35 protein-coding genes are annotated in these 43,582 nt (G+C 40.7%); 22 read left to right on the forward strand and 13 right to left on the reverse strand.

Annotated features, from left to right (window positions below; translation table 11 throughout):
- The first annotated feature begins 161 nt into the window (after positions 1-161).
- The 6 genes from QZT26_RS04725 to QZT26_RS04750 all read left to right on the forward strand — a co-directional run bounded on the left by QZT26_RS04725 (position 162) and on the right by QZT26_RS04750 (position 7,225).
- Positions 162-1,196 carry an integron integrase gene (locus tag QZT26_RS04725; protein ID WP_164995776.1) on the forward strand — a complete coding sequence of 345 codons (1,035 nt, stop codon included), beginning with the start codon at positions 162-164 and terminating at the stop codon, positions 1,194-1,196.
- Positions 1,197-1,342: 146 nt separating this feature from the next.
- On the forward strand, positions 1,343-3,121 hold the full coding sequence (locus QZT26_RS04730) for a methyltransferase domain-containing protein (RefSeq protein ID WP_295101009.1): 1,779 nt from the start codon (positions 1,343-1,345) through the stop codon (positions 3,119-3,121).
- Between the two features lie 332 nt (positions 3,122-3,453).
- Positions 3,454-3,810, forward strand: a complete 357-nt coding sequence (locus tag QZT26_RS04735; RefSeq protein WP_295101011.1) for a hypothetical protein — start codon at positions 3,454-3,456, stop codon at positions 3,808-3,810.
- A 588-nt stretch (positions 3,811-4,398) separates the two neighbouring features.
- The gene (locus QZT26_RS04740) at positions 4,399-4,620 is read left to right on the forward strand and encodes a hypothetical protein (protein WP_099325730.1); all 222 of its coding nucleotides are present in this window, start codon (positions 4,399-4,401) and stop codon (positions 4,618-4,620) included.
- Positions 4,593-4,862, forward strand: coding sequence for a type II toxin-antitoxin system RelE/ParE family toxin (locus tag QZT26_RS04745; RefSeq protein ID WP_295101013.1), 270 nt, complete (start codon positions 4,593-4,595; stop codon positions 4,860-4,862). Before QZT26_RS04740 ends, QZT26_RS04745 begins: the two co-directional genes overlap by 28 nt.
- Before the next feature lie 158 nt (positions 4,863-5,020).
- On the forward strand, positions 5,021-7,225 hold the full coding sequence (locus QZT26_RS04750) for a thioredoxin domain-containing protein (protein WP_295101015.1): 2,205 nt from the start codon (positions 5,021-5,023) through the stop codon (positions 7,223-7,225).
- A gap of 1,009 nt (positions 7,226-8,234) precedes the next feature.
- Here QZT26_RS04750 and QZT26_RS04755 read toward each other — a convergent pair.
- Positions 8,235-8,834 (reverse strand): IS4 family transposase, encoded by a 600-nt coding sequence (locus QZT26_RS04755; protein ID WP_320409728.1) that lies wholly within the window; start codon positions 8,832-8,834, stop codon positions 8,235-8,237.
- Positions 8,835-9,257: 423 nt separating this feature from the next.
- Between QZT26_RS04755 and QZT26_RS04760 the strand changes: the two genes are divergently transcribed.
- The 9 genes from QZT26_RS04760 (at position 9,258) to QZT26_RS04800 (ending at position 16,327) form a co-directional block, all read left to right on the forward strand.
- On the forward strand, positions 9,258-10,082 hold the full coding sequence (locus QZT26_RS04760; protein ID WP_295101016.1) for an A24 family peptidase: 825 nt from the start codon (positions 9,258-9,260) through the stop codon (positions 10,080-10,082).
- 279 nt (positions 10,083-10,361) lie between these two features.
- Positions 10,362-11,009 carry an OmpA family protein gene (locus tag QZT26_RS04765; RefSeq protein WP_295101018.1) on the forward strand — a complete coding sequence of 216 codons (648 nt, stop codon included), beginning with the start codon at positions 10,362-10,364 and terminating at the stop codon, positions 11,007-11,009.
- Positions 11,010-11,019: 10 nt separating this feature from the next.
- Positions 11,020-11,643, forward strand: coding sequence for an imidazole glycerol phosphate synthase subunit HisH (gene hisH / locus QZT26_RS04770; protein ID WP_295101020.1), 624 nt, complete (start codon positions 11,020-11,022; stop codon positions 11,641-11,643).
- Between the two features lie 132 nt (positions 11,644-11,775).
- Positions 11,776-12,507: a 1-(5-phosphoribosyl)-5-[(5-phosphoribosylamino)methylideneamino]imidazole-4-carboxamide isomerase gene (hisA, locus tag QZT26_RS04775; RefSeq protein ID WP_295101021.1), complete on the forward strand. Its 732-nt coding sequence runs from the start codon at positions 11,776-11,778 to the stop codon at positions 12,505-12,507.
- Between the two features lie 116 nt (positions 12,508-12,623).
- Entirely contained in the window at positions 12,624-13,925 is a 1,302-nt protein-coding gene (locus QZT26_RS04780; RefSeq protein ID WP_295101022.1) for a DNA methyltransferase, read from the forward strand.
- A 188-nt stretch (positions 13,926-14,113) separates the two neighbouring features.
- Positions 14,114-14,323 carry a hypothetical protein gene (locus tag QZT26_RS04785; RefSeq protein ID WP_295101023.1) on the forward strand — a complete coding sequence of 70 codons (210 nt, stop codon included), beginning with the start codon at positions 14,114-14,116 and terminating at the stop codon, positions 14,321-14,323.
- Between the two features lie 58 nt (positions 14,324-14,381).
- Positions 14,382-15,212 carry a site-specific DNA-methyltransferase gene (locus QZT26_RS04790; RefSeq protein WP_164995514.1) on the forward strand — a complete coding sequence of 277 codons (831 nt, stop codon included), beginning with the start codon at positions 14,382-14,384 and terminating at the stop codon, positions 15,210-15,212.
- The gene (locus tag QZT26_RS04795) at positions 15,202-16,116 is read left to right on the forward strand and encodes a PmeII family type II restriction endonuclease (protein ID WP_295101024.1); all 915 of its coding nucleotides are present in this window, start codon (positions 15,202-15,204) and stop codon (positions 16,114-16,116) included. Before QZT26_RS04790 ends, QZT26_RS04795 begins: the two co-directional genes overlap by 11 nt.
- A 37-nt stretch (positions 16,117-16,153) precedes the next feature.
- Positions 16,154-16,327 (forward strand): TdeIII family type II restriction endonuclease, encoded by a 174-nt coding sequence (locus QZT26_RS04800; RefSeq protein WP_164995487.1) that lies wholly within the window; start codon positions 16,154-16,156, stop codon positions 16,325-16,327.
- A gap of 194 nt (positions 16,328-16,521) precedes the next feature.
- On the opposite strand, the gene clpB is transcribed toward QZT26_RS04800, so the two are convergent.
- The 9 genes from clpB to QZT26_RS04845 form a co-directional block, all read right to left on the reverse strand.
- Entirely contained in the window at positions 16,522-19,116 is a 2,595-nt protein-coding gene (clpB, locus tag QZT26_RS04805; protein WP_164995486.1) for an ATP-dependent chaperone ClpB, read from the reverse strand.
- Between the two features lie 231 nt (positions 19,117-19,347).
- Positions 19,348-20,133: a 4-hydroxy-tetrahydrodipicolinate reductase gene (gene dapB / locus QZT26_RS04810; protein ID WP_295101026.1), complete on the reverse strand. Its 786-nt coding sequence runs from the start codon at positions 20,131-20,133 to the stop codon at positions 19,348-19,350.
- Positions 20,130-20,996 (reverse strand): rhomboid family intramembrane serine protease, encoded by an 867-nt coding sequence (locus tag QZT26_RS04815; protein WP_295101027.1) that lies wholly within the window; start codon positions 20,994-20,996, stop codon positions 20,130-20,132. The genes dapB and QZT26_RS04815 overlap by 4 nt, the downstream gene beginning before the upstream one ends.
- A 105-nt stretch (positions 20,997-21,101) precedes the next feature.
- Positions 21,102-22,697 carry an LptF/LptG family permease gene (locus QZT26_RS04820; protein ID WP_295101029.1) on the reverse strand — a complete coding sequence of 532 codons (1,596 nt, stop codon included), beginning with the start codon at positions 22,695-22,697 and terminating at the stop codon, positions 21,102-21,104.
- A 560-nt stretch (positions 22,698-23,257) separates the two neighbouring features.
- Complete coding sequence (locus QZT26_RS04825) at positions 23,258-24,241, reverse strand: hypothetical protein (protein ID WP_099325744.1); 984 nt, start codon at positions 24,239-24,241, stop codon at positions 23,258-23,260.
- Positions 24,242-24,572: 331 nt separating this feature from the next.
- Entirely contained in the window at positions 24,573-25,673 is a 1,101-nt protein-coding gene (locus QZT26_RS04830) for a DUF2786 domain-containing protein (RefSeq protein ID WP_295101030.1), read from the reverse strand.
- Positions 25,674-26,493: 820 nt separating this feature from the next.
- Positions 26,494-27,303 (reverse strand): hypothetical protein, encoded by an 810-nt coding sequence (locus QZT26_RS04835; protein ID WP_295101032.1) that lies wholly within the window; start codon positions 27,301-27,303, stop codon positions 26,494-26,496.
- 204 nt (positions 27,304-27,507) lie between these two features.
- Positions 27,508-28,431 carry a metallophosphoesterase family protein gene (locus QZT26_RS04840; protein WP_295101034.1) on the reverse strand — a complete coding sequence of 308 codons (924 nt, stop codon included), beginning with the start codon at positions 28,429-28,431 and terminating at the stop codon, positions 27,508-27,510.
- 34 nt (positions 28,432-28,465) lie between these two features.
- Positions 28,466-29,272: a protein kinase gene (locus QZT26_RS04845; RefSeq protein WP_164995481.1), complete on the reverse strand. Its 807-nt coding sequence runs from the start codon at positions 29,270-29,272 to the stop codon at positions 28,466-28,468.
- A gap of 959 nt (positions 29,273-30,231) precedes the next feature.
- On the opposite strand from QZT26_RS04845, the gene QZT26_RS04850 reads away from it, so the two are divergent.
- The 5 genes from QZT26_RS04850 (at position 30,232) to QZT26_RS04870 (ending at position 36,064) form a co-directional block, all read left to right on the forward strand.
- On the forward strand, positions 30,232-31,791 hold the full coding sequence (locus QZT26_RS04850) for an ammonium transporter (RefSeq protein WP_099325749.1): 1,560 nt from the start codon (positions 30,232-30,234) through the stop codon (positions 31,789-31,791).
- 58 nt (positions 31,792-31,849) lie between these two features.
- Positions 31,850-32,188: a P-II family nitrogen regulator gene (locus QZT26_RS04855; protein WP_099325750.1), complete on the forward strand. Its 339-nt coding sequence runs from the start codon at positions 31,850-31,852 to the stop codon at positions 32,186-32,188.
- A 253-nt stretch (positions 32,189-32,441) separates the two neighbouring features.
- On the forward strand, positions 32,442-33,797 hold the full coding sequence (locus QZT26_RS04860; protein ID WP_230408001.1) for an ammonium transporter: 1,356 nt from the start codon (positions 32,442-32,444) through the stop codon (positions 33,795-33,797).
- A 521-nt stretch (positions 33,798-34,318) separates the two neighbouring features.
- Positions 34,319-34,657, forward strand: coding sequence for a P-II family nitrogen regulator (locus QZT26_RS04865; protein ID WP_099325751.1), 339 nt, complete (start codon positions 34,319-34,321; stop codon positions 34,655-34,657).
- A 60-nt stretch (positions 34,658-34,717) separates the two neighbouring features.
- Entirely contained in the window at positions 34,718-36,064 is a 1,347-nt protein-coding gene (locus QZT26_RS04870; RefSeq protein WP_099325752.1) for an ammonium transporter, read from the forward strand.
- A gap of 253 nt (positions 36,065-36,317) precedes the next feature.
- On the opposite strand, the gene guaA is transcribed toward QZT26_RS04870, so the two are convergent.
- Positions 36,318-37,868, reverse strand: a complete 1,551-nt coding sequence (gene guaA, locus QZT26_RS04875) for a glutamine-hydrolyzing GMP synthase (protein WP_099325753.1) — start codon at positions 37,866-37,868, stop codon at positions 36,318-36,320.
- A 118-nt stretch (positions 37,869-37,986) separates the two neighbouring features.
- On the opposite strand from guaA, the gene QZT26_RS04880 reads away from it, so the two are divergent.
- Positions 37,987-39,753, forward strand: a complete 1,767-nt coding sequence (locus QZT26_RS04880; protein ID WP_295101037.1) for a hypothetical protein — start codon at positions 37,987-37,989, stop codon at positions 39,751-39,753.
- Here QZT26_RS04880 and QZT26_RS04885 read toward each other — a convergent pair.
- Positions 39,686-40,696, reverse strand: a complete 1,011-nt coding sequence (locus tag QZT26_RS04885) for a cache domain-containing protein (protein WP_164995479.1) — start codon at positions 40,694-40,696, stop codon at positions 39,686-39,688. The genes QZT26_RS04880 and QZT26_RS04885 overlap by 68 nt on opposite strands.
- Positions 40,697-40,892: 196 nt before the next feature.
- Entirely contained in the window at positions 40,893-41,795 is a 903-nt protein-coding gene (locus QZT26_RS04890) for a hypothetical protein (protein WP_295101040.1), read from the reverse strand.
- Between the two features lie 291 nt (positions 41,796-42,086).
- Here QZT26_RS04890 and QZT26_RS04895 point away from each other — a divergent pair, with 291 nt between their 5' ends.
- Positions 42,087-43,121, forward strand: coding sequence for a hypothetical protein (locus QZT26_RS04895; protein ID WP_099325757.1), 1,035 nt, complete (start codon positions 42,087-42,089; stop codon positions 43,119-43,121).
- The last annotated feature ends 461 nt before the right edge of the window (positions 43,122-43,582 follow it).

A 43,582-nucleotide genomic window follows, 5' to 3' on the forward strand; every position in this document is an offset into this window, starting at 1 on the left:
CTTCATCGAAATGGTGAATCTCCTTTCAGGTGTTTTTTGTTATCAATATACCGCCGAATACCTTGGAAATCCTACCATTTCAATCCTATTCCTGCAACAAGGCTTTGCCTTGTTTGCAGGATTTAGGTGTTAATAATTTTCTTGAAGGCGACAAATCGTTAATGGATCCAAACTACCAGAAGAATAACCATAGTAAATTTCCCGACTTTAATGCTGTTATTGATAAATTACGAGAATTAATACGTTTAAAACATTATTCATACAGCACGGAGCAAACTTATATTGAATGGGCAAAAAAATTTCATACCTTTATTTTAGATTCGAAGGGAATCAAATTTGAAATAGATACATTGGATTCAAATGATGTCCGTAATTATTTAAGTTATCTGGCATTGAAGCAAAGAGTGTCGTCTTCAACTCAGAATCAGGCATTCAGCGCGTTGTTGTTCTTATTTAAAAATGTGTTGAATGTTGAATTGGGTGATTTAGGAGATACTGTCAGGGCGAAACGCGGGACAAAATTGCCGGTGGTTTTGACGGTGGAAGATGTGCAGGAATTATTTAAACAGGTAAAAGGAAGGAATCTTCTTATTATTCAGTTGATATACGGTTCCGGGCTCAGGCTTATGGAACTGGCCAGATTGAGGGTTAAGGATATTGATTTTGATTCGAATATGATTTTTGTACGCAGCGGCAAGGGCGATAAGGACAGGTCAACCATGCTTCCTGAATTTGTTAAACCGGAGCTGAAATTGCATCTGGATAAGGTCAAAGTACTGCATAATGAGGATGTGGAAAAAGGATACGGTGAGGTATATTTGCCGAACGCGTTAGATAGGAAATATCCCAACGCGCCGAAAGACTGGGGATGGCAGTATGTTTTTCCTTCCGAAAGGCTTTCCGTTGATCTGAGAAGCGGGAAAATCAGGCGGCATCATTTAAGTGATAAGGCGATTCAGAATATGGTAAAAGGGGCAGTTAAAAAAGCAGGGATTGTCAAAAATGCGTCTGTTCATACCTTACGGCACAGTTTTGCGACCCATCTTTTAATGAACGGGGTTAATATCCGGGAGGTTCAGGACTTACTTGGGCATAAGAATCTCGAGACTACGATGATTTATACGCATGTAATGCGGGATATGTCGAATGCGCCGAAAAGCCCGCTGGATAATCTCTATGGGAAAAAAAAGCTATAACAAAATTGATAAACGGGTGCAACCTCTGTATTATGTAAATCGACTATGCTGCAATAGGAAATCGGAGATTCCGGGGACACCATACTTAATTTTAGGAGGTTAGAACCATTAATACGCCAAAGGTTTATTTAAAACAGCTCGAAACGTTGTGGTTTCAGGTAACAGGCACTCATTGTAACCTACAGTGCGCCCATTGCTTTATCTCCTGCGGCCCCAAAAATACAACGCATGAGATGATAACCATTGATACAATACAGTGGTACTTGAAAGAGGCTGCAATGCTGGGTGTAAAAGAATTTTACTTTACCGGAGGCGAGCCTTTTTTACATCCTCATATAGTAGATATTTTACAAGAGTCACTAAAATACGGTCAGACCACAGTCCTTTCAAATGGCACCTTAATAACAGAGGATATTTCACAAACGCTAGCCCAGGTATCTCGCACATCCAAACATAAATTAGCATTCAGGGTAAGCCTGGAAAGTTTTATAGAGGAAGAAAATGACCAGATTCGTGGAGAGGGAGCATTTAAGAGGGCAATCAGGGGTATTCAATCCCTGACACATGCTGGTTTTAATCCGATTATTACGGTAGCCGATTGGTCGAAATATGGAAAGTTTACGAAAGAAACGGCAGAAGGGTTTCAGTTGCTTGAACGTTCTTTGAATATCCCACAGTTAAGACTCAAAAAACTACCTTTGGTTCTCCTGGGACGATGCGCCGAATTTGTCAGACCTTACGATGAGGGCGAACGGGTTACCGATCAGTGCTTTGATAATTACCCGATGGACAATCTCCAATGTACCACCAGCCGTATCGTGACCAGTAAAGGGGTATTTGTCTGTCCAATACTTATTGACGATCCCAAAGCATGGATGGGACGGACTTTGCAGGAATCCCTCAATCCATATACGATGGAATCGCCCGCTTGTTATACCTGCAGAACAACGGGATTAACCTGTAAAAATGAAAAGCATGATGCTAAGGATGCGGTCAGGAAATCGGTTAATGAATTTTATGCGGCGGCCGCCATTCAGCCCCAAAAGGAGCTATGCTGTCCCACCAGTTATAATGCGGCGGATATATCACACATTCCCCTGGAGGCGCTGAATATCTCATATGGATGTGGTAGTCCAGTAACACAAGCCAACATCAAACCGGGGGAGAACGTGTTGGATTTGGGATCCGGCGGTGGAATAGACTGTTTTATTGCGGCAAAAATGGCCGGAGAACAGGGACAAATTATCGGGGTAGACATGACAGACGAAATGCTGAGAAACGCCAATGCAACAAGAGAGATTGTTGCGCGGAACCTTGGTTATAATAACGTCCGCTTTATGAAGGGGTTTCTGGAAGAAATACCGGTTACGGATGAATGTGTCGATTTGGTAACATCCAATTGTGTCATTAATTTGTCAGCACAAAAGGAGAAGGTCTTTCAGGAGATATTCAGGGTACTAAAGGCGGGCGGCAGATTTGTGATATCTGATATAGTTTCCGACAGGGAAGTTCCTGTGTCTATGAAACAGGATAAAAAATTGTGGGGCGAGTGCATTTCCGGGGCAATTACAGAAGCAGAGTTTTTTAATATAACAAGGAAGATTGGTTTCTACGGACTGGAAATAGTAAATCGTTATCTCTATAAAGAAGTGGACGGCTTTACGTTTTATTCTATAACTGCGCGGGGACACAAATTTAAGAAATCAAAGGAGTGCGTGTACACCGGCCAATATGCAATCTATAAAGGGCCATTCAGTAATGTCTCAGATGATGACGGCCATACATATCCGGTAGGAACGCCAATAGAAATTTGCATTGATACGGCATGGAAACTCTCAAACCCTCCATATGAAGGGATGTTTATACTGTCCGGTGGTATGCAAAGCAAAGATGTAAAGACAGCATGCGGGCCAAAATGCTGTTAAGATAAAATTAAAAAGAATGGTGTAGCATGTAACATATCCTTTCTCGTATTCTGCCGAATCGTCAACTGCCATTTAACCTAACAAGTTCTTTTTATTTTTTTGCAATAAAATCAGGGCTTGGGAAAATATAGCTTTGCAATCGGCAATCTACAGTCGGCAGTTGACCAATGACTAAGACCAAATGACTAATGCAAACAAAACTAAGCAGTGCTTTCTTGAACTGTTAAATCCCCATAAGGATTTACTGTACAAATACGGCAAACACATAATACGGAACGTGAATGATGCTGAAGATGCATTGCAAACAACGATTATGAACGCCTACAAGACTCTTGATATATTTATGGACAATAGGTCCCGGCGGGCTTTTTTTCAAGGGACGCAGGGAAAAGGCTGACGTCAGATACCGGTCATCTGAAATACCATTGGCAAAGGTACAGCAGGATATCATACAAGATATAATCGTTGTCCATACACAGGTACATATCAGGCAGGAACAAATAACGATTGCAAAACAAGGTGTTATGGATGCGGAGAAATCTCTCAGGCTGAATGAAAACCGGCTGAAACATGGTATGGGATTGCCCCTTGAGGTATACTACAGGCCGAAGACGCCTTTATACAAGCAAGAAGGGATCGTATCCCGGCAATTATCGATTATAACAAGGCGCAATACACACTTTTTGTAAGTGTGGGAAACAGACCCTGGCGCCGGCATACCTCACTTGAAAGTCTTTGCAATCCGAACGGATGCTTTCCCGATTTTTTGTAAAAAAATTCAAAGGTAGGGTGCATTAAGCGATAGCGAATCCACCATTCAATACCATGTCCCTACAATAAATATCTCATCAATAATTAAGTATGGCGTCCCCTGAATATGATCACAAAAATTGACATTCAGGTTTTTATTGACAAAGCTTTTTAAAAAAATTACCCTTGTGCAAGGATGAACGAAGCAAAGCCGACTCTGCATTAAAGATAATTTTTGTAACTATTCAGCGTAATTTATTAAACTACCGGAGATCAGAGCGCAACTCGTTACCAAACCACAGTTTGGGAACACAATTGCACTGGAAACTTTGTTTCCAGTGCGTGTCAGACTTGACGAATTACAAACTGTCTTAACCCTGTGATTTTATTCCCTATCTATCAGCAAACAGGCGAGAAACCGGAGTTTCTCGAACAAATGCATTCCCAAACTGGAGTTTGGGAACGAGCCGTGTATCGTTTACTCTGAATAGTTACTAATTTTTCCATGTTTAAGGAGATATAACAAAATGATAAAAAAATTAGCCAAATTTAAACCCCGGTATGTTCTCGATAAGAAAGGTAAAAAAATTGCTGTTGTTTTTGATCTTCATGAATATCAATCTATTATAGAGTTTATTGAAGATGTCGAAGACTCCAGAGACCTATTAAAAGCGGAATTGAACGCCACCGACTTTACACCGTACGAGGAATTCCGGAAAAAATGGCTAAACCACAAGGTTATCAGATAATTCTTGAAAAGAGGGCTAAGAAGGAAGCTGAGAACATTCCTCCGCTACAGAGACACAGAATTGACAAAGCCATTAGTTCTCTTTCGGTTAATCCAAGACCTGTCTCATGTAAAAAAATTACACAAAAAGAAGGTTATCGCATTCGTGCCGGAAACTATAGGATTCTTTATACGATAGATGATAAAGCAAAGATAATCGTTATTTACCGCATAAAAGTAAAAGGCAAGGATACGTATAAATAAATTGATTATAACAAGGCGCAATACACACTTTTTGTAAGTGTGGGAAACAGACCCTGGCGCCGGCATACCTCACTTAAAACACGCACCTGAAAGTCTTTGCAATCCAGACACTTGTATTGGCAGCAATTCTGAAACATATGAGAGTAAAGGCCGCGCATATGAAAAAAACTTTATTTATATTTCTCGCCATATTCACAACCATATCTGCGGTGAATTTAAGAAATGTATCTTCCGATGCTGAGACAAAGGAAATGAAACATAGCTCCGCGCTCAACGATGCCGGAAAGAAACACAACAGGCTTATCCATGAAAAGAGTCCGTACTTACTGCAGCATGCAGACAACCCCGTAGACTGGTATGCCTGGGGGCCTGAGGCCTTTGAAAAAGCCAGGAAGGAAAACAAACCCATCTTCCTTTCCATTGGTTATTCAACCTGTCACTGGTGCCACGTAATGGCGCACGAATCATTCGAAGATCCGGAGGTTGCCAGGTTAATGAATGAGGTATTTATCTGTATTAAGGTAGATAGAGAAGAGCGGCCTGACATAGACAATATTTATATGCGTGTCTGCCAGATGATGACGGGCAGTGGCGGCTGGCCGCTTACTATTGTCATGACGCCTGACAAAAAACCCTTTTATGCCGGCACATATATCCCGAAGAAAAGCTATGGACGGATAGGCATGCTGGACCTGGTACCCCGTATCAAAGAATTATGGAACATACAACACGCTGATATTCAAAAATCAGCCAATCTGATTACGGCCAGTCTTGGCCAGTTTTCTCATGACCCTTCAGAGGTAAAGCTTGACGCCTCTACCTTAAAGGCTGCATATGAACTGCTCACCAGGCGCTTTAGTGAGCAGCATGGCGGTTTCGGCACTTCGCCAAAATTCCCGAGCCCTCAAAACCTTCTCTTCTTACTGCGCTACTGGAAGAGTACGGACGACGGGAATGCTCTTAGGATGGTGGTCAAAACCCTCCATTCCATGCGGAAAGGCGGCATATACGACCACATCGGATATGGTTTTCATCGATATTCTACCGACCCCGAATGGCTCGTCCCCCATTTTGAAAAAATGCTTTATGATCAGGCAATGCTGGCAATGGCATATACAGAGGGATATCTGGCAACGGGGAAGAAAGAATTCGGTGAGACCGCAAAAGAGATATTTGCATACGTTATGCGTGACATGACAGACCCGAAAGGAGGATTCTGCTCTGCCGAGGATGCTGACAGCGAGGGTAAGGAGGGGAAGTTTTATGTCTGGACAGAACAGGAGATTCGCCATGCCCTCAAAGAAGAAGATGCAAACCTGATTATCAATGTATTTAACATCGAAAAGGCAGGTAATTTCAAAGATGAAATAGCCGGCAGGAATACGGGAGACAATATTCTGCATCTGAAAAAAAGCCTTGCTGAAATAGCCTTAGAGAATAAGACATCATTGGATGAACTCAAAGAACGTGTCGAAACTGCCAGAAGGAAATTGTTTGCTGTGCGCAGTAAAAGAATTCGTCCGCACAAGGATGATAAAATATTGACAGACTGGAACGGGCTAATGATAGCTGCCCTGGCAAAAGGGGCGCAGGCATTTGATGCGCCGGAATATTTGGCTGCGGCAGAACGTGCGACAGGCTTCATTCTTTCGGACATGCGCAGACAGGATGGAAGATTGCTGCACCGTTATCGTGGCGGCCAGGCAGGCATACCGGCCTTTGCAGATGATTACGCCTTCTTTATATGGGGACTACTTGAACTCTATGAAACAAACTTCAATGTAAATTATCTCAGTACAGCGCTGGACCTGAACAGTGACATGATAAAACATTTCTGGGATAATCAAAACGGTGGTTTTTATTTTACTGCGGATGATGCAGAGGACCTTATCGTTCGGCAGAAAGAAGTCTACGACGGCGCTATACCATCCGGGAATTCAGTAGCGGCACTAAACTTATTCAGGCTTGCGAGAATCACCGCAGACCCTGAGCTGGAAGAGAAGGCAAATAAAACAATGCTCACCTTTTCCACGGAGGTAAAAAAGATGCCTGCCGGTTACACACAGATGATGATTGGGCTTAGTTTCGGAATAGGCCCTACTTATGAGATTATCATAGCAGGCAACCCGCGCGCAGTGGACACCAGGGACATGCTTAATACTCTCAGAAGACATTTTATACCCAATAAGATCGTACTCTTAAGACCGACAGATGAAGAAACGCCGGAGATCACCAGAATCGCCAAATTCACAGAGCATCAATCAGGCATAGACGGCAAAGCTACCGCTTATATCTGCCGTGATTACACATGTAAGATGCCTGTGACAGATACGAAAGAAATGCTTAAACTGCTCAAAGAATAGGGAACACTTCCCGTATTTCATTATAGCCCGCCGCTTCTTTTATATTTGCGGTTTATGTATTATGTGTATACCGGATTTGTCCTGCCTATCCTTCTGGCAAGGGATTCTTCTTGTTCAGGCGTCACAAGTATATGGACGTGGTCTGTCATAAGACAGTATGGGGTGCATTCCCGATTTTTTGTATATCTTCACACATTTTGTTTTTTTACAAAGAATTGTAATACTTTAGTCCTATGAAAAAAACCGCTCGTTCCCAAGCTCCGGCTTGGGAACGGGATTGTTTGAGAAGCTCCAGCTTCGAATGGAAAAGGGAATGAACCCATTATGTCAGCTTGGAGGCTTTTCAGTATGTTACCCAAGATATTTGGGAACCTCTTTTGAATCGAATAATACATGAAGCTTCGCTTGCCGGCTAAATGGAAGCTAGAGCTTCCAACACAATTACGTTCCCAAGCCGGAGCTTGAGAACGAGCATTTTTGTTTTTCAAAAATCTAAACTGTTACAAAAAATCAGGAATGCTCCCAACAGTATGCCCAAATATCCAACCCCCGTTTTTTGCTATAGACACTGAGAGTTTTTAGATAAAACGCCTTGTCTTCATCGTCAAAAAAGACGTCTCCCTGATTGTTTCCACGTTGAGTGATATGGTGCGGATAATTCACAGCGCATACTCTCGCTATTTTTTTGGCATACAGAGGAAAATATCACACCTTAAAGTGCATGTCAAAAATATGGGAAGTGTCCCTCCAATTCCTGTAATGCATCGCGCAGCCTTTGGGCATTTCGAAATGCGAATTTGTGTAACACTTTAGCTTTTTGAAAAATTCCTACAATAACGATATACCGTATTAATGCATCAGGAGCAAGGATGCTCCGGCATATCTTAGTTTTTTGAAAATGTAGCGCTGATCCCTTGTGGTAGGCTTGTGCGGGGGATAAACCTCCCGCGCTACGTATTCTGTTTAGTACTTATCAAATTCCCCTCATGGAAGGGGTAAGGGCTTATGTTTATACACATCTTTTTCCATTCCGTGTTTTCGGTTGCACAGGCCCAAAGGCTTTCCAGGCCAATGTGAAGTCTACCATTCGTTGCAGGCCAACCCACATGGTTTTTTGGCCTGGTGAGCCATCGCATTTGCGATTTAAGTATCCTTCCAGACTTGATACCATTACGGTAAAGTCTCCGGGCGATGGCGGGGTTTCGGGTGGAGCTTCATTTTTGGCAATCATATACACGGGTTTCCATTCATCATCCTCTAAAAGTGCTGTACACGGCAAATCCGGGCATTCCCTTCCAAACATGGTAACAAACAATACCCGCCATGCCACTATCATATAAAGAGCAATACACGGCTTGATACGCTCCGCTGTCTCCAATTGGCGCTCTTCTATCTTGCAACCGCTCTTTAATACTTTAAAATATATCTCTATCTGCCATCGGCAATGGTAACATTCCACCACGAGACACGCTTGCCTGAAGGTGTCTGCGGGGAGGCTGGTGAGCAGCAACCAGGCGATCGGCTCTTCTCCTCCGGGAGGATTGATCTCTTCACTGAAGGGCGTCGTGGGTAAACGACCTTCCGCATAATCGCTCTGGTATTCCTTTATTCATCCATCATCTCCTTGTAATGCAGTTTGTATTTACTCAAAAAGATAATTATAATTATTCAGTGTTTCTGTACCCAGCTAAATTTCTTAATATATCTTCTCCCTCGCCACAATGACTCTAAGGAAACGAAAAAGATGTGTATAAACATAAGGGGTAAGGGGTGGGTAAAAGTGAATGTTGTTGGGTTTTTGTCTTTTATAACCCAACCTAATTTATATTCGTTTATTATGACTTTGGCGTTGCCGTGGCGTAGAATGCTTTTAACTTGCATTCACCAACATGTTATGATATACAGTTGTGAACATTTTCTTTACGTATTTTGAAGGGCTACCGTTTAATAAAAAGGAAGTATTACTATCCAGAAAAATATACCGGATGTTTCTCATCCGTGGTTCTACCTTGTATTTTTTGTTGCGGGATTAGTGGTAGGGAGTTTTCTCAATGTCTGTATCTATCGAATCCCGAAGAATAAATCCTTGATACATCCCCGCTCATTTTGCCCGCACTGCAAGGTGTCTATCAATTGGTTTGATAATATTCCTGTTATTAGTTATATGTTTCTGCTTGGGCGTTGCCGGGCATGCGGAAACAGGTTATCAATACGTTATCCGCTCGTAGAATTGCTGACAGGTTGTGCTTTTTTACAACTGTATTATATTTTTATTGTATGCCGAAGTGAATCTTTCTGTGTGCTTTTTGGATATCTGGCTCTTTGTTGTGCGCTGATAATATCTGCCTTTGTTGATCTTGAATTACGCATAATTCCCAACGAAATCACCTTTATCGGTATTCCGGTCTTTGTTGTTTTAAGTATTGTATGTCCGGATCTGCATCATGCACAGAATACATTGAGAAGATTTACCTTTATTGACATACACCGGCTAGACTCGTTTATTGCCTCGCTCATCGGTATTTTTACCGGAGGCGGACTCATTTTCCTATGCGGTGTGATGGGAAGACTTCTTTTTAAAAAAGATGCCATGGGTTTTGGCGATGTAAAACTTATGGGTATGATTGGCGCTGTTGTCGGCTGGAAGCTGGCGGTGGCGGTATTTTTTGTTGCGCCATTTTTCGGACTTCTGATGGCAATCCCCGTATTTGTGTTTAAAAAAAGCCATTTGATCCCTTACGGGCCGTTTTTATCGATAGCTGCTTTGGTATGCATCTGTTTTCAGGATTATTTTATAGGGCAAATCAATTTATATATACTGGTATTCCGTGTTTTTTTAAATGGTTTTCCTGCCTAAAAATGCGGTATTTATCCTGTCAAAGCACCTATAGTCAAACAAATCTGATTTTTGAAAAGTAGGGGTTAAGCATTTGCCAGTTTGGGTATGAACTTATTTATGACAATTTATAGCAAATGCTTCGCCCCTACACTATACGGCAAACATCACTATTATTGGAATTTTTCAAAAAACTACAGTGTTACCAAAAAGAATGTATTTTTATAATGAGAAACTGCTTTGCGGTTTTCTGTATCCCTTAATTTCTAGTGGCATTGCTCGTGAAAGGAAAAAAAGAATATGTTAAAAAAGGTTGGATTGATGCGGGGTATTTGTCTTTTGGGAATGTTCGGAATGTTTGCGGTGGGAACAGGGTGTGGCGAGCTTAAGCAATTACGCGTTGAAAATCAGCAGTTGAGCCAGAGCCTTGCCAGTCTGCAGCAGGAAAACGCGAACCTTTCGGCGACGGCAAGCAGGTACGAAAGCGAACTCAACAGGCTTGAAAATTCGAGACGGGATCTTGAGTCAAAGCTGGCAGGCACAGGAGCAATCACAAAAATAAAGGACGGCTCTGTTTCTATTGTATTGCCAGACTCAATACTCTTTGATCCGGGACAAACGAAATTACGTGAACAGTCAAAGGCGACTTTGAAAAAAATAGCCGGAATATTGAAAACCGATATTTCAAATGAAATGGTAAGGATAGAAGGGCATACGGATAGTGATCCTATTCAAAAGCAAAAAGATAAATACCCTTCAAACTGGGAACTTTCAACCGCAAGGGCAAACTCTGTTTTGCATTATTTGGTAGATGAATGCAGCATTTCTCCCACAAGGGTATATGTTGCCGGGTTTGGGCAATTTCAGCCCATTTCGGACAATAAAACAAAGGCAGGCAAGGCGCAGAACCGCCGCGTAGAGTTTGTTATTATTAGCGGGGGTGGCTGAAACGCACTGCATGATTACCGTTGTCGATTATGGGATGGGGAACCTTCGCAGCGTAGAGAAAGGGTTCGAACGGTTTGGTTTTGAAGTCAAGGTAAGCGACAATCCAAACGATATCAAACATACTGACAAGCTGGTGCTGCCAGGGGTAGGCGCCTTCAAGGATGCCATGATCGGATTACAGAAGAGAGGATTAATAGAACCCATCATTGACTTTGTCCGGCGCGGGAAACCATTTCTGGGCATATGCCTCGGTCTTCAGTTGTTGTTTTCACGAAGTTATGAAGATGGTGAGCACATGGGGCTGGACATTATCCCGGGCAAGGTAATTCGATTTGATTTTTCCGGCAGGCAAACAAATGAAAAATTAAAAATTCCCCACATGGGCTGGAATCAGATTGATATTGTCAGGCAGGATAATCCCCTCCTGAAAAACGTTCCTTGTAACTCGTATATGTATTTTGTGCACTCGTACTATGTATGCCCTGAAGATAAAAATGTTGTTGCTACGGAAACGGAATATGGTGTGCGATTTACTTCAATGATATGGCACAAAAACATTTTTGCCACGCAATTTCATCCTGAAAAAAGTCAAAAATACGGCCTTGCCATACTTGAAAACTTTGGGAATTTATAGTGTAGGGGTGAAGCATTTACCATAAACTGTCATAAATGCGTTCATACCCAAGCTGGCAAATGCTTCGCCCCTACACCCACCCCGTACGGGTTTGTTTGTGTTTTTTAACCTTTAAACATCTGACCTTATCCTATGATTATTTTTCCGGCAATCGACTTAAAAGGTGGGAAATGTGTGCGATTAACCCAGGGGAAAAAAGACGAAGAAACCGTCTTTTCCGATGACCCCGTGGATATGGCGAAATTATGGGAAGATCAGGGTGCACAGTATCTGCATGTGGTTGACCTTGACGGGGCATTTGACGGGCTTCCTAAAAATCTTTCTATAGTGGAACAGATTGTCAACAACATAAACATTCCCATCGAATTCGGCGGCGGTTTAAGGACCACAGAATCAGTAAAATCCGTACTAGACCTCGGTGTGGAAAGGGTAATAATAGGAACAAAGGCCCTCGATTCCCCATCATGGGTTGAAGAACTTTGTTCCCTATTTCCCGGGCGTGTCGCGGTTGGCATTGACGCGAAAAACGGCAAAGTTGCCGTGCATGGATGGACGTCTCTCAGTGAAAAAACTGCTATAGATTTCGCACGAGAGATGGAGAAATTCTCGCCATGCGCGATTATTTTTACTGACATTTCAAAAGATGGAATGCTTCAGGGACCAAACATTGAAAGCCTGAAGGAACTTTTATCCTCTATAAAAACCCCGGTAATTGCTTCCGGAGGAATATCCTCGCTCAAAGATATTGAATACATCTGTCAATTGCCAGTAGAGGGTATGATTGTGGGAAAGGCGCTCTACACGGGACACATCAAATTCTCAGAGGCGAAGCAATTGTGCGATTCGATTTGCCTGAATAAATAATACGCCACTGAACTTCAATTCATCCTGTAAGCCGGGGTTAAAGTACGAAACCCAACCGTTCGGTAAATACCGCAAACCGTTTGCTAAAATAATATAAAACAAAAATGCAAGACATTTTGACAATTAAAGAAGCCAGTGAATGGGCGACAAACTACCTGAAAAAAAATGTAACGACTTCAAATATTTCTTACTTAATACAATACGGAAGGATTAAAAAGATTGGAGACAATGGAACGGTACAGGTTTCCAGACAGGACTTAATAAATTACTACAAATCTTTCAATGGCAAACGAGAAGTCTCCTGGAAAGACCAACTCGGTAACGACTTAAATTGGGCTTTATCATTTGACCAATACAAAGAAGCAGAAACAACCAAGCATGTTCACCGGCTTCATCCTTACAAGGGCAAATTCATTCCTCAACTTGTAGAGTATTTTCTTGACGACCACACCGACAATTTCAAAACAGAGATATATTTTAAAAAAGGTGACATTATTCTGGACCCTTTTTCCGGTAGCGGCACTACAATGGTTCAATGTTGCGAACTTGGAATGTATGCAATCGGCATTGATGTTTCAGCATTCAATGCCCTTATTGCAAATTGTAAAGTGACCAAATATAACTTGATTAATGTCCAAACAGAAATTAACCGCATCACAAAAGCATTAAAAGAATTCCTTTTTAATTCACAGACTTTGGAGTTTGAAGAAAAACTGTTACAAGCACTTTACGAATACAACAACAAATATTTCCCTATTCCTGAATATAAATACCTTTTAAGACAAGGCGAGATTGACGAAGTACAATATGGAGCAGAAAAAGAAAAAGAGTTTTTGCCTGTTTACAACAAACTTCTTAAACAATATGAGCTGAAACTCCGCCAGAAAAAATCCGACACGTTTCTTGGCAAATGGTATTCTCAACATATCAAGGAAGAAATTGAATTCGTATTCAATGAAATTAAGAAAATCAAAAACATTGACACCAAAAAAATTATCAGTGTAATTCTAAGCCGGACAATTCGAAGTTGCAGAGCAACTACCCATGCGGACCTTGCGACTCTTATCGAACCAGTGTCAGCTACTTATTATTGTGCGAAACACGGCAAAATATGTAAACCGCTTTTCTCCATCTTAAAATGGTGGGAAACATATACCCGGGATACCGTTAAACGGATCGCCCAGTTTGACAAGCTGAGAACACAAACTTTCCAGGTTTGTCTGACCGGAGATAGCAAGACTATAAACATATTTGAAGAACTACAAAAGAAAAATACTGCTTTTGCAGAATTAGCCAGGAAGCAAAAAACCAAAGGTATCTTTTCTTCACCTCCTTATGTAGGGCTGATTGACTACCATGAACAAAGAATCCTGGCCAAAAATAGATTACACCGTAGATGTCCTATGCCCGGAAAATAGGCTTGGGAAGCATGGATTATGAGCTGGTAAATTGTGAACAGGAAATGTTCCTACATATCCACATTACAAAAAATGGGCAATAGATTTTAAACTACGAACTTTTTACGTTGGACTTCATTTCTATTCAACTCGCAACCTTGACTCTCTTTAAAGAATTAAGAAAAGAAACACGGGGAGGAAACTTTTCAATGAAAACATATAAAGTAGCTTTAACAAGAACATATTTGGTTTCTATAAAAACAGAAAATAAAGAACAAGTGAAAAGGCTTTCAGAATTTTATATTGGAGATTGCCCTGATCGTTCTAGCATTCAAGATCGGTTAAAAAAGAAATTTATAATTGAAGATATTGAAATGATATATAATGAGGCGGAAGAAGTTTTAGATGTAGAGGACTAGATAGAAGATCAATGCTATAATAAAAATTATAAAATAAAATTATAGGGCTCGATGTTATATGAGAATAAATGATTTCATTAATAAGATAATATATGGTGATATAAAAGAGAAATTGCTGCAAATACCCTCTAACAGTGTTGATCTGATAGTTACTTCTCCTCCTTATGCAGATAAAAGGAAGATTATTTACAATACTATTCCAGCAGAAAAATATGTTGAGTGGTTTATGCCTATAACAGATGAATTGAAAAGAATACTAAATGAGAACGGTTCATTTATCTTAAATATTAAAGAAAAAGCTGAAAACGGCGAAAGACATACATATGTATTAGAATTAATCTTAGAAATGAAAAAACAAGGTTGGCTCTGGGTGGAAGAATACATTTGGCATAAAAAAAATTGTTATCCTGGAAAATGGCCAAATAGATTTAGAGATGCTTGGGAGCGCTGTCTTCACTTTACGAAGCAAAAAAAATTTAAAATGTTTCAAGAATCAGTAATGATACCTATTGGTGATTGGGTAGAAGAAAGGCTAAAAAATTTGAGCGAAAGAGATAAAATGAGGTTTGAGTCAAGATCCAAAAGTGGTTTTGGTAAAAACATTTCAAATTGGTTAAATCGTGACAAAGTTTATCCCACTAATGTATTACATCTGGCTACAGAATGCTCAAATAAAAATCACAGCGCAACTTTCCCAGTAGCATTACCTTGTTGGTTTATAAAGTTGTTTACAGAAGAAGGAGATGTTGTTTTAGACCCATTTATCGGCTCAGGGACTACGGCAATTGCCTGTCTCCAGCTAAACAGGAAATACATAGGGATTGAAATTAAAGAAGAGTATTATAAATTAGCCATAGAACGAATTAAAAATACGCAACATGAACTATGATGAAAAAGATTTAATCGTATATTTGTGTAAGAAGATATCTGGTATCGGAGATAAAACTGCATCCGCCATATCTGTTTATTTAGAAAATCTATCTAATCTATTCGAAAACATAGAAAAGCTAAATGATCTGCGAAAAGTCAGCGGAAAGAAATTATTAGATCCAAAACAAATTAAAGAATTATCAATCATTTTAACCGAATATTTTCCCAAAAAGATGTTAGATATAAGATATGCATGGATTTCAGTTTTAATAAGGGATTTTGTTAAAAATAGTATTAAAGAAATTAAAGAAACTACATTGGATACTCTTTTAATAAACCCATTCTTAATAAAAGCATTCGGATTTGATGACCATTGTGAGGTTGTAACTTTTTATTTCTATCAGAAAGTCACAAGATCTATTGTTACTTCATGGGGTTTTATTATAGAAGGAGTTTTATTATGCAGTGGTGCAGAAAAATCAGATTTAGAAGGTTTTGACATTATGATAACTCGAGAAGAAAAAGAATACCACTTCCAGGTTAAAACTAGTCCAAATACTATGAGTATTGAACAAGTACGGCAATTAAATGCTCATATTCAAAAAATCAAGGATATATCGAAACAGGTTCCAATGTTAGGAATGACTTATGGAAAACGTGAGCAAATTAATACACAGATACAATCTACATTAATAGGTTATCCTAAATCAGCAATAATTGGTAAAGAGTTCTGGGATTTCATAGCAAAGGAAGAAGGATATTGCAAGAAAATCTTGAACTGGATAAACGAAGTTATGGAATTACAACCAACAAATTTTTCTGAAACTTTAGAAGAAAAAAAATTATCCTTAATAAAAGACTGGGAAAATACTTGGGGAAAAGGAAAAATATCTATAGACAATGTCTTAAAAAATTATTTATAAGAAATAACGATGTCATACCTTCTTTACAGAAGTCGGTATGATGTACCACCCAAACGACTTTCTTATTGGAGAAGAATATTGGAACTTATTGGGAGGTAATAAGACTTTTCAGGAATTACTTGACGTATTTGATAAAGTTGGTAAACAATTTAAAGCAAAACTTCAGGAAAAGTTCAAACAAGTTGCAAAAGATAAATTAGATTCCTACTAATTTCATCTGCTTGTTCCAAAGCTCCTGTTTGTGAACAAGCAGTTTGGTATTTCGGTAGATTGGGGTTGAGGTACGAAACCAAACCAAACCAAACCAAACCAAACCAAACCAAACCAAACCAAACCAAACCAAACAGTTCAACTATTCCGGGTAGAAATTTGATTAAGAATTTGCAATCTTTCCAGCAGGACAAATCATTTATTTGTAAAAACAGCCTTCCCATCCTGCATATCTACCATGATTTCCGAGCCGTCTGGGAATTTCCCTCCCAAAATTTCCATAGAAAGCGGGTTTTCGATGAGCTGCTGGATGGTGCGCTTTAAAGGCCGTGCGCCAAAATGCGGGTCATACCCTTCTTCAATCAAAGTCTCTTTTACCCGGTCTGTAACGGTAAGTTTAAGGTTGTTTCTGGCGAGGCGCTTTCGAAGGTCGTTCAATTGTATGTCGGCAATCTGTTTGATTAGTTCTTTGGAGAGACTGTGAAAGACAATTGTTTCATCGATACGGTTAAGGAATTCAGGGCGGAAGGTCTCCTTCAGCGCCTGTTTTACCTCTCTTTTCAGTTCTTCTTCATTTTCAGGGCCGGTTAAATCCTGTATCCACTGGCTTGCGATGTTTGAGGTCATTACAATAATGGTATTCTTAAAATCAACGGTTCTGCCGTGTCCGTCAGTAAGCCGTCCGTCATCAAAAACCTGAAGCAAGACGTTAAATACATCCCGGTGTGCCTTTTCAATTTCATCGAATAGCACCACTGCATAGGGTCTTCTTCTTATAGCCTCAGTGAGTCTTCCGCCTTCTTCGTATCCCACATAACCAGGTGGGGCGCCTATAAGCCGTGCAACCGAGTGTTGTTCCATGAATTCAGACATGTCGATACGAACCATTGCATCTTCGTTATCAAACAAAAAGGCCGCCAGCGCCTTGCAAAGCTCCGTTTTCCCAACTCCGGTAGGACCAAGAAACAGGAAGGTACCGATAGGCCGGTTCGGATCCTGGAGTCCGGCGCGTGCACGCCGGATACCGTTTGACACGGCGGAAATTGCCTCTTCCTGGCCAACTACCCTCTCTTTCAGTCTTTCTTCCATCTTTAATAGTTTTTCCTTTTCACTTTCCAGCATACGTGATACGGGAATTCCAGTCCATTTGGCGACTACCATGGCAATGTCATCCTCACCCACCTCCTCATTCAGGAGGGATTTGGATTTTTGCAGTTCCTGTAATTCAAGGTGCTTTTCCTTTAATTTTCTTTCACATTCAATAATACGTCCATAGCGTATCTCAGCAACCTTTTCTAAATTTCCCTCCCTTTGGGCTGCTTGCTCCTCAATGCGCGCCTGGTCAATCTTTGCGTTAATGTCCTGTATTTCCTTGATAACCTTCTTTTCGTTTTCCCAGTGTGCCCGGAAAGCCCTGGATTCTTCTTTCAGGTCGGATAATTGTCTTTCAATTTTCTCTATGCGTTGTTTAGAAGCTTCGTCTTTTTCTTTTTTTAAAGCCTCTTTTTCTATTTCCAATTGCAGGATCTTACGCTCTATCTCATCAAGCTCAACAGGCATGCTGTCGATTTCTATCCTTAATTTTGACGCAGCTTCATCGATAAGATCTATTGCCTTGTCGGGCAGAAACCTGTCCGATATGTACCGGCTGGAAAGGGTCGCTGCAGCAATAATCGCTGAGTCTGTTATGCGCACTCCGTGATGCACTTCGTATCGTTCTTTTAGTCCGCGCAGGATTGCGATAGTGTCTTCAACGGTAGGTTCTCCCACATATACTTGCTGGAACCGTCGTTCCAGGGCGGCGTCTTTTTCAATGTATTTTCTGTATTCATCAAGAGTGGTGGCGCCCACGCAACGCAGTTCTCCACGCGCCAATGCCGGTTTTAGGAGGTTGGAAGCGTCCATTGCCCCTTCTGCGGCTCCTGCCCCAACCACGGTGTGCAATTCATCGATGAAAAGTATTATCTGCCCTTCCTTCTCGCTTATCTCTTTAAGAACCGCCTTAAGACGGTCTTCAAACTCCCCACGGTATTTTGCGCCGGCAATAAGCGCACCCATATCGAGCGACATTACCCGTTTGTTTTTTAAGCTTTCAGGGATATCTCCGTTTACAATGCGCTGGGCAAGCCCTTCGACGATAGCGGTTTTTCCCACGCCTGGCTCGCCGATGAGAACGGGATTATTTTTTGTCCTTCGTGACAATACCTGTATTACCCTGCGAATTTCGTCATCACGGCCAATAACGGGGTCAAGCTTTCCTCTTTGTGCCAGAGCAACCAGATCTTTACTGTATCGTTCAAGTGCACGGTACTTGTCTTCGGGAGTCTGGTCGGTGACTCTCTGGCTGCCCCGGATTTCTTTTAAAGCCTTGAGAATATTTTCCCGGTCAATGCCTGCCTCGTTTAATATTTTGCATGCGGAGGTATTTTTTTGCCGTGCCAGCGCCAGCAGCATATGTTCGGTGCTTAGGTATTCGTCCTTCAGCTTGCCGGCTTCTTCCCATGCAAAGTTTATCATATCGCGCAGTTCCGCACTCACATATGCCTGTCCCGGCGCTCCTGAGCCGCTTATTTGCGGAAGCTTGTTAACGGCCTCCATTGTTTTATCAAGAACAATATTTGCATCCACACCTAATTTTTGCAGGAGAGGAACTACGATGCCCTGCTCCTGCGTCAATAAAACCTCCAATACGTGCGCCGAAAGGATTTGCTGCTGCCTTTTTGATTCGGCTAATTCCTGAGCTTCCTGTATGGCTTCCTGCGCTTTTATGGTAAACTTATCAAGTCTCATAGTCTTCCTTTCAAAAGGTTAATTCTCACATAATGTTATTAAATAAGAATTCGTATGGTACAACCCTTCTTCCCTAACACGACATAGCCGGAACCAAACAAGCGCGAAACAAATTCTAAAATACAAAATAACAATGAAAAAAACCGGGTTTTGAATATTTAAAAATTGAAATTTAGAATTTGTTTCGTATTTCGTGCTTTCACAAAGGGTTATAGATGGTGGACAATTCTTTTATAACACATCGGACATGGTGTACATGCCGGGGGGTTTTTTTGCAATAATCTTTGCCGTATAAACTGCGCCCCGCGCAAACGTATCTCTTGTGTGTGCCTTATGGGTAATCTCTAATCGTTCTCCAAGCCCGCCAAAAACTACCGTATGGTCGCCAATGACGTCTCCACTCCTGACTGCGTGTATGCCTATTTGGTTTGAAGGGCGTTCACCGATGATCCCCTGGCGGCCATAGATAATGTTTTTTTCCTTATCCAGTCCGGTGGCATCGCATATTTTTTCTGCCAGTCTCAGCGCTGTACCGCTAGGGGAATCTTTTTTCTGTCTGTGGTGTGTTTCAATAATTTCAATGTCAAAGTCCTTGCCCAGCATTTTTGCCATTTGGGCGGCAACCGAAAACATTACGTTTACCCCCAGGCTCATGTTTGGTGAAATCAGGCAGGGGATTTTTTTTGATATTTCCAGCAATTTTTCATGATGCAGGGGGGTTAGTCCGGTAGTGCCTGTTACAAACGCAACGTTTTTTTTAGCGCAGCATTCTGCAATATTGACGGCAGATTCAGGCGATGAAAAATCTATCAGCACATCTGCGGGATTTTCCATTGCAGTTGAAATTTTCAGCCCTGATTCTCCAAAACCGGCCACCAGCCCAATGTCTTTGCCAATGGACACATGTCCCGGGTGTTCCAGCGCCGCAGTTAAATCAGATTCTTTATCTTCAAGGATAAGGGCACAAATCCTTGTTCCCATTCTGCCGCATGCGCCATTTACCGCAATCTTAATCAATGTTTGTTCCTTTTATATTTTTTGCTGGCGGTCTTTAGGATGTTTCTTTCCCGCCATGTTAAATTATGCAACCCTTCACGATTCACCTTGTCAAGGATTTCATCCACCTTTTCACGTAACTCCATGTCTTTTCTCAGTTCTTTTTCCTGTTGACGTATTTGGCATCTCTTTAAATAATCAACAACACGGCTTGAGTACCGTACGAACAAAAACCCGTACACAAGCCCCCCCAGATGGGCAAAATGCGCAATATTGCCACCCCTCGGCGTAATACAATTAAATACCGTAATGGAGGCAAATATCATTACCAGATACTTCGCCCTGATAGGAAAGAAATAAAAAATAACCATGCTATTGGGGAAATACATCGCGAAGGCGACTTCTATCGCGAAAATTGCACCGGATGCCCCGAGAATAGGAACTTTTGGCGTAAAGATACAACAGCATATCCCAGCGAAGATTCCTGCGGTAAAGTAAAGTGTCAGGAATTTTTTTGGGCCTAGAACCTTTTCGACCTCGCTGCCAAACATCCAGAGCACCAGCATATTAAAGATCAAGTGCCAGGGGTCTGTTGTGCTATGCAAAAACATATACGAAAAAAACTGCCAGAACCACAAATTCCCTATAGCGTCCGGTGGATAGAGCCAGAACATTTTTGTGAATTTATCTGAAGCGGGATAATGCCACGGCAGGGCTGGAGACTCTGATAATGAGTTAACCGGAAGGGGGGGCAACTGGGGGCTTATCGTGGAAAATAGTAATTGGAACATGAACACCCCGACATTGGCGATGATTAGCATCATAACCAGGCGGGTCCATTTGCTGCCAATATTTAATCCGAAAGGGTTTCTCCTGTAATACATTACGCCCGATCTCTCATAAAACGTTAAACGAAGTTAATTAAATTATAGTAAGCCCTATCCTGAAAAAAGTCAAGAATTGATGACAATGCCAAAGATGTCTATCTGTTAAGATTTATTATACGCAAAAAGTTTTTGGTAAATACATATGCCGCCGATAAGAAGTATCCCATTCGCACCCCATAAAACAGGCACAACGGGCAATAATGTATCATCTGCAAGTACTGAACCTGTTACCATCAGGGGGTAATAGATAAACAAGATAATCATAAAACTTACTCCAAACCCTATTATAAGGTGAGAGCTACGCAACTTAATGCCCAATGGAATGCCAATAACAATAAAACTTAAACACGAAAGTGCCTGTGAGATTCTTTTGTGTATGGAAATATCGTTTTTGCGTCTTAATTTCTTTTTTGACGCTAACGTCAGGTCGCTTTCAAAGCTTGTAATTTTCCTCAACAAAACAGATATGTTCTTTTCTGTCTCTTCAAGCGATTTTGTGAGTGTGGCTATGTTATTTGTTTCACTATTTTGTATCTCACGTGTTTCAATCATTCTTTGTGATATAACGCTAATCCGCTGTTTTTCTCTTTCTATAGTCTCTTTTATTTCCATTAATTTTAAATCGATATCATCAGCGATGTAATATCCGGCTTTATTTTCCCTTTTTAACTGCATAAGATTTTCGGTTGCGACAAGTATATAATTATTTGCCAGTTTACTCTCGTTTGCCAGTCCATCAATCTTTGATTTCTGCCGTTCCAGATTTTGTTTTGATTTTTTTAATTCGGATTCAAGGTGTTTTTGCTTTTTATTTAATTGCTGCAACTGGTTTTGGTGTTCAGCAAGTTTTCTTGATGCTTCAACCCGTGCCTCTTCAAAATTGTCGGGAATTTCTTTGCTGTTTGCAAGTTCCCTGTCAATTTCATTGTTGTATTTAAAGAGCTGGAATATCGTCATATGCTTGGTGGAAAAGTCGGCCTTGTCTTTTCCCATGGGAATTTCAAATGTGGTCTCCGTAAACACGCCTAAACGCGGAACCTCTTCGGCTTTTTTGTAGTTTGGTTTGATAAATTCCCCCTTGCGCAGCGTAAGGAAGATTGTGTTTTTTTCGTTATTCACCTCGATACTGCCTTCTTCCGCAATGATGATATCCGTAACATAATCATCCGCATACTGAATAACGGTGACGTCTTTGTTGATGTTGTCTACTACATTTCCAATGTATATTTGATACGGCTCCATGAGTACTTTTTTCTGGAAGGTTGCTAATCTGCCGGCGAGGATATTGTTTATCGCCCTTTCTTGTAATAATTTTATCTGGTAAAGGGATCTTGGCAAAATTTCCGCCGATAGCACCAGCGTAAAAAAACTGAAAATAATGCCTATTACCAAAACCGGAGTAATTATCTTCCGTAAATGGATGCCGCTTGCTTGTATGGCGATAATTTCTCTGTCGGCGCTCAATCTTCCATACGTTAAGGTAGTGGCGGTAAGCAGTGCCGAAGGAATGGAATAAGGCGCCACCTGGATAAACATATGAGGGATGAGAGCTTTTAGGGCTATAATATCAAGCCCTTTGTGTAATATCTGAATTACAAACCCTAAGAACATTAGGATTTCAAAGCACAAAAAAGAAGGCCAGAATGTTTGAAACCATTCTCGTATAACGTAGCGTTGTAATATATTATTAGCAAACATTTTATGTATTTCTATTCTTGTGCCGGTTCTAAATGGATTGTTTTTGTAACAATTTAGTATTTTGAAAAATTCCAACAATGTAGTTCGACGAGGTTCGTCGCACCAAAAAGAGTTGTGCGATGGTGAATAGGGTTTACTCAAGACAATGCGACGAACCTCGCCGAACTACATATGACTATTTCCAGCTTCAAAATACTAAAGTGTTACATTTTTTTTAATTTTATCAGCAATCGCAATGCTTTCAATCGATTTTAATTGTTTTATGTTTTCGCTATATCGTTTCGGCTAATCTGAGGTTAGATCTCAGTCCATTACTCTTTAAGATAGGAGGAAAGGCTTATTCCGTCGATATGAAAATAAAATTACGGTAAATGCCTTGACGTGTATTTTTATTCTTCGTGAAAATTTATTCGAAAACCTTCAGGAGTGCCGTTGCTAAAAAGAAATAATAGCATTCTCTTGTCACTACATCCGGGAAAAGGGGGAAGATTGCGGGTTTTCAGAGAGGGGTGGAGGATGTTTTGTAGATTTGCTGCAATTCCGGAAAGGGGTAATTTATTTCATGCCTCTTTGTGCCCGGCCACTGTTTTTGTTTTTTCCTGCAGGTGAATTAGCTTGTTAATGGTATCAATAACCGGTTCAGAAGAATTTTGGAATTTAGCAATGGGATTAACGATTGCAAGCCCTTTATAGTAGGTGACGAGCCCTTCCGCAACCTCGGTCAAAATCTTGTTAAACGAATTCCGCTTCTTTGCCCTCGCGAGTTTTACCTCAGGGCCTTTATCCCCGGTAATAGGTATCCTCTCATAATTTCCAAAGTCCATACGCAACACATTAATCATACCACCCTGTCCTGACAATTGGTTTACGATTTCGGCGGAAGGCAGCGAGGCGATATATGCTAAAGGATAGGTGTAGTCTTTATATTTCCCCTTTTCAACATAAGAATCGCTCCGGATGCCCAGGCTTTTAAAATAAGCCTGTACCTTTGCGAAACACGACTTATTTACCCGGAGTTCGTCTACCTGTTGTATTTGTTTATTCAGGGATTTTGGCCTTCCCAGTACAATGGCGCTTGCTATAATCTCATTCTGCTGATACGTTCTTATATCAATCTGGATGTTGTTATCATTAATAAACTGCCAGAGGAACAGACTACAGGTTTTCGCGCCATAAAAGGCGGAACGGGTAAATTTAATGTTAACGGAAGATATCTCCATATCCGCAAAAAGGATTTCCAGGGGAAGAATTATTTTGGAGACCGTCATTGCGCCAGGAACAATATTTCCCTTCCTGTGGATGAGATTTTTATCATTTGTGACGTCAACAAAAAGCTCACCGTCTTTTTTCGCAATTTGGTATTCATGTTTGATTAAAAACTTTCCCCAAACCAGCATCTGGGGATCGTTCGCATTGTCTTTCTTTAATTCAAGATTAGGATGTGGGGTCCGGGCTTTTGCATCCCTAAAGATTATTGTATCCGACAAAAAACCTTCAGTGCGGTTTAATGGAATTTTGAGAATAGGAGCGCCTGTTCTGTTCATCTGTTAGTCCAGCAATTCTTCTTATTCTGTAACCGTTGCTTGCCTGTCAAGCCCGCCTTAACACGAATAATAATGGGTAGTTAAAGACGCAAGATTTTACTGTTGAAAATGGAAATTTTCTGTTGCTGCGAGGAAAATATCTGTTGATTCAAGTATGGTTCATTTCGCAAAATCTCAACTTATTGGATTCTATAATGTCATGTTTTCCCTGTCAAGCATATAAAAATTAATTTTCCATTATACTACCGTAGTAGTAGGCAATCTACAATCTACAATCGGCAAATTGCTGATTGAGGAGTGGAGACTGGGGACTGCCAATTTTAATTTGGGGTCAGTTTAAATACTTAATCTCCCCATTGCTTTTCCCATGGACCCCTTTGCGAATAACCAGATTTTTTCCATGGTTGATCCCGGAGGCATAGGCTTCATGGCAGCTTGTTGAATATCGGTGAGAAGTACGCGAGCGCCTTGGGTTTCTTCTGAAGAAAAACTCTTTAAGCCTGGGATCTCCCTTCCAAACAAGTTTATTTGAATGGCTGGTAACGGCCCGGTTTTCCAGTTTAGTGTAAAAACCTTCCAGGAGGCCGTAGATGAAGGTTCTCCTGTGTTTGTTACCGTCGATTTTTTTTTGTTCTTTATAGTCTGTCCACAATAATTCGGAGATGTTTTGAAGGTAATTATACACATACTCAGCCATCTCCACATTTTCCGGCAGTCCATAAATTTCCAGCGCCCTGCCATTTTTATTTTCATGCTGTTCGTACCCGAATTTCCAAATGGCTTCTACGAAAAAAAATTTACAGAGTATGGAACAGATTAATGATTTGATAGCATCCCTATTCCCTATATTCCCGATTTGTTTGTAAACGTAATGCCGCCCGGCATGCGCATCCAATAATGACAGGTTGTGTTTTAACAGTAGTTCGTGTGCCTTTGCCATTGCCAATTGCGCCTCATGTTCATTTTTGCTCTGGGCTAATGCCAAAAGCTTGTGTACCTTGTCAAGTATGGTGTGGTTGCCTGATTGTGCAGAAAAGCTGTTCCTCTTTCTTTCCATCCACGTATGAATATCTCCGGTGGCAGAGGAATCAATACCATTTTCCCGGCAAATACTCTTAAATATTTCACCATGGGGTAAATCATCCCGTATTCCCAGAATTTCCTCCACATACTGATGTGCCATTTCGTGGTAAAGCACCTCCTGGACATATTCCCACGGATAGGACTGGATCAGGAAAATGCTGACAGAGAGTCGCCGCCAATGCCCCCCCTTCCAATTCCCCAGCATTCGGTCCGCACCCGAAAGTTCAAAGTGAGGGGGACGCATGGAATTTTTGAAATAATGGTGATTCGCGGTTTTCCAGTCCTCTTTCAACTGCATTATCCATGCCGTTTTTAAGGTGTTGTCAATCGTTTCTCTATTTTTATCCATTTTCATTTGCGAAGCGTATTCATTTATCATTAGTACGAAAAGAGGAAAAAAGCATAACAGATATATTTGTATAAATAAAAAGAATTTTTGCTGAAATGGGACAACATCACGCGCACGGTACACTTTCAGTTAAGCAATGAGCCGTACGGAGAGAATGGCACTTGATACGTGTTCTAAGCCCACTAAATTCCCATGTAGTGCGACGAGGTTAGTTGCAATACAAATGACAATTTCGTTGTATATCCATACAAATGACCTTTCTTTATAATATTGAAATTAAAACATTTTGCCCATTCAACCATCAAAGAGGAAAACGCGCAAGCAGAATTTTTGTAGCAGAAAGGCTTTCTCGTTTTAGCAATTTTTTTTATCAGTAGAGAATGGTTTTAATTTTCCTTACTTCTTTATTACCCATACCGGTAATTCTAAAAGCGCTATACCAAAAACATGGACGGCCAAGAAATAGATAAGCGCTGTTATCAATACTACGCCGAATAGGTTAAGTACAAGGCCGGTTTTATCCATCATTGGTATTGTGACCTGGTCACTGCTGAAAATAATGGCTTTGGGCTATGTTGCAACCGGAAGCATGAACGCACAAGATGCAGAAAGTGTTGCGGGGAGCATTAAAGCAAAGGGATGTATATTAAGCGTTCATGGAAAATAGAGGGACACTTCCCATATTAATTTTTGAAATATGGGGAGTGTCCCTTTATTGATCAAACTGATTAATTGTTTTCCTGCCGAAAAGACAGGATAAACAACATTGACGAAATACCTGAACCCGCTTTAAGCACTTTTTACCAATACGGAAAAACAACTACGCTATCGCTTCCAATTCATTTTTTAATAATTCTGCAGAATGTATACGATTTAACGGGTTTTCCTCCAATAATCCTAAAATAACCTTGTGTAGTTTCTCGGGTATTGATGAATTTAACTCCCATGGGGGGACCGGATTCTCTTGCCACAACTTATTTGTCAGGGCTTCATAAAGAATCAACCCAACAGAATACAAATCGGATGTGGCCGCAATCTTAATCTTTTTCAACACATCCTTTTCCCGCTCATTTTTTCTCAAGAGTTGTATCATTTCTTTCTGTTCCGGGGATGCATATTCCCTGCTCATACCAAGAAGCGTCTCTCCTGTTTTAATAGTGCATTCAAGGTCTATAAGCGCCATTACACCCGTAGTTGGATTTAGTATAAGATGACCGGGTTTGATATCGGAGTGAAGGTATCCTTTGGTATGCATGTGCATCAAAGGCAAGGTCACGCTTGCAAAATGCTGAATTACCCCTTCGATTTCTTTCCGGTCGGTCATATCCCTTTTTTTATAATATTCAAGTACGCCTTCTCCTTCAAAGTGGGTCATAATGAGATAATATTGTGCCAAAACAAACTTGTCATCCTTATACATGTTATCCCTTCCCACTTTATATCGAACCGGAATTTGCGGATGTGAAAAGAGGGCAAGGATTTTATATTCTCTCGCGTAATCATTGGAAGGGTGATATTTTATGCCCCACTGATTTTCTTTGAACTCAGGATTACAAAGGATTGCGTAATTAGCCCTGTGTCCGGGCGTAATCTTAAACTCTTTAAACGTATATTTGTTAATAGAATACATTTTATATACTCCCGACAAAAAAATAGTGAAATTCTAAATACGAAACAAATCCCAAAAAATAAAATTCGAACTGTCCAAAACTGTAAGAGCCGATTTGTTTTTAACATTTGAATTTTGAGTTTAGGTATTGTTTCGAATTTCTATATTCGAATTTAGAGGCTTCTACATATCGACAAAATTTTGTCGATATTAGACGCTAAGCGCCTAAACCCCTTTTAAAACCCTCTGGGCTAACTCATTCGGCAATTTTGCTTCGGTTATTCTTCTTGATGCAGCTTCAGCATTATACCTCACACGCCTGAAGCTTATCTGGTTTAAAGTGGAATCAAAAACAACATAACACCCGTCGGGATTTCCATCCCTAGGCTGACCCAGTGAACCAACGTTAACATAATATTTCCAGTCATTGTTTTGACCCACCGTAAAAGATTCTGTCTTGTCGGAGCATTCTTTTTCAATCACCATTAATCTCATATCATAATTGTCGGTAGGGATGAGAACGGAGGCATTTACCAATCTCTTCTCTTTCGTGTAAATGTACGCCGCTGGCCGGTGTGTATGCCCGCCAAATGTTATCTTTGACCATAAGGTGGTGTACTTTAAAACGCTTGCATTTTTGGCATATTCATAACCAATCGGGTATGAAGGGGTACTGTGTACTATTTCAAACCCCTCATTCTTAAATTTTTTTCTCAGCGTTAAACGTTTTAAAAAGGTATAATTCTCCTTCGTCAATACCCCTTTTGTCCAATCCGCTGCGGCTTGTGCTACGGGATTCATTTCAGAGGTAAGGGATGGTTCCCCGACTACCTGTTTATCGTGGTTTCCTCCAATGACAACGCATTTCTTTTCCATTAATTGAATGGCGTCCATAAAATCCCTGTCGGGAGAAGTTTCCGGATTGATTTGTTCAATGATTTTATATATTCTTTCAATCGGTACTTTTCTCTTTCCATACTTCATGTAGCGTACAATGTCGCAGCATTCATTTGGAGAGGCGCCATACCCTACTATATCGCCTGCGATAAGCAGCCTGTCAATGGTACCTTCCTTTTTCGCAATCTCTTTAATAAATGCAATCAGAGAATCAACATTTCCATGAATATCTGATATTATAATGTTTTTCAAGAGCTTGCTTTCCATAATAAGTAAAAGGCATTTATTAGATACTGCGCAACATCTTTTCCAGTTTCTCTGCGGAAGAAATCCTGTTCGAAACATCTTCTTCCAAAAGCCCCATGATAATTTCTTCCAGTTTTTGAGAGATATTTTTATTAATTTTGTGCGGCAAATCCATCCCTTTTTGCCATTTTTTTTTCGTTAACGTTTCATAGAATAAGAGACCTATGGAATACAAATCTGTTCTGCCATCCAACTGCATAGAAGAGGGAAGGCCGTCTTCGCCATGATCTCCTTTTTGGCTCCTCAAATAATCAAGAATGCGAAACTGTTCAGGCGAGGCATACTCCCTGCTGATTCCCCGCAGAACTTCTCCATGTTTAATAGCCAGTTCAAAGTCAATGATATGCCCCAAACCTGTTTCCCTGTTACAAATCAAATGCCCTGGTTTTATATCACAATGAATGTACTTCATAGCATGCAGATATATTAAGGGGTCGCAAACCGTAAGAAACATCTTTACCACTTCATTTATGACCTTTACCTTTTCCACATCCTTTTCCCTGAAATATTCCAGAATATCTTCACCGTCAATATGTTGCAATACGATAAAATTCTGTTTTATCAAAAACCTCTCATCCTTGTATAAATCACCATGTCCAACATCATACACTTTAGGAATTTGTTTATGATTAAGCTTTTTGAGGACATTGTATTCTCCGGAAAAATCAGCATAAGGGGCGTATTTTATCCCCTTACCGGCAGCATTAATCAAAACAGCATAGTTAGACTTATGTAAATTTGATTCACACTTAAACGTTTGAAAACGATAATTATTAATTATATACATACGTGTTATTGTTATCCAAGAAAACATATACCCTGCCGGCAGTCGGCAGTCTACAGTCAGCAAATTGCAGATTGCAGATTGAAGATTGAGGACTGTTTTCGTGCCTGTTTGGCTCTGGCTATGCCAGCCGGGAGCGGACTTTATACATATATCAATTGGTTGGTGGCAATAATCCTGTACAATGTTGTTTTTCGACCATTAGTTCGCATAAAAAATGCCAAATATTCAATTTATGACTTCAAAGCGTTGATTTTCATATTTTCATAAAGAAAAGAGGTGAAAAATTAAAACACTTCATCTGCCTGTAAGGTATTCATATGTTTTGCATTATACGCAAAATTTAAAACAACTATTTTTCTAAACAAAAAATGAATCTATATTAAATTTTTTACACGAACAAATGAAAAAATGATACCTACCCATGAATGCTGTGGCTGAAATAAACCGTCGTTGCATTTCGAATTTAAATCGTAATTTATTCATAATTGCCAAATTATTAAATACTTATGCAATATATTTACAAATACTAATATATTAATTATTTATAAACTATTTTGCCTATAAACCATGGAGGAAGTATTATTTATACTGCAGCATGGTTTTATCTATTTTGTTTTAGGATAGTTACGGATTTTAACATTATAGGAAACTGCCTTTAAAAAAATATACCGCAAACGGATGGAATAATAATTGCTCCAATAAGCCAATTAAAGTTGAATTGCTTTTATCCTCAAGTATATTTTATAGATAGAGAAGAGAATTCTATCGCCAATTATCCATTCAACACATTAAAATTATGCGGAATTCTCAGGTTGCATTTGTTATATTTCTCCGTTTTTTGGAAGTTTTATTTTAGAAAGGGAGGTACTATTGAAAATATAATATGCCAGCATAACATTTTACATTGTAGACACATTTGTAATTTTAGTAGGGTGATAAAAAGGAGAGAGACTTAACTTATGAAAATGTATAACAAATTTATGATCGGTGTTTGGCTTTTACTAATAATGGGTCTGTTTGCGTTTGGCACGGGTGTTGCTGAAGCGGCAGGAGACCCAAACGGTTCCGATACGTATTCTGAGAGTATTGAAGGATTAAAGATTTCAATCAACGTCGTATGGACGTTAATAGCCGCATTCCTGGTATTTAGCATGCAGGCGGGTTTTGCCTTTTTAGGGGGCTTTTTACGACAAAAGAACATGCTCAACTACCTAGCACATTGTTTCATTGATTCCACGTTGGGTGCATGCGTTTTTTATTTTTTCGGTTTTGCTGTGATGTTTGGCGGGTCTCAGGCGTATTCAGGCCTTGATAGGGGCTGGCCTGGTATTGGCTGGGACGGCTTTATGCTTTTAGGGGATGCATATGACGTAAAAACGGTCATGTTCTGGCTCTTCCAAATGGTATTTGCAACAAAAACAGTAACAATTATTGCAGGCGCTGTTGCAGAAAGAATGAAATTTGTGCCTTATATTATCTACAGTTGTTTAATGTGCGGCATTATCTATCCGCTTTATGGTCATTGGGTATGGGGAGGCGGATGGCTGAGTACCCTTCCAATTGGTGCCGGGGTAGTAGATTTTGCGGGTTGCGCCGTAGTTCATACAGTAGGGGGTATTATGGCCCTCATGGGCGCATGGGCTGTTGGTCCCAGAAAAGGCAAATATAATCCCGATGGCTCGCCAAACGCCATTCCCGGGCACAATATGACCTATGTTGTCATTGGCTGTTTTATTCTTGCCTTCGGCTGGTTTGGTTTTAATGCCGGAAGCACCGTGGCAGGCACTGATTTACGTATAGCAATAATTGCGACAAATACCTTTCTTGCCGCTGCTGCGGGCGCATCAATTATGTTGTTCTTTACATGGAAGAGACAGGGCTTTGTTGACGTATCGTTTGTTTGTAACGGAGCTTTGGCTGGGTTGGTTGCGATTACCGCGCCTTGCGCTTATGTAGCGCCATGGGCAGCAGTTGTTATCGGAGTCCTTGCAGGCCTTATTATGAGAGGCGCCGTAGCGCTGGTAGAAGTCGTTTTCAAGATTGACGATCCCCTTGGGGCGGTGGCAGTGCATGGCGCAAACGGCATGTGGGGCATGCTTGCCGTAGGTTTATTCGCCGATGGAACCTATGGTATAAATGGTTTAATCCTTGGCACCGGCGAGCAATTGCTTGCCCAATTTATCGGAACTGTTGTCGCTTTTGCATATGCATTTGCTTTTGGCGGAGCGGTCTTCTTCGGATTGAAAGGAACAATTGGTTTAAGGGTTTCCGACCTTGAAGAAGAAGAAGGTCTTGATATTGCATATCACGGTACTTCATGCTATCCTGTGGAAGGAGGGTTCTTTGGCGCTGTGGGGGAACACCTCATCGATGTTCAGGCAGAAAAAGAACAAATCTCTTTGCTTGAAGAAGCAATCAGCAAGGACCGTTCACGCGAGAGGATTTATTCTGAGAAACTTGGCAGATGGGTATACGGAAAGGCAAAACAAGAAAAACAATCGTCGAATTCTAAGAAATAAGACCTGTTTGTGGTCAAATAAACATATATAGTATTAATAATATGAATGGAGGAGTTTCATGAAAAAAATAGAAGCAATAATCAGGCCGGAGAAGTTCAATATTGTGCGGGACGCCATGACGGAGATGGGCTATCCGGGAATGACCGTTACGGAAGTAAAAGGGCACGGCAGTCAAAAAGGAATCAGCGAAGTATGGCGCGGTAGGAGGTATCGTGTTGATTTGCTGTCAAAAATAAAACTGGAAATTGTGGTAAAAGATGAGGATGTACAAAAGATTGTCGATACTATCACCACGGAAGCTCAAACGGGAAGCATCGGAGATGGAAAGATATTTGTCATAAATGTAGAAAACGTTTATAGAATTCGTACAAAAGAGAAAGATGCGACTGCCATTTAAGGTGGATTCTATACCGCGCTAAATCCAAAGTTGGCGCTACCATGAATAGTTTTGATAGCGCCAGCTATTTTTTTGTAGTAGGGACGAAGCATTTGTCTGCATAGAAGATAAAGACTAAATGCTGCACACGCGCCCCAACTAGGTCCTATTTGACGAGTTATGATGTATGCAGACATGCTTCGCCCCTGCTGTTACGAAAAATTTTTTCCCCTGACATTATAGTATTTATAAAAAATTTATTGGGAGTGGTGTATTGAAAAGGTGTCTTCTTTTTATCACTTTAATTGTCATAGTAACATGCCTGGCAAATGATATGTTTGCAGGAGACCCCAGCGGAAAAGAAACATACTCTGACAGTATACAGGGATTAAAATTTTCGGTAAACTTCGCCTGGATATTAATGAGCGCTTTTCTGGTTTTTAATATGCAGGTTGGTTTCGTCTTCCTTGGGGCTGGATTTGTACAAAAGAAGAATACCCTGAATTACGGCACTATGAGTTTTATGGATTTTTGCGCCGGAGCAATAATTTTCTGGCTTTTTGGCTTTGCTTTAATGTTTGGAGGTTCTCAACTTGCTCCCGGGCTTACCAACGGAAACAAATTTATCGGTTATAGCGGATTTTTGCTGATAGGCGACTCATACGACGTTCATATTTCTGCGCTCTGGTTATTTCAGGTTATGTTTGCATCTACTGCCTCTACGATAGTAACCGGCGCTATCGCGGAAAGATGTAAGTTTCATGCCCATGTGCTTAATAGTATTTTCCTTTGCGGCATATTGTATCCTGTTTATGGACACTGGATGTGGGGCTACGGCTGGCTGGAAACGCTGCCATTTGGGGTAGGGGCAAGAGATTTTGCAGGTTCGGGAGTTGTACACGGAGTAGGGGGACTGATTGCTTTTGTCGCGGCCTGGCGCGTTGGGCCGAGATATGGCAAGTACAATCCGGATGGCAGCTCGAATGTTATCCGCGGACATAACCTTCTGTATATAGTAATAGGGACACTTATCTTAATTTTCGGCTGGTTTGGATTTAATGCCGGCAGTACGCTTGCCGTTACAGAATTGCGCGTATCCATAATAGCAACTAACACCTTTTTAGCCGCCGCCGCAGGTGCTCTAACCCTGCTCTATATTTCTTATTTTATGACAAAAACGTTTGGCGTAAGCATGGCATGCAACGGTGCTCTTGCAGGCTGTGTTGCAATTACAGCATCCGGTGCATATGTTCCCCATTGGGCGGCTATTGTAATCGGGGCTATCGGCAGCGCATTGACATGTTTCAGCCTCGATTTCATTGAAAATAAACTAAAGATTGACGATCCTGTGGGCGCCATATCGGTTCATGGAGTAAACGGGATATGGGGCTTACTTGCAGTAGGTGTATTTGCAGACGGGACATATTGCGAAGTAAGAGGATTGATTACAGGTTCAGGCTGGCAATTGCTCTCCCAGTTTATCGCCAGCATCACCTTAATTGTGTGGTGTCTGGGAATGGGCTTTCTTTTTCTCTCTTTCCTAAAACGTGTTATAGGATTAAGAGACCCCATCAGCGCAGAGCAAAAAGGCCTGGATCTCTACGAACATGGCTCCGGGTGCTATCAATAATTTTGTAACATCAGGCTATTCCCTATACGGTTAAATGCCTGGACGGATTTTTCAAAAAACTATAGCGTTACATTGTTTTAAAAATTTTCCCTGACTCCAAAAACAGATAATGTAACATTCGCCTCCTAAACTTCATTATTCGTAAATATTTTATCCTTAATAACCATGGCTTGGTTAAGGCAATAAAGGCAATAAAGATGTACTTGCGATAAGAACAAGCACTGCACTTTTCGCCTTGACGTTTAGGAATTTTAATATTTTTGTAGAGACGCATTGCGAATACGTAATGAAAATGTTGATACAACAGAGAGACGCATGCAATGCTTCTCTATACTAACATCAACAACAGTCGTCATGTTGCGCTTGCAACATGACGACTGCGGTTTTTTTTGTTTATTGTCTGAAACGAATATTGTTCCAGACTAATTCACATTATTTCTATGAAAGGAGGTTTTAGTTTTTTGTCATGTTTTACGAATATTTTTTCTCTTTATTGTTTTCGTTAATGGGAGGTGGTAGTAATGAAAAAAATTGAAGCAATTATCAGGGACCAGAAATTAACAGCCGTAAAAGACGCCCTAAAAGCCATTGGGGTAGCCGGTATGACCGTCTCGGAGGTAAAAGGACACGGCACACAGAAGGGAATAACCGAAGTATACCGCGACAAACAGTATTCTGTGGATTTGCTGCCTAAAATTAAGATAGAGATCATCACTACAGATGAAAATGTGGATAAAATTACCAAAACAATCGTTGATGCGGCACAAACCGGCAGCATCGGTGATGGTAAAATTTTTATCTACGATATAAGAGATGTTATACGAATAAGGACCGGAGATACCGGGGAAAAGGCAATTTAGCATTATTCCTGCAAATTTAAAGATAAGGATTTTTAAACTGACGAATAGGAGGTTTTAAAAATGAAAAAATTTAGTTTACTGACAATGTTAAGCCTTGTACTGGTGATGGCCGCATCATCCGTAGTATTGGCAGGTGACGATGTATTGGATTCGGGCGATAATGCATGGATTCTTATGTCGGCATCATTAGTACTTCTGATGTCCCCGGGCCTTGCCTTCTTTTATGGCGGCATGTGTTCATCCAAAAATATCATAAATATGTTAATGATGGTTTTTATGAGTATGGCGGTAATCAGTATCCAATGGGTATTCTGGGGATACTCTCTCTCATTTGGAGAGGATTGCGGCAACTTTATCGGAAATTTGGCAAAGGTCGGCTTGCGCGGTATAACGCCCGATACACTCTCCGGCACCATTCCGGAATACACTTTTTTGGCATTCCAGGCAACATTTGCGATTATTACCGTGGGGCTTATCATGGGTGCAGTTGAAGGGCGCATGAAATTCAGCGCACTTTTAATATTTATTCCCCTGTGGGCGACTGCCGTATATGACCCGGTATGTCATTGGGTGTGGGGCGGCGGTTTCCTCCAAGCCTGGGAAGTGCTGGATTTTGCCGGCGGAACGGTGGTACACATAAATTCAGGTGCGGCAGCCCTTGCCCTCGTGATATTACTCGGAAAACGCAAGAAACAAAACATAAGGCCACCATGCAATGTCCCGATGGTGCTACTCGGCACGGGCCTGCTCTGGTTCGGATGGTTCGGTTTTAATGCTGGCAGCGAACTGGCTTCTGACGGAAGGGCGGCATTTGCGTGGGTAATAACAAACTCGTCTGCAGCCACTGCTGCTTTCGTTTGGATGGTATGCGAATGGATTCATAGGAAAAAACCTACGCTTATCGGTGCGGCTTCAGGCGCAGTTGCCGGCCTTGTAGCCATAACCCCGGCGTCTGGTTTTGTAGGGCCTTTAGGCGCTATACAGATTGGAATTATGGCGGGTGTTGGATGTTACTTTGCCAGCATGAAGCTAAAAGCGCTTTTTGGATATGACGACGCTTTGGACGTAGTTGGAGTACATGGGATTGGCGGTACGATAGGCGCCTTTGCCACAGGTCTATATTGTACCAAAATGGTAATGGGGCCTGATGGAGTTGACGGCTTATTCATTGGATGGGGTATGGAAGGCTTCAAACAATTGGGCTTACAATGTATTGGTTTCCTGATTTCATGGTCATACGCATTTTCAGTGACAATGGTTATCGGATTATTTCTCAAGTATACGATAGGCTTAAGGACAGCAGAAATACAAGAAGACACCGGGCTGGATATTACTCAGCACGGCGAGATTGGCTACCACCTTGAGATGGAATCTACTAGCACATTGAAGATACCTGCCGGGCACTAATTCCGGACCTCATGCATTACTGTGGTTTGAGGGATTAGATTTACGGAAAAATACAAGGCGCTGTCTCTTTGGAGACAGCGCCTTTTTTAATGGTAACGCTTTAGTACCTTATCAGTAATTTCTTCGCACACTTCCATTCGTCAGTGCATGCTTTTTGGGAAAATATTTAATTGTCCCTTCTGTAATCGGCAATCCACAGATTGAGGACTGTGGATTTTCTATTATGCCGTTTAACAACAATCTGTCATTCCGACTATTCCCATTCAATTGTGCTCGGAGGTTTTGTGCTTATGTCATATACCACACGGTTAACGCCCTTCACCTCATTTATAATCCGATGAGAAATACTTCCGAGCGTTTCATTGGGAATGCGGTACCAGTCTGCAGTCATAAAATCTGTTGTTTCTACCGCACGAACAGCAATCACATTTTCATAACTCCTCTCATCACCCATAACCCCAACGGTACTTAACGGCAGGAGCACCGCAAAACACTGAGCAATTTTATTGTATAAGCCCGCTTTGCATATCTCCTCAATGACTATTTTATCTGCCTTACGCAAGACTTCTAAACGCTGTCCGCTAATTTCTCCTATTATCCGGATAGCCAAACCAGGCCCTGGGAATGGATGGCGTCCGACCAATTCTTTCGGAAGCCCCAGTTCTTCACCTATTTTCCTTACTTCATCCTTAAACAAAAATCGTAATGGCTCAACCAGTTCAAACCCTAATTCTTCAGGCAATCCGCCGACGTTGTGATGGCTTTTTATAGTGACTGTCGGGCCGCCATGTGCAGGTATGCTTTCTATAACATCAGGATACAATGTGCCCTGGGCGAGAAATTGTACATCGCTTATCTTTTGCGCCTCATTTTTAAATACCTTTATAAATTCATGACCAATAATTTTACGCTTTTTTTCCGGGTCTGATACACCCTTTAATTTCCCCAGAAATCGGTCCTGCGCCCGAACCACATGGAGGTCTGCTGAAAAATTTTCTTTAAATGTTTTAACTACCTCTTCTGCCTCAAAATTTCTTAACAGTCCGTTATCAACAAAAATACACGAAAGACGATTGCCAATTGCCTTGTGAATAAGCGCTGCAGTTACCGCGGAATCAACCCCGCCGGACAAGCCACAAACGACGCGCCCGTTTCCCACTTGTCTATTTATGTCATTCACCGATTTTTCAATAAAGGAATCCATCTTCCAGTTTCCCGAGCAATGGCATATTTCGTAGAGGAAATTCCTTATGATCTGGCTGCCATTTGGCGTATGTGTCACTTCCGGATGAAATTGTACCCCATAGAAATCCCTATTCTTATGCTTTACTGCCGTATAAGGACAATTTTTTGTGTGTGCAAGCGACTCAAATTCCGCCGGTAATTCAGTAACGATATCGCCATGACTCATCCATACCGTGATCTCTTGTGGAAGGGTTTTTAAAAATCTGTTTTCACCGCTGATGGCACATAAAGTACGCCCATATTCTCTTGCAGCGCTAGGGCTTACTTTTGAGCCAAGCATCATACATCCCAATTGCATGCCATAGCAAATGCCCAAAACAGGCACTCCTAGTTTCATTATTTCCTCATCACATCCCGGTGCATTTTTTGAATATACACTGGCAGGTCCGCCGCTGAGTATAATGCCTTTTGGTTTTATCTTTTTTATTTGTTCTGCAGTAATAAGGTGTGATACTATTTCGCTGTACACATGGTTTTCTCTTACGCGTCTGGCAATAAGCTGCGCGTACTGAGATCCAAAATCAAGGATTAAAACTTTTTCAATGTTATTTTCGAGCATTTCTTTTCCTAATCAGACATATTTTTATACGGCCTGTTTTTAAAAACATGGCTTTATTCAGTGCAAAATAAAACCATGCCTACGTTGGTTTAAAATACTAAAACAGAATCATTTGAAAATGGCAACAGAAAATATTCCTTATAAAATACCGGAAAACGAAGCGTCCGTTTTTTATCCGCCTATCGGAGACGCCCTGGAATTGACGCGAGACAATATGCGGGAAATACAGCATTATGCCTTTAAAATAACTGATATCACTTTTCAGACATTACGGAATGAAACCCGCTTGGAATTATTAAACATCGCAACACAATACACAAAAAAAATCTTTTCGTTCCTACCGCACAAATTCAGCGAAACAACTAGCCACACGGTAAATGATAGCGGAAAAAATGCCGCTGAACAATTATACGAAAGTTTTTTGCCTGTTGAACCAATAATCTCACATCGTTACTGTCCTGAAAGTATACCAATAATACTCACCGGACATGAACCCATTTTCTATCATCCAGGGATATGGATAAAAAACCATCTCGCATATTATTTGGCAGAGAAATTAAAAGGTATAAGCATAAATCTTATTGTGGACAGTGATTCATGTAAGGCTGGTTTTGTGTATGTGCCGTGTTTCTCCGAAGAATCAGCATCTATTCAGAAAGTATCATTTGTTGAGGGGAAAGAAACTCAGGCTTATGAAGAAATTTCGCTTGAAAGGATAGAGGTGATAGAACGCTTTAAAGATAAAGTTGATGCATTGCTCCGGAAAAACAATCACGACGACGTAAAAAATACCGTTAAAGATATGCAAATCATGTTTGATTGTTTTATGTATCAAATACGGCATGCGTATCAGCAAGGCTGCAAGGACATGACGGGATTGTTTACGGCGGCAAGAAAGGGTCTTGAAAACGCCTTTGGCATTAAAAATCTTGAAATCCCTGTTTCGCTGATGTGTAACACGAAAGGGTTCTACTCTTTTTTCCTGCACATTTTGTACAATGCAAAACAATTTACAGAAATTCATAACGAAAAATTAAATGATTATCGAAACACTCATGCCATTTCCTCTAAAGCAAATCCGGTTCCCGACCTGGAAATACATGATACCTTGGTGGAACTGCCCTTTTGGATATGGGAAAAAGGCGGCGCACGTAATAAATGTTATGCACGATATGATGCCGGTTCCATAATAGTAACAAATGGCAATCAAATGGAATTGGCATTAAAGAAAGATGAAGATCCGCAGAAAATCATCTCCAGACTCAGGTCGTTGGCGTCGCATCCTTTCCACCCTATTAAATTGCGGCCCAGGGCGATTACCCTAACGATGTTTTCCCGATTATTCCTGTCTGATGTATTTCTCCATGGAATCGGCGGATCAAGGTACGATGTGATAACAAATGGCATCATGAAAGATTTCTTTCATATAAACCCGCCAAAATATATTACGACAACAACCACATTATTTCTACCTGTCAAAACACATGATATTGACGCGAAAACATTCCCTGCTTTACAAAAAGAGCTGAACGACATGCGCACCAATCCCGAACGACACGCTTCGGGAAAAACAAGGCAACATCCCCTGTTTTTAAAAATGGTGGAGGAAAAACGTGCATTGATAGAGAGGATGAGGGGAAGCGACAAGGAGAAACGAAGTCAGTTATTCCATCAAATCAAAAAATTGAATGCGTCTATGTTTAAACAAATAACTGCTGAGTTCGGGAACAGACAAAAAAAACTAGCGGCTATTAAAGAGAAAAAGGCCTACAACAAGGTGGTAAAATGCAGGGAATATCCAATAGGTATATTTCCTTTTAATGCCTTGCATGACCACTTTGCAAATGTCTTTTCCGAAAGTAAAAATAAAGATAAACAATCGTGATAACGGCTATGACCGTACCAATGATGATAAGATTTGTTTTCAAGGCAAGCACGGCATAAAACGCCTCCTTTTTATCTATTTTTATCAAAAGCACCCAGTGGACATCCCTGAGGTTTTCAAGGGGGGTATAGGCGTTGAGTACGGGGATATTGCGGTAATCTTTTATGATTTTTATATCCGTATGCCCCGCAAGCGCTTCTTTCGTTGCCTGTGTGTCAATTTCCAGTTTTAAAATAGTGTTTTGTTTCAAAAACCTTGACTTTGACCGCATGAAGTTGTCATCGCCAACCACATAAATCTCCCCGGTTTCCCCTAATCCATCCCTTTGCAATAAAATAGGATCAATCTTTGAAAAAGGTATTTCAACCATCACCAACCCTAAAAGAGTATTAGAAGTATCATACACCGGAGCAGCCCCCAGAAAGACAAAATCTTTTGATTCCTCACTCCATGTCAAATCAGAAAATTTAATATTATTTAAACCTTCTTTAAACACTTCTCCAATGGTAAATGAGCTAAAAACGCCTGTTTTTAAATTTGTACCGAGGTATTCATTGCGCTTTATCCCGAAAACAACATTTCCGTCTTTATCAACAAGAAAAATGTTTTGATAACCGAACCGTCTTTGGTAATGTTCTAAAAGAGGTCCGTAATAGGTATCGACCTGTTTGTATGAGGCAGAATCTAAACCTGCCGATCTAAATGCATTGGAGAATCGGGGTAAACTTTGTTCTACGAGGGGGTTTTTGGAAAGGATATGCACGTCTCCGTATTTTTCATAAAAGAAGTTTTGAATCTGCACCTTTTTTATCTCCCGTACCGAGATCAAATGGTTCTTCACCTCGCTTTCCAATGCGGGGATAAGTGTCCGATACGTCAATGGCCCCATAATTACCAAAAATGTGAAAAAAGCAATACTCGATGCGACTAATATCCTGTACATTTTATCTTTACCATTTCAAAATTAAATTATAGATACGATTTCTCATGTATAAAAAAATAAACTTCCGCATGATACTAATAAATTTTGTTTTGTCAAGCTTATTGATTGAGTTAGTGGAGTAGGGTAGACAATCTACAATCCACAATCTGTCGGTTGCCGGTTTCGCCGGGGCAAATGCTTTCGACCATACACACTATCACGCATTTCGATATGTCTCAATGAAAAATGCTACATCCTTTTCATTTCCACCAATAATTTCGATGGTAAAATGCGTAATGTGATTTTTTTTAAGAAGAGAAATGATTTTTTCCATATCCATATCATAGTCAGTAGAAAAATGCGAATGGGTATCTCCCATTGGCGCTTTGAAATTCCAATCGAGTGGCGTTTGATTTGTATTTAAATGCACCCCCATAACACTACATTGCGTACATATCTCGTTAATGCCCTCGTAAAAATCAAATTTATTTAAAATCGCTGATGCCCATAGGTGGCCGACGTCCAGCCAGATTGGGCAATCAAGATATTTTAAATGCTCCGGTGTTTGATTTCCATTCCCAAGCCCGGGAAAATCATTCTCCATGCACAGGATGTAGGCCGGGAAATGGCTTCTTAGCCTCTCCATATTTATTTTCACCCTTTTTTGGTAGCCCTGAAACTCTTCCGTAGCTAAATATTCCGGATTCATTACACGGGTATTGTGTAAAAGGTACTTACTGTCTATTGCCTCGCGCAATACATTCCCATAGTTGGCAGGATCATTTTTAATTGGTTTTGTGGTCATGAAAAATCCATGCAGCACGGCAATAGTGCTGTTCAACTCTTCAAGAATATTTGCCGTGTTTTCAAAATCCTCAACAATACGCTCAAAATTATCTCCTGCCAGATTTATGAAATGTTGAGAAAATAATGGGGCATGAACGGTATACTTTACATTATATCCCTTAATTTTGTTATACAACTCCCTTGAAATGGTATTATGAATTTGAATACCAAATTCAAACCCTTGTGATTCAACCATTTCCTTACAATTTGTTACCTTTGCAAACACCTCTGTGTCTTTGAAACACATGGTACTCATCTCTATCAATACCGTCATTATAAAAACATTCCTTTCTGAACAATATCAGGACACAATACGGGGAAAATTTTTCCACACCGTTTTCTTTAATATATATTCACATTAAAATAAAATCACTTACCCATTTGGGCGAAGCGTTTGCTGCATATAGTTATAACTCGTTCAACAAAACGGAGTTGTCGGGTATGTAGCATTTTAAGTCCTTATCTTCTACGCAGGCAAATGCTTCACCCCTATTATTTTAAAGGCACTATATTTGCTAAAAATTCTTATGCCTCATACGAAAACATTCTTTAAAGAAGGTTTATCATGATACAGAGTACAGAAATTTCGACGATCAGTACCCAGGTCAATTCTGGTTTCACCACAGATGCTGCCAAAGGTACTGACAATTCTTTGTTCCGGGATATTATTAACCATGAATTAAAAAGCCAGGCATCCCAAACGACGTCACATTCCGCCACTCAAACTATAGAAACCGGCAAACCAGCTTTATCGCAGTTAGAGCGTAATAGTTTTGCCATTCAAACAGCCTCTGAAAACATAAAAAAAGGAAAAACCTCACCATCGTTTATAGAACAGCTAATAATGTACAAAGAAGACCAACTGTTATCAAAACCCGGCGGGGACTCTTTTGCGCTTAATAAAGAAACAAATACAATAGATTATGACTTAAATCAATCTCAATTTAGTAAAAGAGTAGGAAAAGACCTGAAAGATGCCGGCGAAAATATTATTAACATTTTTAAAGACGTAGGCGCCGGCGCGCCATTTAAGTATGTTGATAGCAATGGTTCCATTCAGGCGGGGGGAAAAGTCGGTTTTTTCGGCACAATAATAAATTTCTTTAAAGATATTGCCAGCGGATTCACCCTTGGCAAATACACCCCGGAAGGGGAAAGCTCCCCTACAAATGCACTCGACGCAACAAAACACTTTTTCAAAAAGATATTTGTTGATGCTGTTTTCAAAGACATTGTAGTAGGCGTGCCAAGGAGCGCAATACATGTCAGCGAGAATGCACTGTTTGCAGGTATAAATTTATTGGAAACTATTCCGGACGCCACCATTGGCAATTTTAAGGCCGGACGGACAGTGACTACTGAAATCTTTGACGATATGCAGGTGTTCGTTGATTTTGTAACCGATGTAGTCCCTATGGGTGAAGCAAATTCCCGGACGCATGCCTTTGCGCTGAATGAGGGTCTCAGGGGGCTTCCTTTTATCCGTAACATTACCAAACAGGCGCCGGAACCAAATGATGAGAGGTGGAAATATGTGCGAAATACCCCATTCAGAAAATCAATTGAATCGCTTGCAACAATAATCCCCATACGCATGTGAAACAGGGGGGGGCGATTTACGAATTACGATTTGGGATTTGAATCGCACCTTGTAAACCTACGCTGGCGATACCAGCACCAAGCGAGATATAAAAAATACGAACTTCCAGCTTGAGGGTAAAATGCCAGAAGCAGTCATCATGTTGCATTTGCAACACCCAGAAACGATGAAAATGGTTTTATAGCCATATAGTGTTGTAGTATCTGTACTTAAACTATTTTTTGTAGTCTTATTTTCGAGCCGGGATGCTTGTGTTACAATGTACCATTAGTTAACCAAAAATCGGGAATGCTCCTGTTCAAACCATGTCACCCGCTGGCGGGTGTGCAGAGGGTGGACTGGATTTCTCCATCGATTCAACTACCCCCTTTATTATGAAAACAAATTTGACCCTCTTTCCCACGCTCCGCAGACGGGTCAAATGGACAATTTTATCCTAATTTTACGACAGGCATTCTCCA

Source organism: uncultured Candidatus Kuenenia sp. (genome assembly GCF_900696675.1).
In the GTDB taxonomy this organism is placed as follows: Bacteria; Planctomycetota; Brocadiia; order Brocadiales; family Brocadiaceae; genus Kuenenia; species Kuenenia stuttgartiensis_A.

Bases quoted from the DNA above. Each gene is read 5' to 3' on its own strand.
- QZT26_RS04830 (WP_295101030.1), bottom strand. From the start codon at position 25,673: ATGGATAAAAATAGAGAAACGATTGACAACACCTTAAAAACGGCATGG.
- clpB (WP_164995486.1), bottom strand. From the start codon at position 19,116: ATGAGACTTGATAAGTTTACCATAAAAGCGCAGGAAGCCATACAGGAA.
- QZT26_RS04855 (WP_099325750.1), top strand. From the start codon at position 31,850: ATGAAAAAAATAGAAGCAATAATCAGGCCGGAGAAGTTCAATATTGTG.
- QZT26_RS04890 (WP_295101040.1), bottom strand. From the start codon at position 41,795: ATGACGGTATTGATAGAGATGAGTACCATGTGTTTCAAAGACACAGAG.
- QZT26_RS04870 (WP_099325752.1), top strand. From the start codon at position 34,718: ATGAAAAAATTTAGTTTACTGACAATGTTAAGCCTTGTACTGGTGATG.
- guaA (WP_099325753.1), bottom strand. From the start codon at position 37,868: ATGCTCGAAAATAACATTGAAAAAGTTTTAATCCTTGATTTTGGATCT.
- QZT26_RS04850 (WP_099325749.1), top strand. From the start codon at position 30,232: ATGAAAATGTATAACAAATTTATGATCGGTGTTTGGCTTTTACTAATA.
- QZT26_RS04835 (WP_295101032.1), bottom strand. From the start codon at position 27,303: ATGTATTCTATTAACAAATATACGTTTAAAGAGTTTAAGATTACGCCC.
- hisH (WP_295101020.1), top strand. From the start codon at position 11,020: ATGATTACCGTTGTCGATTATGGGATGGGGAACCTTCGCAGCGTAGAG.
- QZT26_RS04865 (WP_099325751.1), top strand. From the start codon at position 34,319: ATGAAAAAAATTGAAGCAATTATCAGGGACCAGAAATTAACAGCCGTA.
- QZT26_RS04800 (WP_164995487.1), top strand. From the start codon at position 16,154: ATGATGTACCACCCAAACGACTTTCTTATTGGAGAAGAATATTGGAAC.
- QZT26_RS04820 (WP_295101029.1), bottom strand. From the start codon at position 22,697: ATGTTTGCTAATAATATATTACAACGCTACGTTATACGAGAATGGTTT.
- QZT26_RS04740 (WP_099325730.1), top strand. From the start codon at position 4,399: ATGATAAAAAAATTAGCCAAATTTAAACCCCGGTATGTTCTCGATAAG.
- QZT26_RS04745 (WP_295101013.1), top strand. From the start codon at position 4,593: ATGGCTAAACCACAAGGTTATCAGATAATTCTTGAAAAGAGGGCTAAG.
- hisA (WP_295101021.1), top strand. From the start codon at position 11,776: ATGATTATTTTTCCGGCAATCGACTTAAAAGGTGGGAAATGTGTGCGA.
- QZT26_RS04725 (WP_164995776.1), top strand. From the start codon at position 162: ATGGATCCAAACTACCAGAAGAATAACCATAGTAAATTTCCCGACTTT.
- QZT26_RS04785 (WP_295101023.1), top strand. From the start codon at position 14,114: ATGAAAACATATAAAGTAGCTTTAACAAGAACATATTTGGTTTCTATA.
- QZT26_RS04790 (WP_164995514.1), top strand. From the start codon at position 14,382: ATGAGAATAAATGATTTCATTAATAAGATAATATATGGTGATATAAAA.
- QZT26_RS04885 (WP_164995479.1), bottom strand. From the start codon at position 40,696: ATGTACAGGATATTAGTCGCATCGAGTATTGCTTTTTTCACATTTTTG.
- QZT26_RS04750 (WP_295101015.1), top strand. From the start codon at position 5,021: ATGAAAAAAACTTTATTTATATTTCTCGCCATATTCACAACCATATCT.
- QZT26_RS04880 (WP_295101037.1), top strand. From the start codon at position 37,987: ATGGCAACAGAAAATATTCCTTATAAAATACCGGAAAACGAAGCGTCC.
- QZT26_RS04825 (WP_099325744.1), bottom strand. From the start codon at position 24,241: ATGAACAGAACAGGCGCTCCTATTCTCAAAATTCCATTAAACCGCACT.
- QZT26_RS04815 (WP_295101027.1), bottom strand. From the start codon at position 20,996: ATGTATTACAGGAGAAACCCTTTCGGATTAAATATTGGCAGCAAATGG.
- QZT26_RS04845 (WP_164995481.1), bottom strand. From the start codon at position 29,272: ATGTATATAATTAATAATTATCGTTTTCAAACGTTTAAGTGTGAATCA.
- QZT26_RS04895 (WP_099325757.1), top strand. From the start codon at position 42,087: ATGATACAGAGTACAGAAATTTCGACGATCAGTACCCAGGTCAATTCT.
- QZT26_RS04795 (WP_295101024.1), top strand. From the start codon at position 15,202: ATGAACTATGATGAAAAAGATTTAATCGTATATTTGTGTAAGAAGATA.
- QZT26_RS04765 (WP_295101018.1), top strand. From the start codon at position 10,362: ATGTTAAAAAAGGTTGGATTGATGCGGGGTATTTGTCTTTTGGGAATG.